Annotated in this window: 60 protein-coding genes, 1 tRNA gene and 6 pseudogenes (2 of these 67 running past the window's edge); 20 read left to right on the top strand and 47 right to left on the bottom strand. The window is 35.9% G+C overall.

The window, feature by feature from the left end; genetic code table 11:
- The 4 genes from EEI45_RS06305 to EEI45_RS06320 all read right to left on the bottom strand — a co-directional run.
- Positions 1-623 carry the 5' portion of a polysaccharide lyase family 8 super-sandwich domain-containing protein gene (locus EEI45_RS06305; protein WP_323368219.1) on the bottom strand. 3409 nt of this gene lie to the left of the window's left edge, so 623 of the gene's 4032 nt are visible here — the first part of the coding sequence; it begins with the start codon at positions 621-623; its stop codon lies off the left edge, out of view.
- Positions 624-661: 38 nt separating this feature from the next.
- Positions 662-1195 carry a DUF4256 domain-containing protein gene (locus tag EEI45_RS06310; protein ID WP_125164576.1) on the bottom strand — a complete coding sequence of 178 codons (534 nt, stop codon included), beginning with the start codon at positions 1193-1195 and terminating at the stop codon, positions 662-664.
- A gap of 12 nt (positions 1196-1207) precedes the next feature.
- Positions 1208-1663, bottom strand: a complete 456-nt coding sequence (locus tag EEI45_RS06315; RefSeq protein ID WP_125164577.1) for a CBS domain-containing protein — start codon at positions 1661-1663, stop codon at positions 1208-1210.
- Between the two features lie 65 nt (positions 1664-1728).
- Positions 1729-2406 carry a DNA alkylation repair protein gene (locus tag EEI45_RS06320; RefSeq protein WP_125164578.1) on the bottom strand — a complete coding sequence of 226 codons (678 nt, stop codon included), beginning with the start codon at positions 2404-2406 and terminating at the stop codon, positions 1729-1731.
- A gap of 119 nt (positions 2407-2525) precedes the next feature.
- On the opposite strand from EEI45_RS06320, the gene EEI45_RS06325 reads away from it, so the two are divergent.
- Together EEI45_RS06325 and EEI45_RS09445 are read left to right on the top strand one after the other, a co-directional pair.
- Complete coding sequence (locus EEI45_RS06325) at positions 2526-3497, top strand: WD40/YVTN/BNR-like repeat-containing protein (protein ID WP_228410271.1); 972 nt, start codon at positions 2526-2528, stop codon at positions 3495-3497.
- Positions 3498-3596: 99 nt separating this feature from the next.
- A complete protein-coding gene (locus EEI45_RS09445) occupies positions 3597-3740 on the top strand; it encodes a hypothetical protein (RefSeq protein ID WP_228410272.1) in 144 nt (47 codons plus the stop codon).
- Positions 3741-3783: 43 nt separating this feature from the next.
- On the opposite strand, the gene EEI45_RS06330 is transcribed toward EEI45_RS09445, so the two are convergent.
- The 8 genes from EEI45_RS06330 to citD all read right to left on the bottom strand — a co-directional run bounded on the left by EEI45_RS06330 (position 3784) and on the right by citD (position 11011).
- The gene (locus EEI45_RS06330; RefSeq protein ID WP_125164579.1) at positions 3784-4896 is read right to left on the bottom strand and encodes a sodium ion-translocating decarboxylase subunit beta; all 1113 of its coding nucleotides are present in this window, start codon (positions 4894-4896) and stop codon (positions 3784-3786) included.
- A gap of 3 nt (positions 4897-4899) precedes the next feature.
- A complete protein-coding gene (locus EEI45_RS06335; protein ID WP_125164580.1) occupies positions 4900-5223 on the bottom strand; it encodes a biotin/lipoyl-containing protein in 324 nt (107 codons plus the stop codon).
- Between the two features lie 13 nt (positions 5224-5236).
- Positions 5237-5506 (bottom strand): OadG family transporter subunit, encoded by a 270-nt coding sequence (locus EEI45_RS06340; protein ID WP_125164581.1) that lies wholly within the window; start codon positions 5504-5506, stop codon positions 5237-5239.
- Positions 5503-6900 carry a pyruvate carboxylase subunit B gene (locus tag EEI45_RS06345; protein WP_125164582.1) on the bottom strand — a complete coding sequence of 466 codons (1398 nt, stop codon included), beginning with the start codon at positions 6898-6900 and terminating at the stop codon, positions 5503-5505. Before EEI45_RS06345 ends, EEI45_RS06340 begins: the two co-directional genes overlap by 4 nt.
- 72 nt (positions 6901-6972) lie before the next feature.
- Positions 6973-8271, bottom strand: a complete 1299-nt coding sequence (locus EEI45_RS06350) for a 2-hydroxycarboxylate transporter family protein (protein WP_125164583.1) — start codon at positions 8269-8271, stop codon at positions 6973-6975.
- 9 nt (positions 8272-8280) lie between these two features.
- Complete coding sequence (citF, locus tag EEI45_RS06355; protein ID WP_125164584.1) at positions 8281-9828, bottom strand: citrate lyase subunit alpha; 1548 nt, start codon at positions 9826-9828, stop codon at positions 8281-8283.
- The gene (locus EEI45_RS06360; protein WP_125164585.1) at positions 9825-10718 is read right to left on the bottom strand and encodes an aldolase/citrate lyase family protein; all 894 of its coding nucleotides are present in this window, start codon (positions 10716-10718) and stop codon (positions 9825-9827) included. The genes citF and EEI45_RS06360 overlap by 4 nt, the downstream gene beginning before the upstream one ends.
- Entirely contained in the window at positions 10715-11011 is a 297-nt protein-coding gene (gene citD, locus EEI45_RS06365; protein ID WP_125164586.1) for a citrate lyase acyl carrier protein, read from the bottom strand. The genes EEI45_RS06360 and citD overlap by 4 nt, the downstream gene beginning before the upstream one ends.
- A 180-nt stretch (positions 11012-11191) precedes the next feature.
- Between citD and citC the strand changes: the two genes are divergently transcribed.
- The 4 genes from citC to EEI45_RS06385 all read left to right on the top strand — a co-directional run bounded on the left by citC (position 11192) and on the right by EEI45_RS06385 (position 14315).
- Positions 11192-12214, top strand: a complete 1023-nt coding sequence (gene citC / locus EEI45_RS06370) for a [citrate (pro-3S)-lyase] ligase (RefSeq protein ID WP_125164587.1) — start codon at positions 11192-11194, stop codon at positions 12212-12214.
- A complete protein-coding gene (gene citX / locus EEI45_RS06375; protein WP_125164588.1) occupies positions 12215-12703 on the top strand; it encodes a citrate lyase holo-[acyl-carrier protein] synthase in 489 nt (162 codons plus the stop codon).
- Positions 12704-12796: 93 nt separating this feature from the next.
- Positions 12797-13783, top strand: coding sequence for a biotin--[acetyl-CoA-carboxylase] ligase (locus EEI45_RS06380; protein ID WP_125164589.1), 987 nt, complete (start codon positions 12797-12799; stop codon positions 13781-13783).
- Entirely contained in the window at positions 13773-14315 is a 543-nt protein-coding gene (locus EEI45_RS06385) for a biotin transporter BioY (RefSeq protein WP_125164590.1), read from the top strand. Before EEI45_RS06380 ends, EEI45_RS06385 begins: the two co-directional genes overlap by 11 nt.
- Here the strand turns inward: EEI45_RS06385 and citG are convergent.
- From citG to EEI45_RS06445, 14 genes and pseudogenes are all read right to left on the bottom strand, one after another.
- The gene (citG, locus tag EEI45_RS06390) at positions 14312-15124 is read right to left on the bottom strand and encodes a triphosphoribosyl-dephospho-CoA synthase CitG (RefSeq protein WP_125164591.1); all 813 of its coding nucleotides are present in this window, start codon (positions 15122-15124) and stop codon (positions 14312-14314) included. The genes EEI45_RS06385 and citG overlap by 4 nt on opposite strands.
- Entirely contained in the window at positions 15111-15815 is a 705-nt protein-coding gene (locus EEI45_RS06395) for a GntR family transcriptional regulator (protein ID WP_125164592.1), read from the bottom strand. The genes citG and EEI45_RS06395 overlap by 14 nt, the downstream gene beginning before the upstream one ends.
- Before the next feature lie 292 nt (positions 15816-16107).
- Positions 16108-16617 (bottom strand): DDE-type integrase/transposase/recombinase, encoded by a 510-nt coding sequence (locus EEI45_RS06400; RefSeq protein ID WP_228410273.1) that lies wholly within the window; start codon positions 16615-16617, stop codon positions 16108-16110.
- A 103-nt stretch (positions 16618-16720) separates the two neighbouring features.
- Positions 16721-16852, bottom strand: coding sequence for a hypothetical protein (locus tag EEI45_RS09970; protein WP_267128110.1), 132 nt, complete (start codon positions 16850-16852; stop codon positions 16721-16723).
- Positions 16853-17090: 238 nt separating this feature from the next.
- Entirely contained in the window at positions 17091-17315 is a 225-nt protein-coding gene (locus EEI45_RS06410; RefSeq protein ID WP_125164594.1) for a spermidine/putrescine ABC transporter, read from the bottom strand.
- Positions 17316-17452: 137 nt separating this feature from the next.
- On the bottom strand, positions 17453-18280 hold the full coding sequence (locus EEI45_RS06415; RefSeq protein WP_228410586.1) for a D-2-hydroxyacid dehydrogenase: 828 nt from the start codon (positions 18278-18280) through the stop codon (positions 17453-17455).
- The gene (locus tag EEI45_RS09450; RefSeq protein ID WP_228410274.1) at positions 18187-18447 is read right to left on the bottom strand and encodes a hypothetical protein; all 261 of its coding nucleotides are present in this window, start codon (positions 18445-18447) and stop codon (positions 18187-18189) included. Before EEI45_RS09450 ends, EEI45_RS06415 begins: the two co-directional genes overlap by 94 nt.
- Before the next feature lie 21 nt (positions 18448-18468).
- Positions 18469-19515 (bottom strand): PTS transporter subunit IIC, encoded by a 1047-nt coding sequence (locus EEI45_RS06420; protein WP_125164595.1) that lies wholly within the window; start codon positions 19513-19515, stop codon positions 18469-18471.
- 283 nt (positions 19516-19798) lie between these two features.
- Positions 19799-21649 (bottom strand): DNA helicase RecQ, encoded by a 1851-nt coding sequence (gene recQ, locus EEI45_RS06425; protein ID WP_125164596.1) that lies wholly within the window; start codon positions 21647-21649, stop codon positions 19799-19801.
- Positions 21650-21666: 17 nt separating this feature from the next.
- Positions 21667-22344, bottom strand: coding sequence for a tRNA dihydrouridine synthase (locus EEI45_RS06430; RefSeq protein WP_267128111.1), 678 nt, complete (start codon positions 22342-22344; stop codon positions 21667-21669).
- A complete protein-coding gene (locus EEI45_RS09975; protein WP_267128112.1) occupies positions 22293-22667 on the bottom strand; it encodes a tRNA-dihydrouridine synthase in 375 nt (124 codons plus the stop codon). The genes EEI45_RS06430 and EEI45_RS09975 overlap by 52 nt, the downstream gene beginning before the upstream one ends.
- A gap of 133 nt (positions 22668-22800) precedes the next feature.
- A complete protein-coding gene (locus EEI45_RS06435; RefSeq protein WP_125164597.1) occupies positions 22801-27144 on the bottom strand; it encodes a DUF11 domain-containing protein in 4344 nt (1447 codons plus the stop codon).
- Positions 27145-27734: 590 nt separating this feature from the next.
- A pseudogene (locus tag EEI45_RS06440) lies at positions 27735-28886 on the bottom strand (IS3-like element ISErh1 family transposase).
- A 78-nt stretch (positions 28887-28964) separates the two neighbouring features.
- Positions 28965-29744 (bottom strand): Sapep family Mn(2+)-dependent dipeptidase, encoded by a 780-nt coding sequence (locus tag EEI45_RS06445; protein WP_125164598.1) that lies wholly within the window; start codon positions 29742-29744, stop codon positions 28965-28967.
- 55 nt (positions 29745-29799) lie between these two features.
- Between EEI45_RS06445 and EEI45_RS06450 the strand changes: the two genes are divergently transcribed.
- Both EEI45_RS06450 and EEI45_RS06455 read left to right on the top strand, forming a co-directional pair.
- Positions 29800-30894, top strand: a complete 1095-nt coding sequence (locus EEI45_RS06450; RefSeq protein ID WP_125164599.1) for a BglG family transcription antiterminator — start codon at positions 29800-29802, stop codon at positions 30892-30894.
- Between the two features lie 56 nt (positions 30895-30950).
- Positions 30951-31301, top strand: a complete 351-nt coding sequence (locus EEI45_RS06455) for a hypothetical protein (RefSeq protein ID WP_267128113.1) — start codon at positions 30951-30953, stop codon at positions 31299-31301.
- A 1-nt stretch (position 31302) separates the two neighbouring features.
- On the opposite strand, the gene EEI45_RS06460 is transcribed toward EEI45_RS06455, so the two are convergent.
- The 8 genes and pseudogenes from EEI45_RS06460 to EEI45_RS10095 form a co-directional block, all read right to left on the bottom strand.
- A complete protein-coding gene (locus tag EEI45_RS06460; RefSeq protein WP_164503760.1) occupies positions 31303-31908 on the bottom strand; it encodes a YitT family protein in 606 nt (201 codons plus the stop codon).
- Positions 31901-32653 (bottom strand): beta/alpha barrel domain-containing protein, encoded by a 753-nt coding sequence (locus EEI45_RS06465; RefSeq protein WP_228410275.1) that lies wholly within the window; start codon positions 32651-32653, stop codon positions 31901-31903. The genes EEI45_RS06460 and EEI45_RS06465 overlap by 8 nt, the downstream gene beginning before the upstream one ends.
- Positions 32654-32680: 27 nt before the next feature.
- Entirely contained in the window at positions 32681-33406 is a 726-nt protein-coding gene (locus tag EEI45_RS06470) for an HAD-IIB family hydrolase (protein WP_125164601.1), read from the bottom strand.
- Entirely contained in the window at positions 33399-34511 is a 1113-nt protein-coding gene (locus EEI45_RS06475; protein ID WP_125164602.1) for an iron-containing alcohol dehydrogenase, read from the bottom strand. The genes EEI45_RS06470 and EEI45_RS06475 overlap by 8 nt, the downstream gene beginning before the upstream one ends.
- Positions 34511-34924 carry a heme-binding protein gene (locus EEI45_RS06480; protein ID WP_125164603.1) on the bottom strand — a complete coding sequence of 138 codons (414 nt, stop codon included), beginning with the start codon at positions 34922-34924 and terminating at the stop codon, positions 34511-34513. The genes EEI45_RS06475 and EEI45_RS06480 overlap by 1 nt, the downstream gene beginning before the upstream one ends.
- Before the next feature lie 458 nt (positions 34925-35382).
- Positions 35383-35985: pseudogene (locus EEI45_RS06485) on the bottom strand (amino acid ABC transporter ATP-binding protein).
- Positions 35986-35996: 11 nt separating this feature from the next.
- A pseudogene (locus EEI45_RS09455) lies at positions 35997-36281 on the bottom strand (ABC transporter permease subunit); the annotation flags it as partial.
- 15 nt (positions 36282-36296) lie between these two features.
- The gene (locus EEI45_RS10095) at positions 36297-36473 is read right to left on the bottom strand and encodes an ABC transporter permease subunit (protein ID WP_212478725.1); all 177 of its coding nucleotides are present in this window, start codon (positions 36471-36473) and stop codon (positions 36297-36299) included.
- Positions 36474-36523: 50 nt separating this feature from the next.
- On the opposite strand from EEI45_RS10095, the gene EEI45_RS06495 reads away from it, so the two are divergent.
- A complete protein-coding gene (locus tag EEI45_RS06495) occupies positions 36524-37876 on the top strand; it encodes an IS3 family transposase (RefSeq protein ID WP_125164604.1) in 1353 nt (450 codons plus the stop codon).
- Positions 37877-38080: 204 nt separating this feature from the next.
- On the opposite strand, the pseudogene EEI45_RS10100 reads toward EEI45_RS06495, so the two are convergent.
- Both EEI45_RS10100 and EEI45_RS08585 read right to left on the bottom strand, forming a co-directional pair.
- Positions 38081-38659 (bottom strand): annotated as a pseudogene (locus EEI45_RS10100) (transporter substrate-binding domain-containing protein).
- A gap of 492 nt (positions 38660-39151) precedes the next feature.
- A complete protein-coding gene (locus tag EEI45_RS08585) occupies positions 39152-39289 on the bottom strand; it encodes an LPXTG cell wall anchor domain-containing protein (RefSeq protein WP_164503761.1) in 138 nt (45 codons plus the stop codon).
- On the opposite strand from EEI45_RS08585, the gene EEI45_RS06505 reads away from it, so the two are divergent.
- Positions 39288-39476, top strand: coding sequence for a hypothetical protein (locus EEI45_RS06505; protein ID WP_125164605.1), 189 nt, complete (start codon positions 39288-39290; stop codon positions 39474-39476). The two genes, EEI45_RS08585 and EEI45_RS06505, sit on opposite strands and share 2 nt — an antisense overlap.
- A 68-nt stretch (positions 39477-39544) precedes the next feature.
- Here the strand turns inward: EEI45_RS06505 and EEI45_RS10105 are convergent.
- A pseudogene (locus EEI45_RS10105) lies at positions 39545-39643 on the bottom strand (Rib/alpha-like domain-containing protein); the annotation flags it as partial.
- A gap of 739 nt (positions 39644-40382) precedes the next feature.
- On the opposite strand from EEI45_RS10105, the gene EEI45_RS06520 reads away from it, so the two are divergent.
- From EEI45_RS06520 to EEI45_RS10115, 9 genes and pseudogenes are all read left to right on the top strand, one after another.
- Entirely contained in the window at positions 40383-41852 is a 1470-nt protein-coding gene (locus EEI45_RS06520) for an ATP-dependent nuclease (RefSeq protein WP_407644009.1), read from the top strand.
- A gap of 2 nt (positions 41853-41854) precedes the next feature.
- Positions 41855-42925 carry a UvrD-helicase domain-containing protein gene (locus EEI45_RS06525; RefSeq protein ID WP_125164607.1) on the top strand — a complete coding sequence of 357 codons (1071 nt, stop codon included), beginning with the start codon at positions 41855-41857 and terminating at the stop codon, positions 42923-42925.
- Between the two features lie 41 nt (positions 42926-42966).
- On the top strand, positions 42967-43560 hold the full coding sequence (locus EEI45_RS06530; RefSeq protein WP_125164608.1) for a 3'-5' exonuclease: 594 nt from the start codon (positions 42967-42969) through the stop codon (positions 43558-43560).
- Between the two features lie 22 nt (positions 43561-43582).
- Positions 43583-43807, top strand: coding sequence for a hypothetical protein (locus tag EEI45_RS06535; protein WP_125164609.1), 225 nt, complete (start codon positions 43583-43585; stop codon positions 43805-43807).
- Positions 43808-43847: 40 nt separating this feature from the next.
- On the top strand, positions 43848-44447 hold the full coding sequence (locus EEI45_RS06540; RefSeq protein ID WP_164503762.1) for a DUF6414 family protein: 600 nt from the start codon (positions 43848-43850) through the stop codon (positions 44445-44447).
- Positions 44448-45009: 562 nt separating this feature from the next.
- Complete coding sequence (locus EEI45_RS06545) at positions 45010-45270, top strand: hypothetical protein (RefSeq protein WP_125164611.1); 261 nt, start codon at positions 45010-45012, stop codon at positions 45268-45270.
- 130 nt (positions 45271-45400) lie between these two features.
- Positions 45401-46240, top strand: a complete 840-nt coding sequence (locus EEI45_RS06550) for a hypothetical protein (RefSeq protein WP_125164612.1) — start codon at positions 45401-45403, stop codon at positions 46238-46240.
- Positions 46241-46633: 393 nt separating this feature from the next.
- A pseudogene (locus EEI45_RS10110) lies at positions 46634-48269 on the top strand (endo-alpha-N-acetylgalactosaminidase family protein); the annotation flags it as partial.
- A 9-nt stretch (positions 48270-48278) separates the two neighbouring features.
- Entirely contained in the window at positions 48279-50915 is a 2637-nt protein-coding gene (locus EEI45_RS10115; protein ID WP_407644015.1) for a glycoside hydrolase family 101 beta sandwich domain-containing protein, read from the top strand.
- Positions 50916-51122: 207 nt separating this feature from the next.
- On the opposite strand, the gene EEI45_RS06565 is transcribed toward EEI45_RS10115, so the two are convergent.
- From EEI45_RS06565 to pepD, 9 genes are all read right to left on the bottom strand, one after another.
- A tRNA-Leu gene (locus EEI45_RS06565) sits at positions 51123-51209 on the bottom strand.
- A gap of 155 nt (positions 51210-51364) precedes the next feature.
- The gene (locus EEI45_RS09480) at positions 51365-51577 is read right to left on the bottom strand and encodes an integrase core domain-containing protein (protein ID WP_228410277.1); all 213 of its coding nucleotides are present in this window, start codon (positions 51575-51577) and stop codon (positions 51365-51367) included.
- 308 nt (positions 51578-51885) lie between these two features.
- Complete coding sequence (locus EEI45_RS09485; protein ID WP_228410278.1) at positions 51886-52170, bottom strand: hypothetical protein; 285 nt, start codon at positions 52168-52170, stop codon at positions 51886-51888.
- Positions 52171-52237: 67 nt separating this feature from the next.
- On the bottom strand, positions 52238-52432 hold the full coding sequence (locus tag EEI45_RS06575) for an ArsR family transcriptional regulator (RefSeq protein WP_228410279.1): 195 nt from the start codon (positions 52430-52432) through the stop codon (positions 52238-52240).
- On the bottom strand, positions 52408-52581 hold the full coding sequence (locus EEI45_RS08590; RefSeq protein WP_164503749.1) for a hypothetical protein: 174 nt from the start codon (positions 52579-52581) through the stop codon (positions 52408-52410). Before EEI45_RS08590 ends, EEI45_RS06575 begins: the two co-directional genes overlap by 25 nt.
- Positions 52582-52685: 104 nt before the next feature.
- On the bottom strand, positions 52686-53354 hold the full coding sequence (locus EEI45_RS06580; RefSeq protein ID WP_125164615.1) for a hypothetical protein: 669 nt from the start codon (positions 53352-53354) through the stop codon (positions 52686-52688).
- A gap of 71 nt (positions 53355-53425) precedes the next feature.
- Entirely contained in the window at positions 53426-54286 is an 861-nt protein-coding gene (locus EEI45_RS06585) for an acyltransferase domain-containing protein (protein WP_125164616.1), read from the bottom strand.
- Between the two features lie 50 nt (positions 54287-54336).
- Positions 54337-54810: a PTS sugar transporter subunit IIA gene (locus EEI45_RS06590; protein WP_013852849.1), complete on the bottom strand. Its 474-nt coding sequence runs from the start codon at positions 54808-54810 to the stop codon at positions 54337-54339.
- A 111-nt stretch (positions 54811-54921) separates the two neighbouring features.
- Entirely contained in the window at positions 54922-56343 is a 1422-nt protein-coding gene (gene pepD, locus EEI45_RS06595) for a beta-Ala-His dipeptidase (RefSeq protein WP_125164617.1), read from the bottom strand.
- A 96-nt stretch (positions 56344-56439) separates the two neighbouring features.
- Here pepD and mscL point away from each other — a divergent pair, with 96 nt between their 5' ends.
- Complete coding sequence (gene mscL, locus EEI45_RS06600) at positions 56440-56847, top strand: large-conductance mechanosensitive channel protein MscL (protein ID WP_125164618.1); 408 nt, start codon at positions 56440-56442, stop codon at positions 56845-56847.
- Positions 56848-57004: 157 nt separating this feature from the next.
- Here mscL and recD2 read toward each other — a convergent pair whose 3' ends face one another.
- Positions 57005-57671: the 3' portion of an SF1B family DNA helicase RecD2 gene (gene recD2 / locus EEI45_RS06605; protein WP_125164619.1), read on the bottom strand. Its footprint extends 1469 nt past the window's final position; only the last 667 of its 2136 coding nucleotides appear in the window; the start codon falls outside the window, past its right edge — the gene reads right to left on this strand; it ends in the stop codon at positions 57005-57007.

The following is a 57671-nucleotide window of genomic DNA, read 5'->3' on the forward strand; positions in this document are numbered from 1 at the left end:
TTAAATTCATGCTCGAAGTCAGTCCACGTGGACGCTTCAGGAAGTTCAAATTCTATTGAAGGTTTGATGATCGTATTTTGATTGTATTGATCAATGGTTAAATTGACGGAAGTGGGTTTTCCGTTTGCAACGATACTAAAATCAGTTTTATACGATCCTTTCACAATATAGGTTGTATTCGGTTTTGCCTTGATTTTTTTCTCGGGTTTGAAAAAAGACATTGGGGTTTGGTATTGACTGTTTGAAGAAACAGTCACCACACCTTGATTTAAATCTGCCTTATATTGAGAACGATCAAGGGATGAACCACTATAACGTTCAAACATCCACCCAAGTGGCTTTAGATCATTGGTCCAAAAGCCAATGTCTTTATTGTTTGTTTTATTACTTTCATCTATGGGCACAACATTTTCGGTCAATAAAAAATCAGAATTGACAAAATACTCATCTGCTGAAGCGGGTTGCCCAACATCCAACGCTTCGATACGTTGTTGAGTTGGGAACAACGTAATCGTAAGAAGCAGCGTGAGTAAAAACATAACGGTTTTTCTCATAAATGTAACCTCTTTCTTTTCAAGGTGATTATAAGGTAAACCGGTTATTTTGTCAATTACTTTTAACATTAATCATTAAAAAACAGATTCTTATCGAATCTGTTCGTTTATTTTATTTTTAGGTATGTTCGAAATCCACGTGCTGCATAATAGGAATCTGCACCATTATGATAAATAAAGACTGTCCCATAACGATAATCTCCAAATATTGCGCCTCCACGATCACGAATGTTTTTTGGGGTCTTAAGCCATGATGATGTTTTCTTATCGACCACATCATAGGTTTGTAGAAATTGGTACAAGTCCTCATCCAACAATGCAACCCCTGCTTCATGCGCAATTTGAACTGCACTACCGCTTGGTTTGTTCTTTTTACGTTGTTCTAATGCTAAAGCATCATAACACAAGCTACGACGCCCAGAAGGACTCTCTGGGGCACTATCCATATAGAGCCATGAATGCTCTTCTACAACGAATAAATCTGGTTCTCCCTTCGTTTCTTCCATCCACATTAATGAATCCACAAATTGCGAATTGGATGAGATCACATCCAAAACATCATCCCAAACAATTGTTGGATGACGGTGTTCATTCATTTCAAAACGTTCTTGTAACGTTACAAACAATTCTTGTTGGTTCATGCCATACTCCCTCTATCCTTGTTTCATATCTTGATAATACATTAAAACCGATTTACGCGTAATAATTCCCATAAACTTATTACGGTCATCCACAACAGGAACAAAGTTTTGATCTAAGATCCGATCTAAAACATAACTCAGATCGACATCAATGGTCACGGGTGGATTCCAAGAATGACGCATAATATCTTTTAAATACCCTTCTTCAACATCTTTCATATCGGTAATTTTTTCATGAATTAAATACCAAAGAAAATCCCCTTCATTAATGGTTCCGTAAAATTGACCATCTTCTGTAATGACTGGCATTGCGGTATAACCATGAAATTTCATCTTTTCCAATGCTTGCCGCACACTAGCGGTATTGGTAATATAGCCAATCATCCGTTTGGGTTTTAATAAAAATGCAATACTTGTATAAGGTGCTTCATTTAAATGTTTTGAATTAATATTATTTAATGTTGTCATAGTCCCATCCTTTTACATGCTTATTTTACCATGACTTCCAAAGACGTCTGTCAAATCACATAACATTACACATTCCGCTTCAAGATTGCATCCATCCAAAGGGGTGCATACGCTGACGTACACCCCTTAGAAACTTTCATCTCTTTATAGACACCACATGCTTCACCAATCGCATACGCGCGATCCACAAATTCAGGATAGCCAAAGCCGATTCCACACAACGCACGATTCATCATCCATTGCGTTAAAGGTTGTGCCTGCTCTAATTGCATTTCAATTTCATCAAGAACATGTATGAGCTCATCCTTGGATTTTTGCTTACGTTTAATGGCATCCACGACAAAGGTCCAATACGCCCGACCAAGTCGATCTTCCGACTCACTCCTTAAGCGTTCAATCCCTCCATCTTTATCCTTTGAAAAAACAAGACAGCGAAAAATTAAATCTTCTTGAAGCGTCATGACGCGCACCTCATTTAAGAATTGAAACACCGTCGGTTCATCCAGTTTGTTGGGATCAAAAAGAAGCACAGCGAGCAATTGATAATCAATAATCCCTGACTTCCATAGGCATCGTGCCAACTCGTGTTCAAGCCCGATTTCTTTTGCCAGTTTACGGATAACGCCTAAAGGAATTCCCACCGTATTATCATCAGCGCCTTGTTTGATTAAAGTTTTACGACGACTCTCATTTTGAAAACGCTCCAAATCCAATACCACCGATTCATATGTCCATGATTTCATGCCATCACCTCTCTTCTCATTATAACGATGTATTCAACATTTGAAGCGTCAAACGACCATCACACCTTTCACTTGATTTATTTTTACAAAGACGTATGCTTATTAAAAAAGGAGTTTTTATGTCAAAAAATATGAAACGCATTCTAGTTGGTATCCTTTGTGTATGCTTGGGTTACCTTTACGTTCATGCACAAGCACCTTCCCTTACTAACTATACAGTGAAACATCAACCAGGGATGACACATGAAACCATGAATGCATGGCTCACAGGCTATATACAAGCGCATCAGTCACGATGGAATCAAAACAATCCGTTGATTGATTTTACGATTGAATCGTTGGAACCTGTTGAACCCATCGGCGAAGATGAAGGTTGGTTGATTTTTGACGTAACGTTTACCGTTGAAGCAGGAAGACGTCCGGACAAACTCTTTCAAACACTACCCCTTCAAAATAATAACCACTACACATACCACCTAATTCTATATATGAATGTTGAAAACAATGTACTTAAATACCAAAATGATATGACAGAAAAAACGTATCGGGAACAACACTTCCCTACGACACCCAGTTATGAATCCGATACGCAAGCATCGTTTTACGATGATCAAAATATGTTTCTCCGTATCCGTGAAAACGAAAACAAGCCTTGGATCGAAACACCCATCGCGTCTGCAGACTTCACAACATCCTCTCAAGGTCATTTCAAAAATGACAAACGAATATTCAGTTTTAAAAACCATCATGAAGTTTTATATCAAAAAGATGGGAATGTGATTGTGGGTGGAACGGTGGATGGTGGAACAACGTGGTCCTCAACAGCAATCTTTGATGAGCCGCCTTTATCCATCATTACGGCAGGCTATCTTGATTTTGCGGGCGAGACCGGGATACTCGCATTATCCAGTCATGTTGCATTAAACGCAGAAATTGTAAGTTATCATTATACCTTGGACAATGGCCAAACATGGACTTCACAACACATACCAAACTATACCCATAAGATTACGGATGCATCCCTAAGTGACTCTAAAACACTATGGGTAACCCAACCCAATTCACCACACCTTTATCGAAGTCTTGATTAGGGTGAAACATTTACTGAGGTTGCCTTACCCACTCAAACGCTCAACGATACATCAATTCGCTGGAATGATATCTTTATTCAAGCAACAGCACCACAACGCGTGGATCATCAACTCAAAGTCCGCATCACCCAAAATAACGGAGACTACCGTCAGAATGCCGATGCAATCTTTATCAGTAACGATAACGGTAATACCTGGAACTTTAGTGAATACATCATTCCTCAAAAAGTATTTTTCAAATAAAAAAGACACCCGGTATTCAAATACCGAGTGTCTTTTTAAAACATTATCCAAAGAATGTGAGGAGTAATCCTGCAGCAACTGCAGAACCAATTACACCTGCAACATTCGGACCCATTGCATGCATGAGTAAGAAGTTTGAAGGATCTGCTTTTTGCCCTTCAACTTGAACAACACGTGCTGCCATTGGAACCGCAGAAACCCCTGCAGCCCCAATCATTGGGTTAATCTTATCTTTTATAAAGAGATTCATTATTTTAGCAACAATAACCCCTGAAGCGGTTCCTACCGCAAAGGCTACAAGTCCTAAAGCAATGATCCCTAAAGTTTGTGTATTAAGGAAGGTTTCAGCATTCGCTGTCGCACCAACTGTCATTCCTAAGAAAATTGTGATGGTATACATCAATGGATTCTTAGCCGTTTCAACAAGATTTGGAACAACACCGACTTCTTTTATTAAGTTTCCAAACATCAACATCCCTACAAGAGGTGCTGCACTTGGAACAATTAAAGACACTAAGATCGTTACAACAATCGGGAAGAGAATTTTTTCTTTTTTAGACACTTCACGAAGTTGAACCATTTTAATTTCGCGCTCTTCTTTTGATGTTAGCGCACGAATAATAGGCGGTTGTATGACGGGTACAAGCGCCATATAGGAGTAAGAAGCAACAGCAATTGGACCTAATAGATGCGGTGCCAATTGGCTTGTTAAGTAGAGCGCTGTAGGTCCATCAGCGCCCCCAATAATTCCAATACTGGATGCTTCCATCACATTAAATCCAAGTGCAATCGCACCTAAAAACGCAAAGAAAATACCAAACTGTGCCGCAGCACCCAGGATTAAATTTTTAGGGTTTGATAGGAGTGGACCAAAATCAGTAGCCGCTCCAACCCCCATAAAAATCAGTGGTGGAAATAGACCAAGGTGAACCCCTTGATAAAGAAGGTTTAAGACACCCCCTTCTTCCATAACCCCTGATAACGGTAAGTTTGCAAGCAACATACCAAATGCAATAGGAATCAATAAATAAGGCTCATAGCCTTTTTTAATCGCAAGAAATAACAGTGTGCACGCGATTAGAATCATAATAAATTGTCCCAAAGTCATGGCCGCAAAACCCGTTTGATTAAGAAAATCAAATAGTATGTTTAACATATCTTAACCTCGGTAGGTCAACAAGTCTTGACCATTATCGACGACTTGTTTCTCAGAAACAAGCACTTGATCAATCACACCATCCTGATCGGCTACAATTTCATTTTCAAGTTTCATAGCTTCAATAACCATAACAGGTTGTCCTTTTGAAACGGATTGTCCCGGTTTCACAAGAACACTCAGTACTGAACCTTGAATGGGTGCTTTCAATGCAGAACCAGAACCGCTTGATGCGATGGGTGTTGAGGCTGTTGGCTCAAAATCTCCAACTTTTTCAATTTCAACCTCATAAACTTTTCCATCTACAGATACTTTATATTTTTCCATTCATATCTCCCTTCTACTTAACTCTCTTAATTGATTTAATACGAATATTTTGAGCTTCATTTCCTTGAGCTAAACAACTTACGACCAGTTTCGCAACCAGACGGTGTTCTTCATCGTTCTCGTCGACGCCATGTTGTATTGGCGCTTCCGGTTTATCAAATTTTGATAAAACTGCCGTAAAGCCTTGAAGTACAAGCGCTAAGAGTAAAAGAATTACAAATACGACAAGCATCGAAAATAAACTCACGGTTAATCCATCTAAAAATGTAAAGGTTGGAATCATATTGTTTCCCCTCCATCAAACATCTTAAACTCGATAACATCAGGACGTGCTTTCGGTTCTTCACCTTCTAAAATAGCATTTTGCGGGAAAAGAATATAGGATAATACTTCCTCTTCCAATGCTTCCCGTCCTAATTTCGCTTCTAGTTCGACTTTATTTGCTTCAAAGACACTTGGCATGGATTCCACAGGTTGCTTTTCAACACGTTTTTCATCCTTCAAAATAAGATTGATTACATCTTCATTAACTGGTCCTGGGAATGTGCCATAAAGTCCCATTGCATAGTCTTTAATCTCCTTAGGTACCATTTTATAACGTGTTCCTGTTAATACATTTAATACCGCTTGTGTCCCTACCATTTGTGAAAGTGGTGTTACTAACGGTGGGTAGCCCAAATCTTCACGAACTTTTGGAATTTCTTTAAGAACCTCTTCGTAACGATCGGATGCTCCTTGATCTTTTAACTGACTCATCAAATTACTGAGCATTCCGCCCGGTACTTGATAGGTTAAAATATTGGGATTAATCATTAATGCTTTCGCAGGATATTGACCACTTGCAATGTATTTAGTTGCAAGTTCATTTGCTTCTTCGTATGCGCCTTGTAAGGCTGTGTGTGTAATTGTTGTTTCACGATTTGTAACATGTGCTGTTTCAAGCAATGTTTCCAATGCGATATGGGATGTCCCATTTGAAAACGGTGAGATACAACCATCCACAATATCGACGCCTGCCTTCATCGCTTGTTCAAAAACAAGACTTGATAGACCGGTGGTTGCATGTGAATGAAGGTTAATTGGAACATTAAGTTCATCTTTTAAACGTTTTACAAGTTCAAAGGTAACGTCCGGTAATAAAATCCCTGCCATATCTTTGATACAAATAGAATCAGCTCCAGCATCTACCAATTGTTTTGCATATGTAACATAATAATCAATATTATGAACGGGACTTACCGTATAAGAAATTGCACCTTGACAGTGCCCACCATGTTTTTTTATAAAGTAAATTGCATTCTTAACATTTTCGATATCATTCAAAGCATCAAATACACGAATGATATCAATACCATTTTCAAGACTTAAACGAATAAAGCGTTCTAAAGTATCGTTATCATAATGGTGATATCCTACAATGTTTTGACCTCGTAACAACATTGAAAACGGTGTATTGGGTGCAACACGTTTCATATCTCTTAAATTTTGCCATGGACTGCGTTTAAAGAAACGAAGCGCACCATCAAATGTGGCCCCACCCCAAACTTCAAGTGCATTCAAACCAACTTTGTCCATCTCGGCTAAAATTTTAAGGATGTCTTCATGTTCCATACGGGTTGCAAGTAACGATTGATTTCCATCACGTACCGTTACATCATTAATTTTAATTGTTTGCATAGATTTCCTTTCTGAACTATTGGATTACGGAATGAAAGAGAGACTTTATAGCCTCTCTCTTTCCATCATTCATTACATAAAGATTGAGAATAATATGGATCCAATGATGAGCACGATCGCCCCACCCAGACGGGAGGATAATTGTGCGTAAGCCATAAGACCCATACGGTCTCCAGCTCCAAGAACAGCAAGGTCACCAGAACCTCCACGGTTTGCCATACATAAACCAGCTGTAATCGCTGCATCAATTGGGTAGAATCCTACAAACCAACCAACGATTGCGGAACCAAGTGTTGCACCTACAACAATTGCAAGAGCAAGAATGACATTACTGAATGATAATGCAGCTGCAAGTTCTCCAAGGTCTAAATCAACACCAACTCCAACCATGATAATTAATACAAGGTATTTTGAGAAGAATGATTGAAGACGTTTTGCACCTTCACGAATATTTTGAGGAACAACACCTGTTGCAGCTAAGATAACCACAAAGATAATCATGTAAGCAAGGTTATGAATCTTAACCCCAAAGATACTTGGTAAGATTAGTTTACTCATTAAGAATCCAAAACCAAAGCAAGCAAGACATAATACAAGTCCAGCAGCAACATCTTGAAGTGTTGGATCATATTTTTCATCTTCTTTAACAAGTTCTTCAGATTCATTACGTAAGATTGTATTCTTGTTTCCGGTTAAATTAGGACGTAATTCACCAAGACGGTCAAGTAATGATGCCATCATGATTGCAAAGATATTTGCGACTGTAAGAATAATGATTGCGAATTGGTAGTAGTTTTCACTTGGAAGACCCGTAACATCCGCATACATTTGTGATAGTGGGACTGCTCCACCACCATTACCACCACCCATTACAGGCAGAACGTAGTTTAAGATAATATCTTGTGGTGCTTTTCCAAATAGAAGTCCCACAACAGCTGCAAGTAAGAATGCGCCTAACAGCCCTCCAAGGATTGCAGGAATGTACCCTACAAAACTCTTAAGTAAAACTTTACGATCAAGTGATAAAACACTACCAGTAATTAATACAATAATAAATAAGTTTAAGAAGTTTACTTTTTCTGTAAAGTTTCCAATTGATTCGACATATACTTCTGGAAGAATGTTGAAGTATACCATTGCGGATGTTCCCAAGAACGCAAGAACAATTCCTCCCCCAACATATTTATTCCAAATTGGGATACGTTTTCCAATTTCATAAAGTGGAATACCGATTGTAAACATAACTAATAATGTTGCTGGCATATCGGTTCCGAAGGTTTCTGTAAAAATTCCAAGTGCACCGATTGCAAGGATTGCTAGCATAATTGGCCATTGAATCCCGTAAAACTTAAGTTGTTTTTTCTCTGACATAATGTCCCCCTAGATGTTTTTTACTTGACGAATCACGTCAATAAGTGTTCCATCGCGATATTCTACTAATGCTACGACTTTATCCTCAAACTCAATGTCTGCAGGTTCCCCTACAATGTCGTAAGCCATATCACGCAACGCTTCAATTGTAACTAATGGTAAATCTGTTTTCTTTAGTGCTTCAAGAATATCAGGTCTTGCTGGATTAACCGCAACCCCATAATCGGTAACAAGAATATCAACACTTTCTCCTGGTGTTGTTACGGATGTTACAGATGTACGTACAGTCGCCAAACGACCACGAACTAATGGTGAAACAATAATACAGCACTTCGCACCTGCTGATGTATCAACATGGCCACCTGGTGCTCCTTGAATGGTTCCATCGGAACCAACAACAACGTTAACGTTGAAATCAACGTCAATTTCAAGTGCTCCTAGAATTACATAATCTAATTTATTAACATATGCACCTTTATTTAAAGGGTTTGCATATTCTGAAGTTGAAATTTCAAAATGATTTGGTGTTTCATGCACTGATTCAACACTTGCGATATCAAAATCTTGTGTATCTGCAATTGCATGAATATAACCTTCTTTAAGCATATCAACCATTGGTTTAACGATACCACCTAAAGCAAAACTCATTTTAATATCTTGTTCTTGCATCGGTTGTTTTAAGAATTGTGTTACCGCTAAACTTGCACCACCAGCTCCAGTTTGGAAGGAGAAGCCGTCTTTAAACCATGGCGTGTTTACAACACATTTGGTTGCATATTCTGCAACCATTAATTCTCGTGGATCTTGTGTCATACGAATTGCATTTCCTGCAATTTTTGATGAGTCTCCAACTTTATCAACCTCAACAACATAATCTACATCAATTCCTTTAATTGAATATGGATTATTTGGGTAAGGTACAAGCGTATCTGTAATCACGACAACTTTATCAGCACAACGTGCATCCACATCAGAGTAGCTAAGAACACCACAATCTGCTTTTCCACCTTTACCCGAAGCGTTTCCGTATACATCACTTGTTGGTGCCCCAATAAAGGCAACATCAATTTTAACTTGTCCGGTTTCAATAGCGCGAACGCGACCACCATGTGAACGAATTAATGCTGGATTCTTAAGTTTTCCGGCAGAAATTGCATCCCCAATTTCATCACGAACACCTGAAGATGAAATGGTTGTAATCGTACCATCTTCAATTAATGGAACAATTGAAGCATGTGCTTTCCCTAAAGAAGAAGCGCAAAGATAGAGATCCTTAATTCCCATATCTTTAATTACTTCAAAGACCATTGCCGCAATGTAATCACCATTTCTAAAGTGGTGATGGAATGAAATACACATACCATCTTTAAGCCCTACTTTTTCAATGGCTTCACGAATGGAAGCTAAAACTTTTGAATCATGTGGGTCTACTTGAGCTTTAATGGTTGGTGCAGCTTTTGTATACTCATAATTATCACGATAATATTGACCTTGGAAGGCTTCAACACCATCTACTAGAAATTCATCAGGAATTATACGATTTACTTTGTTTTTCATATTAAATCCCCCTTATATACGCCTGCTGCTTGTGCGAGTTCAAGGGTACGTTTCGCCCCTTCAACATGGGCAACGTCAACCATTTGTCCATCAACAATAAGAACTCCAATACCTTTGGCAGCACTTTCCTTAACACCTTCTACAATATGTAGAGCATGTTCAATTTCTTTTTGTGTTGGTGTAAAGACTTTATGGATTGTTGCAATTTGTCTTGGTGATATAATTGACTTCCCATCAAATCCCATGTCTTTAACCAATCGTGTTTCTTTTTCAAGACTCTCAAAATCACTTAAATCTGTATGAACCGTGTCAAATGCCATGATTCCCGCTGCACGTGCCGAGATCACAAGCATTGATCGAGCCATGAAAAGCTCTTCCCCAGTTTTTGTACGTGTAGCGCGCATTGTACGGGTAAAGTCTCCAGCACTTAATGCAACCCCCATCGTACGTGGGCTCGCTGTACAAATTTCATAAGCGTTGATCACTCCAAGTGGTGATTCAATGGCTGCCATTAACATTGTTGATCCCACTTCACGACCAAATTCTTTTTCTGCTTCCGCCATTAAGCGTTCCACATCATAGATTTCTTCTTTCGTTTCGGTCATCGGTAAACGAATCCCTTCACATCCTCCAGCAATTGCTGCACGAATATCTTCATGATAATACGGCGTTGTTGCGGGATTAATACGAACCCAACGTTCCACACCATGATAATCTACTGATTTTAATGTATGGTAGAGTTGAACACGTGCTGAATCTTTTTCACTTTCCGATACCGCATCTTCTAAGTCTAAAATGACACAATCTGGCTTGTAAACATAAACATCCTTCACAAGTGAAGCACGTTGTGCATTTAAGAACATCATCGTACGTCTAATTCTATTTTTCATAATTTAGACCCCCAAGGTAGGTTCTCTACTGTATCGCTTGCACGAAGAACAGCAGTTTGTACGCGTGCTTTGATTGTACAATCTAAAGCACCTTGATCTTGAACGACAATTTTCGCATCCTTGACTTCCAATGTGTCTAAGACTTCATGAACCGTTTCAAGAATCTGAGCGCCATATTGTTTAATGACACTACTGTTTAATTCTACAGAGACTCCATCTGTAGAAGGTTCCACCATAACTTGTACATCACTTGATTCCAATGTACCAGCTATTGCGCTGTGTTTTATTTCCATCTCTTTTCCTTCCTCCTATATCACAAACATCACACTTGTAACATAGGTTCCTGTACTTAATTAATACCATATGGCAAACGCTTACATCAAGGGTTCAGGTCCTTAAAGAACATTCAAAAAACACTTATGAAACAATTCTTTGGTATGCTATTATTGAATTGTGAAGAAAAGGAGATTATTATGATTAAAAAACTCTATATTAAATCCAATCCACGGGTAAAGGAAGAATGGTTAAACCTTTTAATGCAAGAGGGCATCCGAGAAGAGTCTACATTAGAAGAGACATACGGATATTATAATGATGCGGATGAATTGATTGCGACCGCATCACGTTATCAAAATGTCATTAAATGTGTTGCTGTTGACGCCACCCATCAAGGGGGTTCCTTGTTTAATGAAATTATTTCTCATGTCATGAACCAAAATGTTCAGGAAGGTTATTTTAAACATTATGTTTACACAAAACATGGGTGTAAGAAAGGGTTTGAGTATTTGGGATTCCATGAAATTGAATCGGTAGATCATACCTTAGTTTTTATGGAAAAAGCCATCACCGGATTTGATGCTTTTATTAAAAATCTTGAATCAATAAACCAAAACAAACCCAACACGGCTGCAATCGTGATGAATGCAAACCCATTCACTCTGGGCCATCAATTTCTCCTAGAAAAAGCTGCTTCAGAAAGTTCCTTTGTTTATGTATTTGTTTTAAGTGAAGAAATGAGTGCTTTTAAAGCAGCCCAACGCATTGAACTTGTACGTCAAGGAACATCTCACCTTGATAATGTAAAAGTGCTGCCTACTGAGAATTATATGGTTTCCAGTGCAACCTTCCCCTCTTATTTCTTGAAAGAAGATGATGATGTAACCTTTGTGCAAGCACGCCTTGATGCACGTGTATTTGCCCATCACATTGCTCCAGCCCTAAACATTACGAAGCGCTATGTTGGCTCCGAGCCCTTCTCAAATGCCACAAACCTCTATAATGAAGCGTTGCAAGCAGAGTTTAAGGGAAAACGTGATTTAGAGATCATCGATCGCATCGGAAATGATGAGAGTATTATTTCCGCAACCAAAGTACGATCACTGCTTGCAGAAGGAAACCTTGAAGCGGTTCAAAAATTTGTACCTAAAACAACTTACGCCTTCTTTGAAAGCGACGAAGGAAAACAGGTAATCGCCTCCTTAAAAGGAGCGCTGTGAATGAATGAGGTTTCGTTAGAAGCAATGCTGACAGCGCGCGAAAAACGCGCTCAAACCATCCAAGCGTTGAAACAACAATTCCCAAATCAAACCATAATTAGTTTTAAACTCAATATACCTGGTCCCATAAAATCAACGCCCGATTATCAATGGGCATTCAAACAAGGTCTCATTGAACTCGACCAGATTGCAACGTGTTATGAGTGCCAACTTAATAATCATACCGGACCTGAAGCGTATTATATGAGTCATCTTGGACCCGATTCAGTCAAGAAAAGCATGGTTATGATTGAGGATACACATCCTCTTGGTCGTCTTTTTGATCTTGATGTTGATGGTAAAAGTCGTAAAGATCTTGGACTTCAACCGCGAAAATGTCTTATTTGCGATGATGACGCGCATGCTTGCAGTCGCAGTCGCAAACATACGTTAGAACCGGTAGTCGAGACGATAAACTTGCGCATTAAACATGCAATGAAGAACCAATAAACACTGAAAAAACACCCTATTGTAAACTCTTGGTCTTTTAAAGTTTACAATAGGGTGTTTTTATGTTAATCTTCAATCGCAAAGGAGGATTCTATGAAAACCAAAACAGTCCTTGATTTACTCATTGAAAACCAACATTCATTTATAAGCGGTGAACAGATTGGTGACATGCTGCATATGACGCGTGCTAACGTATGGAAAGAAGTAGATAAGTTACGAAAAAAAGGCTATACCATTCATTCAGTTCGTAATAAAGGGTATCAATATGTTCATAATGCCAACAATTTATCCAGCGCTGCAATCCGTACACATTTAAATCATAGTTTTATTGGAGACATTCACTGTTACGACAGTACCCCTCCCACAAACGCACTTGCAAAAGAAATGATTCCCGAAGGTTTTAAAGAACCGTTTCTAATTGCAACCGACCATCAAAGCGAAGGACGGGGACGTCGGGGACGCTCTTTTTATTCTCCATCCAAAAACGGTATCTACATGAGTCTGGCTTTTGTACCGACATTGACCCTTGAAGATACTCAACTAATCACGATAATTGCAGCACTTGCGGTTAAAGAAGCATCAAGTACGCTTTACCATCTTCACGTTGATATTAAATGGCTTAACGATATCTACGTGCATGGAAAAAAACTTGCAGGAATACTCACCGAGGGTGAAATCATCCTCGAAAGCAATCAATACCGTTATTTAATTCTTGGCATTGGCCTGAATGTATTCCATGACCCAAACCTTCCTGCGGACCTTAATGAGATTTATACATCACTCGATCAATACGTCAACACAGACATTGATCGCAATAAACTCATTGCAACCATCACGGACCGTTTTTTTAGCCTCTACGCTGATTTCCCTCAAAATCGTCAAACCATCATCGACGACTATCGCGCATCATGTTTTATCATCAATCATTATATTTATATCAATCAAGACCTCTCTGAGCGTTTTTGGGTCAAGGATATTGATGAAAAAGGACAACTTATTGTTTGTGACGAATCCCAAAATATCCGCACCTTAAACTCAGGAGAAGTAAGTATTCAAGGAGAAACATATTATGAACGTTAAAGATCTTGCACTCTCATCCCTATTTTCTGTATTTATTATCATTGGATCGATGATTAAAGTTCCAATTCCATATGTACCCTTTACATTGCAAGTCCTTGCGATTTGCTTAAGCGCCTTGCTATTAACACGTAAACAATCCGTCATGGCGATTTTAATTTATATTATGATGGGGCTCATTGGATTACCCGTATTTGCAGGGGGAATGTCTGGCCCAAATATCGTGATGTCACCAACATTTGGGTTTATTCTAGGATTTATTCCAATGGTCTATGTGATTAACACCCTCTACCATAAATTGCCTAAGAATCGTCGTTTTATCGCCTTCGTATCTGGAGAAATCATTCTTTATACTTTGGCTCTTCCAATTCTTTATTTTAATCTTAAAACGTATCACGGTATTACATTACCCATATCAAAATTATTTATTTCATATTGTTTAATGTTTGTTCCTACCGATGTTTTATCCATGACAGTCAGTGCATTCATTACATCCCGTATGCCTGAACACATAAAAAACAAAAAGGATGCCTAATCAGCATCCTTTAATCTTTGGTCTCGATACATTTGAATAAAAATACTTAGTGCAAGCAAATCAGCCGTTCCACCAGGGCTTAAATTCCGTTCGATAAATGCATGATTCATCTGTATTAGGTGCGCATCTAAATCGTTATAATCGCAATGTGCCAAGAATTTACCGTACTCCAACCCTTCAATCCCCCCACGCTTTACCATATTCGTATCATTATTGGATCGCATTAAGGCCAGGAGGGCTTTCTTTCGAGCAACCTCTTGATCATCTTCAGAATCTAAAATTGGTAGTGCAACTTCAAACACATGCGGAATGCCCATCTCTACCTCGCCACGAATGCCGGTAAAGCCATAATCTCGAAACATCCGTTCTCCATGCGTCCTAAATGATGTAAGCGAGGATAATTCAGCTTCCACAAGACCTGCCGTCATGGCTTGAATTCCTTCACGAAGTGTCTTTAAATCAGGTGTTTTGAGATAAGCAATGGCAGCAATGACCACACCATAGAGAAAATTAGCGCCTTTGTGCGTATTGACATTTGAGGTTGCATCAAACATTGCTCTCTCATTTTCAATACCAACCTTTCGAATCACATTGAACAGTTCTGGAAGCGAACCTTGATGCTGCAATCCTGCATCAAAATACGCTTCAAAGCCAGGAACGAGTGCAAAACAACTCTCTATAAACATATTATAATCCATATCGTCATGTGATCCTGAATCTAGAGGATCCACCAACCCTGGTTTCGGATACAAACTGACTTCTAAAATTAATGACTTTAACGCAAGTAAGACAATTTTATTTTTTTTCATATTGTAATTGACGGTCCATTTCTAAGAGAATAAAATCTCGAGATTCTAAGAGATGTTCCGTAATCACCATTTGAACTTGTTCAACATCATTGTTTTTTAAACATCTAAAAATAAGGCGGTGCTCATGCAGCGCTTTAGCACGGCGGCTATCTGCTTTTAATGAAATATCTCGGAAGCGAATGATATAATCTCGAAGACGATTTTGAATCGTCTCCAATCGAGGCATTTCCGCAAATCGGTAAATCATCGTGTTAAACTCTTTCGACATCTCAATAACCTTTTCCACGTCACCAACCGCTTGTGCAGCTTCTGTTTCAATCAGCAATGCTTCCATAACCGCTTCACGTTCTGGTGTCATAAGACGCATCGCATTTGTTGTTGCTAAGATATCTAAAGCAGTACGTATCTGGTAAATCTCGTAAACATCCTCATGGGTAAAGGTTGTAACCACAATACCGTAATTTGGCACATATTGAACAATTTCTTCATTTTGAATGCGGTGCAGCGCTTCCCGAATTGGTGTACGACTTACATTCAACGCTTGTGCGTAATGCTTCTCATTAATCCGTTCCCCCATTGGAATCACTCCATGAATGATTGCAGATCGCAATCCTTCATAAATGATCTGATTTAAGGGAAGATTCTGATTTAAATCAATCATACCAATGACATCACTCATATAATCTCTCATCATTACCTCCTTCTATTCAAATCGCTATTTAAGTCCATTATATGAAGAAAGAACTCAAATGTATACATTATAAACACTTAAAAAAACACTATGAAATCCGTGTGCAATTCGTGTGTCTTATGACCGAAGATTCCATTCATTTTTATTATACCCTAAGATTTTAGACCAAAAAGTGAAAAATTCGTATATATTCATGATATCTTTAGGATTTAGATGTATATTGATCTCTAACAAACAAAAAAAAACACCTAAGATTTGGAGTTGTCAAACAAAAGTAGACATTAATAAAAGACTAGAAACCCTTATCCATTTTATATTGGATAGGGGTTTTGTAATTTAAACAGTAAGCAGGTCTTTCAAAATTGAAATAATGTACATATTCTTCGATAAAATTTTCAAAGTTATCTACGGACCAGTATTGATAATCACACACCATTTCTGCTTTAATCCATCCATTTAATGATTCGATAATTGGATTATCTGTAGGTGTTCCAGCTCGCGACATAGATCTAATTATGTTATAATTTTCATGCGCTTTAGCGAAAGCTTTAGAGTGGTAGACAGCTCCTTGATCTGTGTGAAGAATCGTGGGAGCTGTTTTTTTATTATCCTTAAGTAGCGCAAGGAGATCCTCGAGACACTTGTAGTAAGGCTTAGGATCACCAGTTGTACGCGATAATGCAGAACTGATAATTTCATTGTTAAAGGTATCAACCATTAAAGTCCATTCATAATTAATCCCTTTGTTTCGAATATGTGTCATATCTGAAACAATAATTTCTAAAGGTTTGGTTGCCTCCATTGATTCTTTATAATATTAGGATAAATTCGACTTTGTGTTCCAGGTTTTATAGGAATAGTGTTTAACTTTTGATTTAATCTTTAAAACTTGCAACACTTGTGGATTAAATTATCGGAAAATTCAATCCTAAATCACTTTGCTTTCTCATGACTGCAGCGATATCATGATAACCATAACTTGGAAAACGGCGATGCCAGTCTTTAATCACAAAGCTAAGAATCGCTCTTTTGTTCATAAATATTGAGATCATTCTTATGCTTTAACCACTTGTAATAACCAGATCGGTTCAAATTCATAAATCTAAGAATGAACGTAATCGGATGTTTAAAAGATAAGTCATGTGCTATTTGGAATTCTTGTCTTTAAAGTAACGAACTCCTTGTTTACACCAACTCCTTTCACCTGGTACCTTTTTAATCGTGCAATCTCAATATCTCGTTTTAGAATTTCGAGTTGAAGTCGTTCGATCTCAGTTAATGATTTACTCGTATGAAGCGCAGAAAATGATTTCCTGTCTTTTCTTGTTTTAAACCTCTTACCATCACGCATGAATCGATCAATCCAACCATTAATCGTTCCTTTAGGACTTGTGATAGTTTCGCAGCACTTATATGTTCATCAATATGACGTGTAACGACTTTAATACGATCCTCATAAGTCCATTTATTATTTAATCCACCTTTGGGTCTTCCCATCATTAATACCTCCGTTTTATCTCTGATTTTATTATTACACAAAAAAGTAGACAAGTCTTTTTTACTTGTCTACTTTTAGTTTACTACTCCATAAGATTCAGGTGTTTTTTTGTTTATCTAAGTGATAATAGATAAAATTTTTAGTTAACACGGTTTGCGGTTGTGCCTGTTTCGAGAATTTCAAGCACAGATGTTAAAGCAAATTCCATAATATTACGCACAGAAACATCTGTATAGTGAGCAATATGTGGTGTGAATAAGATTTTTTCGTGATTCAAGACTTCTAAGAATAGTTCATCTTCGATTGTTTGATTTGAGAAATCTTTCGGAATAAATGGACTTTCATTTTCGTAAGTGTCCAATGCAGCACCTGCAAGGTGTCCTTGGTCAAGCGCTTCAATAAGTGCTTTGGTATCTACAACTGATCCGCGAGCAGCATTAATGAAGTATGCATTTGGCTTAAATTTACGGAACATTTCCGCATTAAATTGATGATGGTTGTCTTTTGTTGCAGGAACATGAAGGCTCACAACATCTGACATTGAAACAAGTTCTTCTACTGAATCAACATAAGTAACAAATTGTTTTGCTTCATCATTTTGATATACATCAAAAGCAACAACACGTGCACCAAAAGCGCTGAATAATTCTGCTGATTTACGGCCAATATGACCTGTACCAACAACCCCTACCGTCATTTCTTTTAGAAGACCAGCACGGATTTGTGGTTGCCAACGGAAATCGTGTTGACGTGTTTTTTCCTCAATCACGCGAAGTTTACGAATTAAGCTTAATGCTGAAGTCACACTAAATTCCGCAATGGACTCTGGTGAATAACTCGGAACGTTTGTAATGATTAAGCCATTCTCTGTCGCTAAATCAAGATCATAGTAATCAAAACCTGCACTACGTTGTGCAATTTGTTTAATTCCGTATCCTTTAGAATTGAATACATTTCTGGCTCTAATGCAGTATTTTGGCTTGTTGAGAGACCATCAAACCCTTCAACCATATGGATGTTATCCATTGATAATTGACCTTCTGCCATGGTTACTTCAACGTTGTTACGTTTAGCCCAATCAAGTGTGAGTTCGCGTTCTTCTTCACGAACATTAAAGACGATAAATTTATACATTATGTTTACTCCTTCTCTTAACTATTTGCTTGAATTAAATGTAAAGATTTCATTTTTGTAAAGATCCATTTTTGTAAAGATCGTATGGGTAACCATAGCAATCCCTAATGGAACAACAAGATATTGCACAAGTAAGACAACAATACGTACAACAGGTGTTGCTGTCATAAAGCTATAAGCATTAATTGGACCCGCAAGTCCTGTTATACCAAAGCCAGCGGATGCTGTTGTACCTTGAATTTGGAAAATATAAGCAACAACACCGGTTACTGCCGCATTAATAGCAATTGGTAAAGACATAATCGGATTTTTTAAATAGTTAGGCATAAGCATCTTTGGACCTGCAAAGAAGAGTGCAAATGTTGTCCCTTTGTTATTTACCTTTGATGAACCATAAGCAAGTGTAAATACTGTTGCTGCGATTCCTACGTTTGCTACACCGGAACCAAGACCAGCTAGTGAAATTGCATATGCAATTGCAACTGTTGAGAGTGGTGTCACAATAATTAACGCGAAACATACTGCAATTAAGATCATCATTAAGAGTGGTTGTAACGTTGTAAAGTTTGCAATTAATGATCCTAATAAACCTGTGATCTTACCCACGTAAGGTAATGTTAATAAACCGATAAATCCAGGAATCACCCCACCAAGAATTGGTGTAATAACGATTGCAAGATTTGGAATCCGGTTGTTATACCAACGAATGATCATGATTGCAACTGCAACTGTAATCATCGTATTGATTAAATCACCGGTACCTTTTAATACCCATGCACCTTCAACAAGACGTGCAGCACCACTACCAATAAATGCAGCTCCAATAACTGAAGCCATTTGTAGACCATTTAGTTTAAATTCAAGAGATGAGAACATCCCTACTAAAACAGGAACTGTAAATTGGATTGCAAATACAATCCCCGCAAGTGTTGCAAATACTGCAAAGTGGCTTCCGAGAGCCTTAAAGATTTCTCCAAAAATTGCATTTGGAATCAATCCAACAACGATCCCCATCGCTGCTCCTTGTAAAATCTTATTCATAAAATCTTTGGAATTCATTTTCTCCATAATTTCCCCTTCTAAGTTGTGAATCAACTAACAACTAGTGTAAAGTGATATTATCATGCAGTAAAATGACTGTCAATCGGCTCTCTACACATTCTTAATTTTATATATTCTAATCAAATTTCGTCATTTTTAAACAAAAGGACCAAAAAGCCACTCTTTAGTTAATCAAACGATTACTTTTTCGATTCTGCGGTTATATTTCCCCGTTTTTCTTTGCTTTGAACCGACGTAGTTTGTGAATTAATTCGTTTAATGTACAACTTTTATCGTTAAATCGTTAACTTTAGATTTGCAGAGGATATAAAAAAAACTCATCGTAAGACGACGAGTTTTTTTTATATTCATGAATGCATTCTAAGAAATGCGTTCCATAAAGTTCCAATTTTTTCTTCCCAACACCTTTTATAGATAGAAATTGTTCTGGATTTCGCGGCATTAAACTGCACATATCAATTAACGAAACATCTGAAAAAATAACAAACGGTGGTACGCCGCGTTGATCTGCGAATTTTTTACGAATTGATTTAAGTGCTTGAAGCAATTCGGTATCCACTTCATGAATTGTTGACCGCGCCTCAATGTGTTGATTATCTTTCGGTAGACGAATGCTTAAGACGTTTCGTTCCATTAAAAACAACTTTCCTTTGGCCGTAATTTTTAGGATGTTATATTGATCCGTAAGTCGTTGGACATAACCGACATCAATTAATCCTTGAATGATCATTTCAAGCTGTGCTTTTGAATGCGCCCGCATAATTCCATAAGTGCTGAGTTTGTCCAATTCTAAATCCATGATCCGTTTTATTTTTGATCCTCTTAAGACATCAATGACTAAGCTTGAGCCATAACGTTCATCCATCCGTAGAATACACGACATAATTTTCTGCGCCTCAATGGTCACATCAACTTGCTTATAATGGTTTAAGCAGTTAAAGCATTGATTACATTCCATGGGTGCTGGTTCATCAAAATAGGTCATGAGTTTATAGCGAAGACATTGGGTTGTTTTACTGTAGTCGACCATTTGTGACAAGCGTTCATTTGCACGTTTTTTGATTACTGTAAGATATTCGAGATCTTCGTGACTTTCATCGAGTTGTTCGATAAAAAATTGATTTGTACGAATATCTTTACCATTATAAAGCAAAATACATGTGGCAGGTTGCCCATCCCGTCCTGCACGGCCGGCTTCCTGGTAATAGCCTTCCAATTCTTTCGGCATATTATGATGAATCACAAAACGAACATTAGACTTATCAATACCCATACCAAAAGCATTAGTTGCGACCATCACTTGAATATTTTCTTGAATAAACGCATCTTGGTTTTGAATACGGGTTGCACTGTCCATCCCTCCATGATATCCGAGTGCCGAAATATCATGACTTCTTAAAAGTTGCGTAACAGTTTCAACTTCATTGCGCGTTTGACAGTAAACAATCCCAGAATCCGTGGTTTTTTTACATATATCGAGAATAAACTTCTTTTTATCCGCATCGCTTAATTCTCGTGTTTGAAAGAATAAATTTGGGCGATCAAAAGACTGAATGGTTTCAAGGGGTTTTGAGAGTTTGAGGTTAATCTTGATTTCTTCGCATACGCGTTCGGTTGCAGTTGCGGTAAAAGCCGTGACAACAGGCCGTGGATGGATCATTTCGATAAATTTTGGAATATCGAGATATTGCGGTCTAAAATCATTGCCCCATTGTGAAACACAGTGTGCCTCATCAATCGAAACTTGAGAAATTGTAATCTTTTGAGCTAATGCACGAAATCGTTGTGTTAATAATTGTTCCGGTGCGACGTAAATGAGTTTGTAATGATGTGCCCATGCACGTTCATAAACCAATTGTTTTTGATGGTCATTTAAAGAACTGTTAATGTAGGCAGATGGAATCCCCATCAGATTTAGAGCATTCACTTGATCTTTCATCAGTGAAATTAATGGTGATACAACAATAGTAATTCCTTCCATCATTACTGCCGGCACTTGATAACACAAAGACTTGCCTCCACCAGTAGGCATTAATGCTAATACATCTTGACCACTTAAAATAGCCTCAATAATGGCTTCTTGGCCACTTCGGAAAGCATCAAACCCAAAATAATCTTTTAAAACATGGTATGTGTTCATGATGCCTCCTCTTTACCTTAAACTGAAAGCAGTACCTCACGATGTTCTTTTTCAAATGCATCTAAGATTACACGTGCCTCATCTGTCGTTTTGGTATCCATTAATGCAGTTCTTAAATCATTTGCACCCTTAAATTCTCGAATATAGATCTTCAAGAAGCGGTGTAAGGGTTTTGATAAACCAGGTTCTTGTGCTGAATACAGATCGTATTGATCAAGATGATAACGGAAAAGATCAAGAAGTTCTTTCGCACTATGATCTTGTGGTTCTTTTTCAAAAGCAAATGGATTATGAAAAATACCCCGTCCAATCATCACGCCATCGACACCGTATTGATCTGCAAGGTCTTTACCCATTTGATAATCCATAATATCACCATTAATTGTAATTAAGGTGTCCGGAGCAATCGCATCACGTAGTTTTAAAATTTCAGGAATCAGCTCCCAATGAGCATCAACCTTGCTCATTTCCGTCTTTGTTCGAAGATGAATCGACAAATTCGCAATATCTTGACGTAAGACATGTGCAATCCATGTTTTATACTCTTGAACATCGCGATGTCCTAATCGTGTTTTCACACTTACTGGAAGACCGCCTGCCTTTGCGGCTTGGATAATTTCAGAGGCTACATCCGGTCGTAAAATCAAACCCGAACCTCGACCATGTTTAAAAACATTGGGTGCAGGACAGCCCATATTGATGTCGATCCTTGAAATCCCATTTCTGCCAATCCAAAACTCATATCACGAAAATAATCAGGGTTATCACCCCAAATATGTGCAACAATTGGCTGTTCATCCTCAGTGAAAAGCAAACGACCGCGTAGACTTTCACGGCCTTTCGCATGGAAATAACTCTCACTATTCGTAAATTCCGTGAAATAAACATCGGGTTGTGCTGCTTTTGCTACAACATGACGAAATACCACATCCGTAACATCTTCCATCGGTGCTAGTATAAAAAAAGGTTTTGGTAATGTCTTCCAAAAATTATGTGTCATGATTTTTCCTCGCTTCATATCTTACTCATTTTTTTAGAGCCTTTGTGACTTATTGTCCCATTTTTTAATCATTTTTTCAACACATATAAATCGTCGCTTCCCATAAAAAAAGACCTAAGCGTCGCTTAGGTCTTAAAATAATTCAATTGATTTATTTTCGTTTGCGTTTTAGAACCATTAATACCGTTCCTGCAACCATGAGTCCCAAACTGATTCCCCGTAATGGTAACGCAGATACTCCAGTACTAGGGAGTAATGGTTTATGTGGTTTACCCGGTTCTGGCGGATTTATCGGTGTAATAGGAATGGTTGGTTCATCAGGTGTTTTAACGGGAACTTTCACGGACGTTTCAATTTCCTCAAACGGATTTGAAACCGTTGCAGTATTCACAAATTCCTCGACACCTTCGAGATTGGACATTGCAGTAACCTCAAAGGTTAACGTTAATTCATCAAAACCACCAAGATTTACAATTATCCCCTCGACTAAGTCCGAAACGCATAAGGAGGTATCCCCTACAAGCGTTGAGGTGACCGGTTCATCATTTAGATTTTTAAACGAATAATTGAAGACAACTTGATCTAGATGATCCTTTTCTTGAATGATATTTATGATATCTTTTAAATTATCACGAATAATTGTTTTATATGACATGACATTCGACTGATTTCGAACGTGAATTGTATACGTCAAGCCCTCATTCTCTTCCACAAAATCATCCCTGTTAGTTTCCGTAACAAGCTTTTCAAGATCAAGTTTTGGAAGATCTACAGGCACCTCAATTTCAGTAGTAGGAACATCATTTACAGTCGCAATATTTGGAATCATCGGGAACCCGGATTCATTCACATTAGGTATGGTGCTGACATCTAGTGTTGGTTTTAATGTCACGGTAAACACCAATTCCACAAGTTCTTGATCATCAAGATTCGCAAGAACAATTCCTTGAATTAAATCCGCAAGTGTATAGGTATTGCCTTGTGTCGATACGACACTTACCGCTTCAGGTTTTTCTTCAATGACATCAAGAAGCGCAGTCATCGGATCAATAACATAAACATTCTTAGCAGCCATCGGACCTTTATTTAAAATTCCTATTGTATACGTTACCGTATCGCCAGGTTCAGCAAGATGTTTGTCATCTTCAATTTCTGCTTTTTTATAAATGCTTAATCCTGTATTCCCCGCAAAGATAATGGCCGTCGCATCAACTGTTTCATAGATATTTTTAGCAGTCACTTTATTCACAAGTGATCCTGAAGCTAATGCGCTAAGATCATCCAATGCTGTTACACTAAAGGTTAGTGTTATGGACTCTTGTGAGCCAAGATGCGCTTTAAATCCATCTACGAGATTTTGGAGCGTTAAGTCTGTTCCGTCATCAAGCGTTGAAACAATGGGTTTTCCTTCTAAATGATTAAATACATAACTTACCGAAACATTAGAAAGCGCAGTTTTTTCTTTAATCGAATCCAGTACATCTGTAAAAGGATCTTGAATGGTTACACCATGGGCATAACCGAGTCCTATATTGGTAACTTCAATCGTATACGTGAAGGTTTCATTTTGAGTCACCCAACCGTTTTCATCTGCATCCAGTACACTTTTTTCTATTTTAAGTTTTGGTAATTCAACTGGAATTTCCACTTCAGGAGATGGATCAAAATTTGCATAGGCAACATTATAAAGTACAGGATTTCCCGCTTCATTATGATGGGTGATCGTTGAAAGATCTAAGGTCGCTTTTAAATATACCGTAAAATTGAGTTCCGCGGTTTTACCGGGATCAAGGCGTACAAGATAAATCCCGCTCATCAGTTCCGCTAAAGAATGGGTCGATGTTACGCCATCGTGGATCATCGTTACAACCACATCTTCCGGACGTTCCGCAATGAAGGGTGCTACCCCATCAAAATCGTCCATGATTTCAACATTATAAGCGGGTGCATTTCCGTCATTTTTTACTACAATCTCATAAGTAAAGGCTTCACCTTGACTTACAGCACCGCTTAGATCATCATCTGTAACTTTTTTATGGATGATTAAGACACTGGATCCAATTGGAATGGATGTGGATGAATCTTTAAGTTCTTCCTCATGTTTTGCGAAGGCTTTGTTTCTGAGCAGTTCGCCTTCCAATTCATCGATCGTTGTTACTTTAAAGCGAAGGGTAACCCGATCCCCCGCACTGAGTTTAACCTCAACGCCTTTATTTTTATCTGTTAATGTTTCAAGGGTTAATGGTTCTGTCGTAATGAGACTTGATGTCGCTGTATTCCCATCGGCTCGATCAAAAACAGCTTCAACTGTTACACTTCCTAAGCTCTCTTTTTCTTTAATACTATTTAGAATTTCTTTGAGTTCATCATAAATAACGACAGAATCAAGCACAGTTTGTTTCGTATTCTCAACTTCAATTTCATACTCAATTGCTTCACCAGGACTTACAATCCCATTCACTTCATGACCACGATCAATCGGTAATCCTAAGTTTTTTACTCGCTTCACAATTTCAAATCCCGACTCACCCGTGAGAATAAATGCACTGTCGTCATTTTCATATTCCGTGGTAACGATTTGCCCTTGTTCATTTAACTCATCAATATCCCAATAAACATGAGCGGTGTTGTCAAGATGAGGGGGTGCTGGAATGGAATTGATGTTCGCATTTGCGGTAAAGGTTAAGGTAATCTCAACCTCATCTTGGATTGCGCCCGAACTATTTAGAGGCAGCATGCCTGTAAATTCTAGACCGCCTCCCATTAACGATGCAATCGTATGACCTGGAACCGCCACATTGTTTCGCTTAACCTCAATGGGACCATCACCAACTGTTACGTAGTTTTGAACTTCAGTTAGAAGATCCTTTATTTTCATATCACTCATAACACTGCCTTCATTATGAGCTTTAATGGTATAGGTAAACACTTCTCCCGGTGTCAAAATTAAATCACCGGTATCATCAACAACCTCTTTAGTGATTTGAAAGTATGGATTGAGACCTGGAATTTCACGATCAATTTCTACCGGTGAAAGTAATTTTTCGTACGTCCACTCATGAATGTATGCGATATCCCCAAAGGATTTTCCTTGTCCACTGTTTGCGCCAAAGAAAGGTCCATTTCCTTCAAGTTGACCATCAACACTACGATAAATACAGTCATTACCATAGCGCCATTTAAAACTACCATTAGACTCTGTCCCTGCAGTCGCGTCCATTTGACCTTCAAATGGACCACAACCACTAACGATACGATCATTTACAGGACGATGATCCCAATAAACTACATCTGCATTCGTTATCGGACGCATTAAACCATTAATACGTTCAATTGTAATACCCGAACGCAAGTCTTCAATATCATACCCTACAAAATGGATCTCACCACTTCGATCTATATCTGAGAAAATATGGACCGTTTGAGTAATTGGAACGGGAACACCCAGTCCATTCAAACCATCCCAACTCAGTGTAACAGGTTGCCCACTTCGGTAAATCGTACTTAAAGTCACATCGACATCATCATCGTAGGATCCATTATTGTTGGTATCTACCTTTACTTCCACAAGTCCTTCATAGTTATTAATATCAACACGCACATCAACAGCTTGTGTATCATGAGATGTACGACTGTAGGTCATACTTACAAATTCAGGAAGCTTGATTTCTTGAGTTAGCCATGTCGATTCACCATCTGCATAGGTTGCGGTTTCAGGCATATCGTCATCCGGAACACTTGCAAAGAGTTTATAATTTGTTACTCGACTTGAACAATCCGAATCATCGGCTGCTAAGATATAATTGGGAATCCCAAATGCCTCATCCTTAAAAGCAATACCACCTTTTTTTAAGGCACTTTCATAGATTGGAGCACAAGCACTATCGGACTCCTCAACCAAACCTGCAGCATCACTTGTAATGAGAGAATCTTGACCGTTAAATCCATACAGCGATTGTTTGTAAATATAGCCGTCAATCATCATATGATAAAACACAAAATCTTCAAAAATATTTGCATTTTGAGTCAATTCAATCTGTTCAGACCATGTTCGCCCTAAAGCACTCGTTCCATCTGCTTTTAGAATATGGAAACGATAGCGTGCTGTTATGTTTTTTGTCTTCGGTATAGTAAAACGATAAATCCCCGAAGCGGGAGCTTTCAGCCAGTGATTTTCATTGGTTGCATCAAATTTATTGACCTCAGGATTTCCAGCTAAGGCATCCTCAGTCACTTCACGAGCATCACCAACATCAAACATCGTTTGATTTGACCCTGCATTTGCCGGTGTATTATTAATCGCTACAAATTTCAACGATTTTGAAACGCCCGGGCCCTCCAGGGTATAGTCCAAGTTATGTTTATTATTAATCCCTGACTTACGAATAAAGGTCCATTCGATTGCAAGGCTTTCACCCGCATTTAAATAGACATCAAATTTTGTATTGAATGCATTTGAAAAAGTATCAAAAACACTCACATCGCCTGGATTCATGCGCGTAATCGAATCCGAAGGCGTATCTTTTTGGACTGCATCTTCTTTAGACTTTGTTTCGCGTTCGGTTTAACTTCCGGTGAATGCGCATCCTCATCATTTTCATGAGAAACTCCATTGTCGATGTGTTCCGTTTCAATCACATCACCGTCCAAAAGTTCATCATCTGAATCTTCATCACTTGGTGTTTCAGTTGGAACGACGACCTCTTCTTGAATTTCATTTATAAGTTGATCATCTTCCTTAATACCTTATGTCACTGCGTTCACACCTATGCTGGATAATACCATCATTCCAACAAGTGTGAATAACATCAAACGACGTTTTCCATTTTTAATTTTATTCATGACATCCTCCTACCCCATAATCGGTTTTAGACACAAATTTTTATAGAATTCGTTGAAAGCGGATCTTCACAAAGATGTCCGATAAAATACATGAAATACTTATACAAAGTATAGCATACCGCCATTGTTTAAGAAGCGCTTACACCTCTTTTCATCTCCTTTTCATCTACCGCTACGAAAGTATAAAAAAAAACACTTCTAAAGGAACTGACCTAGTTCCTTGGGACTAAAGAAAAAACCAAGTTAGGATGAAGTTAACCGATAATTTACGGGAGATTGATATCCTAGCTTTTCTTGTATTCTATTTTCATTGTAATATTTTAAATAGTTTATCACAGTTTGTGATACAATTTCAGTAGAACCCTTTAGTTCTGGGTTTAATTCGAATGTTTCACACTTTAGCGAGGCATGAAACGATTCGATAGGAGCATTATCAGCGGGTGTACCCTTACGGGACATACTCATGGTAATGCTTTTATTTTTTACTTTGAGTTGATACTCTTTTGATGTATAGACACTCCCTTGATCAGAATGAAGAATACATGGCTGAACGATATCCGGAAGTTGATTTAATGTATCAACCACACATTCTAGGTTTTGTCTGTCACTCAATGTAGACGCAATAATCTCACCATTATATAAATCCATGATCGTAGATAAATAGAGCATCTTATGGCCATAAGGGATGTAAGTGATATCTGTCACCAATTTCTCTAGAGGACGTAGTGATTTAAAGTCGCGATTAATGATATTGGGCATAATGATCTTCGGATTTTTGTTTTTTCGATACCGTTTGACCTTAACACGGCATTGACATTGGTGTTTCTGCATTATCTTTTGAACAGTGTTCTTATTGATAATTCTTTCTTTCGAATTAATGCAGTTATTTTTCGATATCCATAACGAAATTTATTTTCTTTACAAAGTTCAATTACTAATGCTTCATTGACAGAATAATTATTAGACTCTAGTTGCTCTTTTTTAGTCCAACGGTAATACGTTGACTTAGGTACCCCAAAAAGATTCAAGATATCTTTAAGAGATACAGTGTTGCGATACTCTTCAACGAGCTTGATGATTATTTCAGGAACCACATCCTTTCTCTTTCCAAATACTTTTTTAATAGTTCAATTTGTTGCTCCAAAGATTTAATTCTAAGTCTTTGTGTTTCTTCGACCGTGTCTCCTTCAGGCCCTTTTCAAAAGTATATTGCTTGCCTACAGGTTGAGAAAATCGATAGTGTTCACCATTTCGATACCATCTCCACCATGTTTTGACTTGTGTTACATTTTTTATTCCAAGTTCAGTCTGAATAAACCTGCTTGAGTAGCCTGCCAATTTCATTTCTATAACTTTCATCTTTGTCTCATAGCTATGCATAGTTCGTGTTCCCATATAAAAACCTCCTATATTGAACTATTTTACAATAATTCTCATACAAGAGGTTTTTTTCTTTAGTCCCACGGAACTAGGTCAGTTCCATTGTGCCCAGGTTCTTTTGTTTATTTCTGTATTATCAAAATCGTCGATCAATTTATCAATTGCATTTTCGCCTCTTTGGGGGTTTCTTGATAAAATCTGTGCTCCTGTGTATATTTTATTATTAAATTTGAGATCATGGCAAATATAGTTCACGCGTGGTGATGCGCTGATGTTGTCAAAGGCTTCATTTTTAAACTTAAGTGAGAAGCAAATAATTCCCTTTTCGCCATTAACAATTGGGAAATTACCATCGGGTGAAAAGCCGAGTTCAGGTTGTCGGTGGTGTTTGAAATAATGGTCCATGCATTCCCAGGTTGTTTCTTCAGCACCTCCGGCAATAATACGAACACGTCTTTTGGGTTCCTGTGCTTTATCAAACGCTTCTTTGGCTGCATAAAGCGCACATAATAAAGGTCCTTTATCATCATTAACCCCTCTAGCAATTAACACATCACCTTCTCGACTCAGTTCGAATGGATTATGGCGCCATGCCTTTAAATCACCGACTTCCACTACATCTAAGTGTCCTAAAACGCCCAGTTCGCGCTTGCTATCACCAAGTTCTGCATAAACAGCATAACCATCAACATCGCCCGTTTCAAAGCCAAGTCTTTGTGCAACATCTAAAAATACATCCATCGCATTTCTAATACCTTGACCAAAAGGCGCTTGATTTGTGCGGGTTGATAAATCACGGACTGATTTTTGAGCAATAAGTTTTTCTAAATCATTAAGAAATTCTTTTTCATTCATAAATAGTTTTCCTTTCATATGATATAATTAGATTAATACTAGGAGGTTTTGTGATACAACAATAGGAGGTTCTATGATGCATCAACGGCGCAAACAGTTACTCAATATTTTATGTGATCAAAACAATTACATTTCCAGTAATCAATTAGCAAAGCAATTAAATGTTTCAAATAAAACCATCAGAAACGATTTAGACTTAGTCGAACACTTTTTAGCCCAATATGATTTGACACTAGAAAGAAAAACAGGGTATGGTATCTTACTTAATTGTAGTGAAAAACAACGATATCAGTTAAAAATACTCTTAGAGTCATATAATCAAGATCCGGATTTAACTCCCAAAATAAGACAAGATGCGATTGCTCTAACGCTTTTAACTGAAATAGATTACACGATGGACGCCCTTTCAGATCTTTTTTATATTTCAAAATCAAGTGTTTATAGCGATATTAAATCGATTGAAAAGTTATTTTTATTTTATAACATCACTTTACATAGATATGAAGATAAGACTTTTTATTTAACCGGTAAAGAACGTTCCTTGCGAAATGCTATATTTGATTTATTAGCTAAAGAACGGACCCTTCATCTTCTTTTTAAAATTATAAAAAAAGAAAAAGGTGCTTGCACTGGTGATCTTTTACATCCCGGCTTTGATATGACTGATGATGAGATTGCTGATCTTATTGAACAGTTACCTGATTTTTCTGTTATGTTTGATTCAATCAATAATTATGCGCATTTTATTATTAGAATTCTCGTTACGATGTCACGTCAAAATTTTGATCCCACTGTTGAGATTTCAGAGACTTTCAAATTAGCATTACAAAAGAAGCCCTATCTTGATATCGCACGACAAATCATCGCGATTCTAGAAAAGATTCAAAAAAGAAGGTATCATGAACATGAATGTTTTTATTTACAAGTTTATTTATTAGCTTACCTAAACACTAAAGAAGACAATGATTATCAGGTAGAACAATTTGTCGATAAGTTAATTGTGACTTGGACTGAACTTTTACCACATGCCTTTGTGGCAGACGGACAGTTGATACAAAACCTTTTAAACCATCTTAAACCAACAGCGATTCGTTTGGCACATGACATTATCATTCAAAATCCTTTACCTGATATAGAAAACAATATCAAAATACATTTCGGATTGTAAAAGAGAGCATTGCGCTAATTAATGATCCTTTTTGGAATCAACTGGAAGAAAATGAGATGGGATTTTTAGCACTTCATCTCGCTTCCGCGATTGAACGCTTTAAAAAACCTTTAAAAACAATCTTAATTTGTACGATTGCCCCTTCAGGAGGTCAATTGTTAAAGTATCGTTTGGAACATAGTATTCCAGAAATTGTTATTGATAAAATCATTCCCTATAATGAGTTTAAAGACGTGGATTATGATGCTGATTTACTGATTATCAACTCACAATTAAACAAAGAGAAACAATATAAAACACCAATGCTAAGCATTACTGCCCTGCCTTCTAAAGATGATCTTGACTTTCTTAGAAATGAAATATTGGATTATTATAATAAGAAAAACGACCCGGGAAACATCACTTAATCTAGGTCGTTTTTTCTATCGTTTTTACGATTATTTGTAATGAGATGAAACTCCATAAAGAAACCGCAATATTGTAATTGATTAAACCTGTTAAAATAATAATGATTGAGTCTATAATGGCAATCACTTTAGCGGTGGGTAAATCACAATGAAAAAACGATTTAATTAAGGCTTCTAATAAATCAGTACCACCTGTACTGGCTTTATTATTAATAGAAATACTAATCGATAATCCAATTAAAACACCGGCAATGAGGGCTGACAAGGCAAATGCCAACATAGGTGAGAAAGTGCGGACTGAATATAATATGTTGACTTTAGGCACAAATCTCATCATTAATGACGTTAAAAGACTAATGCTTAAAGTCTTAATGCCAAAAGATGCGCCTAAACGTAATGATCCTAGAATTAATAAAGGAATTGTGATGCATAAAACCATGTATTCAATTGGCAAGTTAATGATTTGTGACAAGACTAAGGCAATACCCGTCAAACCACCTGGTGCAAGATTATCAAAGACAAAAAAGAAATTGACTGCAAATGTGGTAAGTAAGGATATCAGTACAATTACTACCAGTGTCTTTGAGTAAGTTTTAATATTATTCAAGATTGAATTTTTTTGCAGCGGCATCAATGGCACTTCGGCAGTTTTTGTAACCGGCTGCTGGTCCTTGTGGATCTTTGAAAATAGCTGATGATAAAACAATCACATCAGGATTACATGCAATTAATTCATCCATGTTGTCCTGGCGTAAACCACCATCGATTGCAAGTTCACAGTCAGGGTTTTTCTCATCAATCATGACGCGTGCTCTTTTGACCAGGTCAGTCACGCTTCTACGCCAGCCCCAGTTGTCTTTTCCATCTGTTTCATCAACACCATGGGTCACAATATGTAAACGATCGATATCATAAATTGATTCTTCAACAAAGCATAACGGTGTATAGCAACCCAAGGTTAAGCCAATTTTTAAATTAAATTCGCGGCACCAATTAATAATATAAGCGAGTTGTGCGCCAATAAAATGTTCTGCTGGAATAATGAGCATTTGTGCCCCTACCTCTGCAATTTGTTCAATAAACATGCGGTCCATTGTCACCGTATAGATATGACATTCGATGGGTGATTGGGTATATGGTCGAATACCAGCAATTACTTGATGTCCTCCCATTAATTTCATGTTTTGTAAATCGTCCATGTCAGCGGCATCTGAGTGAATATAATCTACCCCTGCATCACTTACTTCCTTAACAATATCTGCAATGTGGCCATAGTCAGCATGTGCTAAGCCTGCAGCAATTTTAATATGTTTCATAATTATCCCTCCATAGTTATTATAATCGCTCTTCATTTTATTATCATATAATAAGGTACTCCATTAATGCGGTAAGTTCAAAATTATTTCAATCGCTTTCGCAACTCCTTCATAAGTATTATTTTCAACAGTTACATCAGCATATTCAAGTAAACGTTCATCGGAATTACTCATAGCAATACTATAGGCCGCATTTTTAAATAGAGGTAAATCATTCACACCATCACCAATCGCATAATAATTGTTTTGTTGAAAGTGAAGAGTTTTATCTACTTCTTTACAAGAAAGTTCCATACCAAAATTACCATACTCATAAACCTGTACAAATTCTCTGAGTGTTTGGGCATGATGGTTTTGCATAAGTATCACTACTTTTAAAATTTCATAAAACTTTAATTCTTTAACATTATTAATTTGTTTTTTAGTCATTCCTTTATAAAAAAAACGATTGTCTTCATGGGTGAAATATACTGTATCAAGTGTTTTAAAAAAACATGGTGTATCTTCACTTATGAGTGCATCCAGTTTAATCAAATCCTCATTACGTAATGGATATGTTTTTATTTCTGTTTCATTTTCATAGTACGCGCCATTAAATGCAATTATATTTAATCGCTGATCCAATAGTGATTTAATCCTTGATACAAACACAGCCGGTCTGCCTGAACATAAATAGATCTGATACCCCGCATCTAACGCTTTTACGATTGCTTCTTGATTTTTCCGAGATATATTTTTATCACAATCAAGTAAGGTACCATCTAAATCAATTGCTATAATGTTAGGCATTTTTTATGATGGTTCTCAGTGTTGATGTATCAGCGAAAGATAAATGTTCCATTATTGGGTGTACTAATATTTTTTCTAGTGTTTCTTTATGCTCTACCAGATCCATTAATGAGTCATCAAGTTGAATTTCTTTTAAAAACCTCACAACATTTTCATATAAAACATCATTTCCAAATACATAGTTAGAAATAGTTTTAAAATCTTCTTCGTTTTCTTTTTGACAGGTTTGAATATAGGAAGGATATAGTGAAGCAAGAATGGCACCATGAGGTCTGTTTGTATAGCCTCCCACGACTTCAGCTAAGGGATGGGGAATCGAAGCTCCTGAATTAGATAAAGCACGACCGGCTATAAGTGAAGCCAGTGTCATTGCTTCTCTAAGTTCAAGATTATGAAGGTCATTCATTAAATTAGGTAAAGTATCGACAATCTTTTTCATAGCATTTAATGCATCCAGTTGCGCTAAGGGATTGGCATTTAAACTGACATAACTTTCAAAAGCATGCGTAAAAGCATCAAAACCACTGTGGGCTGTTACGGATGCCGGTAAAGTCAACGTCAGCGTTGGATCAATTAAGGCTTCTTTAGCAAATATTTGTTGGTGGAAGATGCTTAATTTCTCATTACCATACGTTAAGACAGCTGCTTGTGTGATTTCCGAACCTGTCCCTGATGTGGTTGGTGTAAGAATCAGAGGCAAAACATCTAGACGATTTTCATAATCTACATGAGGTGAAGTGTAAGTTGCAAAGACATTATCCCAATCAATGTCCCTCTCTTTCGCAAGAAATGAGATGGCTTTAGCACTATCCATGACACTTCCCCCACCTAAACCGAAGATAACATCGTAATCATTTTCTACGGTTAAAGCAATCCCTTCTAAGATATTTTCAACGGTTGGATTGGCTTGAATATTGGAAAATTCATCAAAACTAATTTCATGTTCTACTAATGACAATCTTACAGTTTTATAAGCAGGTTCTAAAAATGACTCACCATTATTAATAAATAAACAACGTTTACCGTAACGCGATATTAAACTACCAATCTCTGCTAAACTGCCGACACCATAATTTACAATTGTTTTCTGTGCATATTTAAACATTACAAACCTCCTTCTATGCCTAATACTTTAAGAGCCATTCTATGATCATCTTCAGGTGTGAGACCCGTGATTGTGAGCGCACCAACACAATGATTATGTTCATTGAAAATTGGGACCGATCCCGGTGTTAAACAATAATGCTCAGTATTGAGACCATACTTATCATAAAACTCAGATAAATCCCCCTTATTCTTGATATTTAAATCTAATGTAGAATTTTCAAATTGAATACAAGAATTTCGTTTTCTTTCTATCCAACTTGCTTTATCAATGCTTAAATTTATATCACAATAATATAACAATGTTTTACCATATAAAAAAAGTTCATAGCCAATCACATTATGCTTTGCACTCAAACTTAATGCATAAGTCACACGGTCTATAAACGCTCTATCTATTACAAATTGTTCCATCACTACACCTCCACTATCACTTTATCATTTTACCCAAATTTCTTTTTTTATTTATGTCATTTATTGATGTGGTAGCTCTTAAACTATTTTAATTTAATACAAAACAATAACATCGACTTATCCAATATACAAAAATTATTTTTTATTTTTATATATTGGATACTCTTCAAAATATGACGATAGCTCATTTTAAGTCGTTTTACTGATAGATTTCTTCACTTTCAACTATTCAATATCTTCTAAAATGAATAACTGTATCCAAGTTGCATATCCAATCTTTATCATTACTACAATGAGTTTGTGGATGGAAACTTCAAGACTAAAAAAACTCCTTCATTATCAATACAAGGAGCTGCTTTTAATAAAATTTGATTTCTATTATTTATTTCAGGATAATAATTATGGATTCATGGGTTTATCAATTATTAATCCATTCTCTATATTTATAGTTTTATCAGCTATTCTTCTTGAAAATACTGGATCGTGCGTGATAATCGATATAGCCATCCCTTTCTTTTCAAAACATTTATAATTTCTATAATTTTTTCAATATTATCTTGATCCAAAGCAGATGTGGGTTCATCAAAACATAAAATCTTCGGTGTTCGAGCACAACTTCTCGCAATCACAACTTTTTGTTGTTGATCTCCTGATAATTCATATGGTTAAGAATCTTTTTTGGCTACTAAATCAACCATCTCAAGTAGCTTCTCAGCTAATTCAACAATTTCATTCTTATCATTATTGAAAACATTGAGCGGTGATTCAATAATATTTTCTAATACGGTTAAATGAGGAAACAAATTAGAATTTTGAAAAACCATTCCAATTTGTCCTCTTATTTTTTTATAATCAGAACTGGTATTAATTTCTATATCATCAACAATTATTTTTCCACTATCAAACGCTTCAAGCCCGTTTATACATCGCATCAGTGTTGTTTTTCCAGCTCCTGATTTCCCAAGTACGACAGCAATTTCTTCCATACTAACTTCAAATGATAGCCCTTTAAGGACTTCTGTACTATTAAACTTCTTTTTCAAATTAATTACCTTTAACATATTTCACACCTCTAACTATAATACGAAAACTTTTTCTCAGCCACTGATAATAGTTGAGTTGAGATTGCCGTCATCAAGATATATATCAATCCAGCAGATACAAAAGGCATCAAGCTTGGATCTCTATTACTTGCACCTATTGCGATTTTTAATAAATCATTAAGTCCTAAAATATATACCAGGGATGTATCTTTCACAAGTGTAATATGTTCATTTGATATGGGAGGAATCACTCTCTTTATAACCTGAGGAAAGATGATTCTGCGATACTTTGTGATATTGTCAAAACCTAAAACATAAGCCGCCTCAAATTACCCTCTATCGATAGATTTTAGACCAGATCTAAATATTTCAGCATAGTATGCTGCATGATTTACCGAAAACGCTATTATCGCTATCGGCATTCTGTCAAATACTAGTTTTTCACTTAATAACGGTAGTCCGTAATATAAAAACATCATTTGCAGTAATAAAGGACTCCCTCGCATAATGAACCGCACCCCGAATCTTGGACAAAGATGAGGAGGTGCGGTTTTTTATGGCTAAGCTAACACGAAAACAAAAAATTGAAATATATGAAAAACGAAAGTTAGGACAATCAGTATGTTCATTAGTAAATGAGTATGGTATTAATAAATCAAGTATTAAATATTTGGTAAGACTTATCGATCAACATGGACCCAATGTTCTAAGACGAAACAAAAATCACTTTTATTCTCATGAATTTAAGTCAGAAGTAATAAATCGGATATTAATGGATGGAGAAAGTACAATAGCTGTCGCCATCGAACTTGGATTAAGTTCTGATGGATTGATTTACAATTGGATTAAAAATTATAAAGAAAACGGCTATAATGTCATAGAACGGAAACGAGGTAAACCATCTATGACAAAACCAACTAAACTGTTAACAGTTAATGATGAACTAAAGGCATTGAAGAAAAAAAACAAGTATTTGGAAGCGGAGAATGAATATTTAAAAAAATTGAATGCCGTAGTGAAACAAAGGGTGGAGCGCGAAAAGAAGAAAACCAGAGTAGTCTCCTTACTACGACAAAAATATCCCTTAGAGATTCTTTTAAAAATATCCGGACTCGCTCGATCTACTTACTACTTCTACGTTTCAAAAATTGATTTTGATACCAAAAACGACGAACTCATGCAAGAGATTATAGAAATCTATTATGATCACAAAGGACGATATGGTTATCGTAGAATTACTTTAGAACTAAATACTCGAGGAATTCGTGTAAATCACAAGAAAGTCTTGAGACTTATGAATAAAATGGGATTACATTCAATCATAAGAAAGAAACGTAAGTATTCTTCATATAAAGGGACAGTGGGAACCATTGTTGAGAATCGAGTTCAAAGAGATTTTGAAGCTGATAAACCCAATCAAAAATGGTTTACGGATATCACTGAGTTTAATGTGCAAGGGAAGAAAATCTATCTTTCACCAATACTTGATGCATATGGTAGATACATTGTATCTTACAACATATCTACAAGTCCTAATTTGGATCAAACTAGAGACATGCTTCACAAGGCATTTTCTTGTAACGATACGCAAGGAACAATTATTCATTCGGATAGAGGATGGCAATACCAACATCAATTTTATGTGAAAGAATTAGAAGCACATTCGATGATTAGAAGTATGTCAAGAAAGGGAAATAGTATTGATAACGGACTCATGGAGGGCTTTTTTGGGCTACTAAAATCAGAAATGTATTATGACCAAGAACATAAGTATAAAAAGGTAGAAGAATTAGTTGATGCAATTGATGAATATATCGACTATTATAATAACAAGAGAATTAAGAGCAAACTAAAAGGACTGACCCCTGTTCAATACAGGAATCAATCCTTAAATTTAAAAGATAATTAGCTTGTCCAAAATTTGGGGTTCAGTTCAATAATCCAAATATAAAAACTTGTGACCGTTCTTGCGATTTTACTTTTTTGAAACTCTTATATAAGCAATTACAATTCCTAAAGCTATCGAAAATAACGTTGTGAAAACAAATAACTTTATAACTATTTTAATGCCATCAATCATTGACTTCCTCCAACCACTTCTTGCTTACCTTTACTAAAACCATTTTTCTTCTAATTGTTGGAAAGTTCCATCTTCTTTTATTTCATCAAGTGCCTTATCAATCGTTTCTCTTAATTTAATATCATCGACCCTGAACCCCACGGCATATTTTTCAGTACCTAAATCTCCTTCGAGCACTTTATACTTCTCTATTGCTCCTAATACAGAAGAAGCTGCTTGGGTACCGACCGCTTGATCTTTTAAATCCTCTATATTTTTAAAGGGTTTCTCAGCCATTGTTATTGCTATTTACTTATTATTTAAATAAGGTTTAGAGAAAGCAACTTTTTTTATGCGTTCATCTGTAATACTGTATCCATTCCATAGATAATCTACAGTGCCATTGTTTAATGATTGTTCCTTCATGGACCAATCAATATTTTCAAATTGAGGTTTATAGCCTGTTCTTTTGAACGCTTCTTTGGCAAGTTCTTTATCAAAACCTATTAATTCATTCTGTTCATCCAAAAATTCCATGGGGACAAATGTATTGTCTAAACCAACCACTACTTCCTTACTATCTTTTGATTTTTCTTTTTCATTTGAAGCACATGATCCTAAACTCAACATCATTATGGCTCCCAATGCTATGAATAATACTTTACTAAAGATTCCTTTCTTCACGTTGAATACCTCCCTTATAAGAATCAAATTTAGCCCTATATTTTCACTAAAAAATAAATCAAAACATTTCCTATAATTATCGTATCTATATCTACTATTCTTTTCTTAAAATATCTAATAAGATTTAACGATTAACTACTAAGTCATGATTTATTATAAACATATTTCTATTCCATTTAGAAACTACACACTAAAAAATGATGGTAATTCCTAGTTCTTTTAATTTAGTATGTCGCATTGTATTCCTCCTCACACCTCTTTTGCATTCAAAATATAAGAAGCACCTTTCTTACATTATTTTACCTATTTTTTACTTCTCAACAAATTTTGATAAACTTTAAAACTTATTAAATAAAAACAAAGCCGCTCATTAAATGGCGGCCTTGTCTATTCATCTGAGTAATTGATAAAGTTTCGTTTAAGTGAAAATCAAACTGGTGATTATTTTTCTGGCTTCATAGATTTCTTAGTAACTAAAGTAACAAAACCAATTATAGTCATCATAAATCCATAAACTATTGAATTCGACATTGCTACACCCGTTTGCGGTAATGTATCCTTCATATCCATCTCTGGCATGTTGTTAGGTTTTTTCCCTGAATCCTTGTCATTTGGATTAATTTCACCATCTGAAGAATCTTTACCTAATTTATCGGCTTCAACATTCGTATCAACTTTAGATTTATATACAGATGGTCCTTCTGATCTCTTAGTTTCCTCAACAACGATGTCAATGTTCTTAGTTTCTTTGGATCCGTCTGGATAGATAATTTCTATGACTCCTGGATAGATTCCTGGCGTATTTGGATCAACGCTATTTTCTGGTGTTTTATCAACAACAATTGTTCCTTGCTTTGTTCCTGGTGTAGTAGTATCAATTTCTTCCTTCCATGTATAAACCGTATTGGTAGGAAGGTCATCCGTATTGACAATTGCATCCTAAGAATTTGGTTTCATGTTTAACTCAATACTAATATCTTGACCTACAGGTTCGATTTTTCTTTTTAGCAACCATATTCGCGAGTTGCAATATCACTGAACTATCTTTTCCTCCAGAAAAAGAGAGATAAACAACAAAGTCTTCCGAAAATATTGCTTCAAACCTTTCAATAGCAGCATTGTGAACGTCCTTCTACAAATAAACCTTTCCCACTTAACCACCTCCGCAGAAATACGCTTACTTTTACAAATATTTGCATTAATAATATAATGATACAAATCATATTTAATAATATTGCATCATAAATTTATTATTTTTCTTACCATTCTTGTATTCAAATAAAAACTAAAATAATTAGTATTGGTTGTGTTGAAATCATTGTTGTGCTGAAATCGTTAATAAAAATCAATTATATATTAATAGTCAGATTTGCATTGTTCGTAAGCACTTACACTTTTCCAATAAAATGCTATAATAATAGTAGACAACGTTTCTTTGAGTAATTACTTTGAATTATAACTTGTATTCTAAAGAAAGGAATTATTAAATGATTTCAATTAAAAAAATTAGAATTAGCAACTTTAAGTCTATACAATTTATGGATTTTTTAGTAACTAATGAAAAAACTGTATTTGTTGTCAAAATAATGCAGGAAAATCAAACATTAACAAAGCAATCAATTGTGTATTTAATCCTCGATATATACCTTCCGAGTTCGACTTTTATTCAGGTATGAAAGAAGATGATGTGTGTTATATCGATATAATGCTGATACCAAACACTGATGATAAATTTGATATAGACTGGTTAATGTTATTTGGTGAGAATATAGTACAAAATGAGTATCATCAAGAGAGTTTTTCTATTAGAACAGTCATTAGTCAAAATCACACCTCTAAAAGAATAGAAATTAATAGATTCCCAATTCTAAATTGGGAATCACAAGAATTTACCGATATTAATAGGAGACTTCCCAAAAATCTAAGTAAATGTATTGGTAGTTTCTATTTGGACTCTAGCAGAGATATTGTTGATGAACTTAGGATCAGAAATTCGAATTTTAGCAAACCAATGAAAAACTCAAATTACAAACTTAACGAACTAGATTCCTCTAATATCGAAAGGGCTCTAGAAATTGTTAACCGAATGATTCGTAAAAAACTACCTTCCATTTCAGAAATAGAGGATAATTTATCAGAAATTTCAACTACAATTGAGAACATCAACGAACTTCGTATAATTCCAATTCCAAATAAATTTGATGATCTTGATAAAGGTGTCGAAATTGAAGTTAAAAACTCTAATAATAATCTGCCCATTAGTGTGTTGGGTGACGGTACACGTAGTTGGGTTAGTATTTTAACCTTATCATCTTATATTGAATCTACTAGAAAGCAACTCGAACTGGAAAATTTGCCTTATTTCCCCATCGTTTTATTAGAAGAACCTGAATCGCATTTACACCCCCAAGCACAAAATAAAGTTGTTTCACAACTAGATAAAATAAGTGCTCAAACTTTTATAACAACACACTCTAGTAATATAGTTTCTGAGTTGGGTATTTACCAACTATTTAGAGTTTCTAATGACGAGAGTACTCAACTACAAACTGTAAATAAAGATATCAGTCAAACGGATAGGTATAAAATAATGAATTTTATACTTCCTTTTTATACAGAAATTTTATTCTCAAATATTGTCATTCTAGTCGAGGGAATATCAGATAAAATAATAATTACTGAGTATCTAAAAATGAAATTACAAAAGAAACCCTTTGAATTGGGGATATCTATCGTCGCTACCAATAGCAAAGATAGTCTGCCTTTATTTAGACAGTTTTGTGAATTACACTCAATTAAAAATATCATTTTCGCAGATGGAGATGCGAGAGATTCAGTACCTAATGCATTACAACACAAAAATCTCTCAACCTGTAACTTAATTTTCACCAAAGAACTTGATATGGAATATGAACTAATAGAAGAACAGTTAGATTTTTGCAGCAATGCTTTTGCTTGTATGAAAGCACTCCCTTCAGAATACATCGATACCCTAAAAAAAGAAGACAGATTAAAAAATCAGGTTTTGACATATTTCAAAGGCAATAAATCACAATATCCTCACTATTTGGCAATGAAGATGGATGTTAATTTTAATATCCGATCATTAGACCTTCTAATTTCTACATTAAGGAGAGTATAACAATGAACCTACCTTCAAAGTTACAAAAAAACATAATTGATTATAGAGGCTTTTTAGTTGTGAATGCACCACCAGGAAGTGGGAAAACATTTACGCTAACAAAAAAAATAGAGAAAGTTCAAAATGAATCAAATAAGAAAATAATTGCTTTAACTTTCAGTAATAAAGCAGCTGTTGAATTACAAGAGCGAATCACCGATAAAACTAATGTAATTGCCACTACAATTCATAGTTTCTGTCAAGATATTGTTTTAAATAGAGGTTATCAATTAGGTCTACCTGGTAACTTAAGAATAATCTCCGAAGAGCGAGATAAACTTTTTATAATAAAAGAGGTAATTAATGCATCGCCATACCTGTTGGAAAAGTTAAATGATTTTTCATTGGATGAGTTAACAAAAATTTCAAAATTTATTAGTACTCAGAAGAATAAATTTATTCCCCCTGAATATTTTAAAGAATCAGATTCTAAGCATTCTAAAATTTATTATGAAGTGTATGATGGCTATGTTAATAGCATGCTTAACCAAAATCTCTTCGATTTTGATGATTTATTATATTATGCCTATCAAATTTTGAATCTTGAAGAAACTCAGTCTCTTTATCGAAGACTTTATGGTCACTTGTATATTGACGAAGCTCAAGATCTAAACTTAGCTCAATACGAAATAATTAAAAGTGTGGCAAAATTAGTAGATGATGTGATGTTGATAGGCGACCCTGACCAGTCTCTCTACGGGTTTATGGGATCGTCTAAAGAAATTATGTTAACACAATTCCGGAAGGATTTTAATGCTTCAGTGATTTCGTTGAATGAAAACTATAGATCAGCAAAAAAAATTGTTGATATGATTAACAAATTGAGTAATGGCAGTGCAGATAAAAGTCTTGCGCAATTCCCTATTGAAGGCGAAGTAACTTTTAATCAGTATGAAAATGAAGAAGAAGAAGCTGATGAAATCCTTAAGAAAATATGTCAGTTACAAAATGATGGAATCCCATTAGAAGAAATAGCAATATTGGGGCTATTGGAAAAGTTTCTTTCGAAACGCAAGAAGCAACGGTATTACTAAACATCATAAAATTATTAGATAATCCTGATAATAAAATCATCATGAATTATTTTAAAGAAATGTTTGAATTAGATAATTACAATTTAAATGAAATACACAGAAATATTGATTTAATTTATCCGGAAATTTTTAACGCTTCAAAGAATATTCATGCAAATATACAACTATTTACTAGAGAGATAGATACACTAATTAGCTATTATTCTGAAAAAAGAGATTTTAGTGATGAATTCAAATACTTGCTTATTAATGATTTAAAATTTCTAAAAACAAATTGGGTAAATTATTCTGCATCGTCAGAAAATAAGTCCCTAACTTCTTTCATAAATGACATGCATTTAGGAAAAACACAGAAAACAGATCTGTCTGGTATTTCTTTGCTTACAGTCCATAAATCTAAGGGACTAGAATTTGATACTACATTTGTATTAGGACTTAATGAAGGTACATTACCCGATTATAGAGCAACTGAAGATACTATGGCCGAAGAAGACAACAATGCTTATGTTGCATTATCGCGTGCAAAAAGGAGATGTTACATTAGTGCTCTTAAATTCAAGATGATGCCATGGGGCAGTAGAGAACCCCAAGAAATTTCTCGATATATTGAGAGGATTGAAGATGTTTTTAATTAAAACAATTGAAAGGTTCAGTAAAATGAAAGTCACGAAAAAGAAATTAATCTTTACCCCATATTATATTAATCAGTCGAGACTATTTGATCGTTATGCATTATTAAATGGTGGTTATAATGAATATTCAGAAATCATGGAATCAGTCTCACAGAACAACAAATCTAAGGTAGAAGCAGAAATTAACGGAGCATTGAGCGGTTTTAAAATGTTCAATTTTGGAGGCTCAGTGCTCAGTAGGTGGATCTAAAAATAAAGAATCTAGAACACTTGAAAAACATAGCCATAGAATGGTTCAAACCATCGCTTCGATGCTAAGTATAGTTATTGATGAACTTGCTTCTAATGATTATATTTCAAAAATTAGTGTTTCAGAGGCTGGAAGTTTTATCAATATACCTGTAGAATTTAGAATAAATTCATTTAGACATTTGATGAATGAAGTAGATAATTTTATGGATTTATATAATCTAATTGAAAATATGAATAATCACAGCAAGGCTAAGAATAAGAAGAATAAGGAGTTTGATCAGGTCAAGACAATCATTGATAAGATGTTTTCTGGTGACGAACTACTCTATGAAACTGACAAGTATGCTGTTATAGCAAACATTTACGACGAACATTTATATCAATCAAACAAGACAGATATTATTGGATGTAAATTACAATGTTTAGGTCAAATAAAAAGAATATTTCCATATGGAACGAAATTAATGAAAAATACCACCTTCAACAAATTAAGTGATCAAGAATTAGAAAGGCAACTCCTACATGCAATTGAAGGTTTAACAAACCAACAATCTATTTCATTTGATTCTATTCCAGTAACAAATATATCAAATAAGATAGTCTATCAAATTGAAATAATTGCTCTTTTTCAAACTTGAAAAAGAGCAATTATAAATTTATTATATAAAAAAACCTCTTGTTTTCTTTTTTCAACATTAGTTTTTTGCTATATCCTTTCAAAAGCAGCCCACTGTAATCGTATAGTGGGCTGCTTTTGTTTATGTTTTAAAAAGAATCAATAGATAAATTCATAATTTTTTAATTTTAATAGCTAAATAAAATTAAATCTTAAAGAATAAAAACTACGAATACTATGTTCTTTAACCTTGTAATTTGACCCCCTTACCATAGCACACTCGTTCGTAATGCAAAATTCGAAAATTTTTAAATTAAAAACATTTTTAAAATTTTTCTCTCGAGTTTCATTTCGAGATGATTCGCTGACTACATTCACCCTTCTCCCGCACTAGTACGACTTACGGCATCTCTTCATTTCATTTTGCATTCCTCTCCTTTTTGTGTGCTAAGGATAGGGTGTCAAAGGGGTTAACCCCTGATTACTAGAAAGGAGCGATAAATAATGAGTGAATAACCTTATATTAGAATTGAGGTGTGTGATGAATATAGAAAGAGAGAAAATAAACAATGTTATATTATCAAGTGAAAGAAATTAAAAATGAAATCAGTGTATTATGCTCATCAAAAATAGAGCTTTACCCAAATGATTTGGTGGTGATTCCAGATTACAACAACGACCCAATTACTGGACGTGTTGAAAAAGTCGTGCCACCTTATCAAGTGCTTGTATCACCATTTCAACCAATTGAAATAATCGATAAAGTAAATATCAAACTTAAATCACATGTTTTATCTACTTATGAATGTATAACTTCTCAAAACTTTGTTAAAAAAGAATTTTGAGAATAAATTATTTTGTCCTAAAGCTCATACAACAAGAAGTTATAAGGTTACAACAATATAATTAAAGAGGTTACATACAGAGACTTGTATACTTAAATTAGCTAAAGAACTAGAGCTAAAGGAGGAGTATATGAAGAAATTTTTGACTGGATTTCTTACTATAGTCGTTGCCTTAACAACAATGACTACGAATCCAAGTAAAATCTATGCTGACAATACCGCAGAGTGGGAATCTATTTCTGCAAGTAAAGGGTCCGTGAAGGAAGTTATCAAAGATGGCGTACGCTATTATGAACTTTCATCATCTGATAGAAATGATAATCAAGACAATCCTGCAATCTTTAAACCTAATAAGGAATGGAAAACAGATGGTAAAGAAGCAAACTTTACATTTGATTTTATTGCAGAGAACACCTCCGAAAAAAACCGCTTTGGGGTTCATTTATTCTATACTGATTCTAAGAATTTTCTAACTGTAGCGTATGATGCAGGTGGGTGGTTTTGGGAATATAAAGTTGACGGAAATGGTACTTATAAAAATGACAATCGACTACCAGGTCCTAAATTAGGTTCGAAAAATACGTTAGAAGTTTCTTTAAAAGATGATCTTCTAATTGCTTGGATTACAAGTGATGATGGTGATAAGAAACAACTATTTACTCAATCATTCGATACAAATGTCATCAATCAACTTCAAGAAAAGTCTGAAGACATTGTCGTAAAACTAGGGACCTATTCAGGAATTCTCTCAAAAATTCTTGTAAAAGCGGATAACCAAGATGATATTGTTATTCCAGAACCTGAATTTGAGAGACCGGCCCTTGATACTTATGAGGAATATACGTTTGAAACTAATTTTGAAGATTTGACGGATGAATCACTAAAAGAGATGTTTACCGTTGAAAAAGGAAAAGTCGAAACATCAATCATTACACATGATGGCAATAATTCAGTACGACTTGATTTTTAATCAAGAGATAAAAATCTTATTATCTTCAGAGAAACACCACTTTTAGAAAATTATATTTTTGAAGCTGACATTACGATTGAAAAAGCAGAGGACGCCATTAACGATATGATTCGTTTTGGTCAACTTGTGCGTGTTCAAGATGGTGGTGAATATGGTTATGCTGTAATTGGAGATAATCAAGGGGATTATTTCACAGAAAACTTTGGTGCTAAACCAGCATGGTCCCCTACTTCCAAAGGAACAGTATTAAATCCAAATGAGGTCCACCACCGGAAGACTGTTGTAGAGGATCAAACAATAACGCTTTTTATTGATGGACAACAAATTCTTTCGAATACAATGGATGGCCTTGCTAAAGGCATAGGAGCATTTGGATTTTTTAAAGATCGCGGTATGGGTTCAGTGTTAGTCGATAATGTTAAAGTTACGAAAATAACACCTGAGCGTCCTGTTGATCCAGATAATGAAGGTGTCGTACCTGTAGAAATTAAATCTTCAGATATGACAGTTCGTCTTGACGAAGCATTTCCAAGGGTGCTCGATTACACCTTAACAAATGGTAAAAAAATGCAAGGTCAACCAACTAAAATTGATACTATTAAAATTAATAATGTTGATATTGTTCCAGAAGTAAGCTTAGAAAAAGTATCCGAAAATAGTATTAAATATATTTTAAAAGCAATCAATACGGAAAATAAAATTAATGCTGATCTTACGATACTTTTGGAAGTGAAAAATAATACTCTTGAATTTAGTGTAACTGAAATTAAGAATAATAATACTTCACAAAAAACAAATGAAGAAATTATCCGTACCCTCGAAATTCCAAATCATAGTTTAGTATCCGTCAATTCATCGGAAACGAATGCTAATGTGTACGGCGCAAAAATTTCAACTGATACAACTGTTAATGGTGATACATTAACGGAGGTAACTGACACACTACGAAGTTTTAACAGTAATTATATGTATGCTGTCATTTCAAACAGCAAACTTTCAGCAAGTATGCACAGTAATTCACAGTACTCATCAGGTGGTGGCGCAAATGACTTTGTACGTATAAATCCACGTGTAAAAGAATTTGAGTCTTATAACTCAGTAGGATTATCTAGTTCACCATGGATTTACCACCGTGATGTGATGTTCAATGAACAAACACTTGAATTACCAGAAGCTAAAGTTGTCATTACAGAAGATGCTAATGATGATGGTGTTGTGAATTGGCAAGATGGTGCTATTGCATTTAGAGATATTATGTATTCACCAGTTGGTGCAGAATCGGTTAAAGATTTAGTAGCTTATCGAATCGCAATGAACTTTGGTTCTCATGCTCAAAACCCATTCTTAATGACATTAGATGGTATTAAAAAAATAAACTTGCATACAGATACAATCAGTTTTACTAAAAGGTTATGGTAGTGAAGGACATGACTCAGGACACTTAAACTATCCAGATATTGGACGTCGCATGGGTGGTGTTGAAGAGTTCAAATACTTAATAGATGAATCGGTGGACTATGGCGCAAAGATTGGTATTCATGTTAATGCGAGTGAAACTTATCCAGAGTCAAAATATTTCAATGAAAAAATCTTACGTAAATCTGCAGATGGTTCCTACAACTACGGTTGGAACTGCATTGATCAAGGTATCAATATTGATGCTGCCATCGATTTAGCAAATGGACGTCGTTCTCGATTTGAAGACCTTAAAAACTTAGTTGGTGACAACCTTGACTGGATTTATGTTGACGTATGGGGTAATGGTCAATCTGGTGACAACAATGCATGGGCAAGTCATCAACTCGCAAAAGAAATTCATGATCAAGGATGGCGTTTAGGCGGAGAATGGGGTTATGCATTTGAACCTGATTCAACATTCCAACACTGGGCAGCCGACCTTACTTATGGAGGTTATACGCTAAAAGGTATCAACTCAACATTAACGCGCTTTATCTTTAACCAACAGCGTGATTCATGGCCTGCAGACTTCCCTTCATATGGTGGCGCTGCCGAATATCCGCTCCTTGGTGGTTATAACATGAAAGACTTTGAAGGATGGCAAGGACGTAACGATTATAATGGTTATATTGTAAATCTTTTCGAAAATAACCTTTCTACAAAATATATACAACACTTTAAGGTGAATCGTTGGGTTGAAGGAACTCCAGTTAATATGACTAACTCAAAAGGTAAAAACTTTGATTGGAACCCTGAAATGATGGTTGAACTTGTAAATGACGCAAATGATAAATTAATAATCGAAAGAAAATCAAATGATTATAAAAATGACCGCGATAATTATCGTTCTCGTACCATAAAACTTAACGATCGTTTAATCTTAGATGGTGATAAGTATCTTCTTCCTTGGAACTGGGATGAAAATGGAAATAACCTTACAGGCGATCAAGAAAAGCTTTATCACTTTAATAAAAAAGGTGGAACATCAACTTGGGAAATTCCAAGCGATTGGAATGTATCGTCTGTTAAGTTTTACCAGTTGACTGAAACCGGTAATAAATTAATTGATACTATTACAGTTAAAGATGGTCGAATTACCTTAGATGCAAAAGCAGAGATTCCTTATGTAATCTATAAAGGAGACCAGGCAGAAAAAAATGTAAGCTACGGAAGTGGTGCTCATATTGTAGATCCAGGATTCAATTATCAAAATCTTGATGCATGGGATGTGACAGGAGAAAATGCAGATGTCATAAAATCACAAGCAAGTAATGATATGTTAGGTATTCAGGATAATTCGGAGACAACTAAGGTTAGTCAAATACTTACAGGTTTAGAAGCTGGTGATACTTATGTAGCTTATGTTGGTGTCGACAACCGTTCAGATGCGAAAGCAATTCTTGAACTTAATGTGGATGGAGAAATAATATCTAACTATACCGAAAAATCCATCGCAAAAAACTATGTAAAAGCATATGCACACAATACAAACTCATCTACTGTGAATAACAATAGTTACTTCCAAAATATGTTTGTGTACTTTACCGCACCTACTAATGGTAAAAATGTTATATTATCCTTAATCCGTGAAGCGGGAGATGGCGCGACATACTTCGACGATGTGCGAATTACAAAAAACAATGGTAATCCTCATCTAAAAGAAAATGTATTCTACCAAGACTTTGAAAATAGTGCTCAAGGTATTTACCCATTTGTTGTGGGGAACGTTGAAGGTGTTGAAGATAACAGAACTCACTTATCCGAAAAGCATGAGCCATATACTCAACGTGGTTGGAACAATAAGAAAATTTCAGACGTAATTGATGGCGATTGGTCCTTGAAAACAAATGGTTTAACACAACGCAGAAAACTTGTTTACCAAACGATTCCTCAAAATATCCGCTTTGAAATTGGAGAAACATACAAAGTTTCATTTGATTACGAAGCAGGATCAGAAGGAACATATGCAGTTATGATTGGTGATGGAGAATTTACAGGAAATGAACAACAAATCCCTCTGACTGCTACACTCAATAAAGATGGTGCACAACGCTTTGAAGTTGAAATTACAGGATCAAAGTCTGGACAAACATGGTTTGGTATCTATTCAACAAGTGTAGCTCCTGATCTTCAAGATTCCTCGAATAAAGAAGCAAACTTTAGAAGTTACAAAGATGTTGTATTAGATAATGTTCGCATTGAGAAAGTAGTCCCACCTTACGAAGTCACATTAGAGAACAAAGAATTTAATATAAGTATGACTGGTCTTTCAAATGTTATTGAAAACACAGATATACTTAATGTAACTAAAGATGAAACACTCAAAAAAGAATTTGAAGAAAAGATGATTGATGTAGATATTTACAATATGAGTCTTGTACGTAACGGTATTGAAGTGAAACCACTTAATGGTGAAGTTACTGTAAGAATTCCAACACGTTCGACTCGTCAATTTATTTTCATGAAAGCATCGCAACCAGCGACTGAACTACTCCATCTACAATCAGATGGAACATGGAGACCAGTCAATGCTGAGTATTTAGATGATGCACTTGTATTCAAGACTCATGAGCTTGGAACTTATGCTTTAAATTATGGTAAAAAAATTATTCCTGTAGATAAGACATACTTAAAAACTCTTATTGAACAAGCTTCAGAACTAAACCCAGAATTATATACTGAATTAAGTTGGAAAGAGTTTGAAACAGTCCTTATAAGTGCAAAAGAACTTTATGATAATGAAGAAGCTATTCAATTATCTATTGATGAAATGGTTCAAACATTAACGAAAGCAATGAGTAATCTTGAACTTACTTCAGAGGAAGTTGTAAATTATGATGTCTTGCAAGAAACATCCAAAACTCTTAAAAAAGATGAATATACTGAGGAAAGTTGGACTAAATTTGAATCCATCCTTAAAAATGCAATTACGATGTTAGAAAATCAAGATGTTGATAGTCAACATGTTATTGATGCAATCGGGATTGAACTCAATGATGCTATAAGAGCGTTAGAAAAAACGAAATCAATCGATTCAATTAAACCAATTGATCCAGTCGATCCAAATAATCCTTCTCAAACAAAAGACTCTTCAGATTCGAAGCTTCCTGGTACAGGTGTCGAATCACCTATGAGTACTATTGTTTTAGGTATTAGTGCAGTGGTAATTGGAACACTATTTTTCATACTAAATAAACGTAAGCGTCAACCTAATTAAAAAAAAACAACGTACCTTTGATGGTGCGTTGTTTTTTTTTTAGTGAATCATGGTATGTATAGAACATGCCTTGAATTCATAAAGTTTCTCAAAGTTGTGTCGAAATTAGTGAGTATTTTATATTCTCATAACTTTGGTAACTTTTTGGTAACCTTTAAAATTAAAAACACAAAAAAAAACCACTTAAAAGTGAGTCTAAATTTTAAATGGTGCCCGAGGACGGACTCGAACCGTCATGAGTTTTACCTCGCTGGATTTTGAGTCCAGTGCGTCTACCGATTTCACCACTCGGGCATGTTGTTTGCTTAATAATAATATCTTAAAAGGGGCTTAAATGCAACCTAAAACTTAAAGTATTTCACATAAATAACGAATTTATTTATTTCCAATGAAAATAAAAGAGTTCACGCATGTGGAGTTGTCAAACAAAAGTAGACATTAATAAAAGACTAGAAACCCTTATCCATTTTATATTGGATAGGGGTTTTGTAATTTAAACAGTAAGCAGGTCTTTCAAAATTGAAATAATGTACATATTCTTCGATAAAATTTTCAAAGTTATCTACGGACCAGTATTGATAATCACACGCCATTTCTGCTTTAATCCATCCATTTAATGATTCGATAATTGGATTATCTGTAGGTGTTCCAGCTCGCGACATAGATCTAATTATGTTATAATTTTCATGCGCTTTAGCGAAAGCTTTAGAGTGTTAGACAGCTCCTTGATCTGTGTGAAGAATCGTGGGAGCTGTTTTTTTATTATCCTTAAGTAGCAAGGAGATCCTCGAGACACTTGTAGTAAGGCTTAGGATCACCAGTTGTACGCGATAATGCAGAACTGATAATTTCATTGTTAAAGGTATCAACCATTAAAGTCCATTCATAATAATCCCTTGTTTCGAATATGTGTCATATCTGAAACAATAATTTCTAAAGGTTTGGTTGCCTCCATTGATTCTTTATAATATTAGGATAAATTCGACTTTGTGTTCCAGGTTTTATAGGAATAGTGTTTAACTTTTGATTTAATATTTAAAAACTTGCAACACTTGTGGATTAAATTATCGGAAAATTCAATCCCTAAATCACTTTGCTTTCTCATGACTGCAGCGATATCATGATAACCATAACTTGGAAAACGGCGATGCCAGTCTTTAATCACAAAGCTAAGAATCGCTCTTTTTTGTTCATAAATATTGAGATCATTCTTATGCTTTAACCACTTGTAATAACCAGATCGGTTCAAATTCATAAATCTAAAAATGAACGTAATCGGATGTTTAAAAGATAAGTCATGTGCTATTTGGAATTCTTGTCTTTTAAGTAACGAACTCCTTGTTTACACCAACTCCTTTCACCTGGTACCCTTTTTTTAATCGTGCAATCTCAATATCTCGTTTTAGAATTTCGAGTTGAAGTCGTTCGAGCTCAGTTAATGATTTACTCGTATGAAGCGCAGAAAAATGATTTCCTGTCTTTTTCTTGTTTTTTAAACCCTCTTTACCATCGCGCATGAATCGATCAATCCAACCATTAATCGTTCCTTTAGGACTTGTGATAGTTTCGCAGCACTTATATGTTCATCAATATGACGTGTAACGACTTTAATACGATCCTCATAAGTCCATTTATTATTTAATCCACCTTTGGGTCTTCCCATCATTAATACCTCCGTTTTATCTTTGATTTTATTATTACACAAAAAAAGTAGACAAGTCTTTTTTACTTGTCTACTTTTAGTTTACTACTCCACGCATGTGAACCCTTCTATTTCTTTAAAATTTGATCTTTTAATACTTGGTATTGTTCTTTATTAATCTCGAGGGGTTCATGGCGCATAGCACGTTCAATTTCAGTAAGTGCGCGTTGGTCATGACCATTTTCTTCCAAGATCATCGCTTTACGGAAATACCAAACACCTTTAAGTTCCTCAGGGGATTGTTCGATCAAGGTATCAATGGCTGCCAGTGAGTCCATATCGTGATTAATAAAAATTGATTCATCCAAATCCAGTTTCTCAAGAAGTTGGGTGCGATTATCCATATCCGATTCGCGAATAAAGGTACGCAGTGCTTCAAGTGATTGTTTGGTGGATTCAACTTCATCACGCATCAATGCATATTCATAAAGCTTCATTAAGTACTCTAATTTTTGATTGCGGTTCATATGAAGTTTCTCCATACCCTGCGCAATGCTTTGAACCTGCTCACTGTCATTGACACTCATAAAATAATTAAGTTTAAAGAAGTTACGGTTAAATGTGGGGATGGTCAGTTTCGCAAGCCAACTATCAATGTTTTTCGTGAAGGTTGGGGTGTCACTTTCCATAAATGCTTTCATTGCCTTATCACTCGCTCTTTTACCCAGTAATCGGATTAAAAGTTGAATCGCGATAAATGCAACGACAAAGATCATAAACAATTTTAAGTAATCCATGGCTTCCTCCTATTTGGAATATCTAGTACTATAATAGACTATTTCACGTAATAATGAAATCCCTATCACCATTATTCGAAGTTTTCAAATTCGATAATCCCACATGCAACCCCGAGCATTTCCGGATGTTTGTATGCATCACGTTGTAATTGGGTTGTTTTGTCCATGCGACTGATTTCATACATATCGGTTGTCCCATAGATGCGCTCCAGTGCTTGATATCGGTTATGTGAAGAAGCAATGATTTCGAAGCGATTTCCAAACTGAACGATATGGCTGTTTGGATCACCAATTAAAGCCATAATCCCGCGATGAATTAACCATGTTCGGGTAATAAACGCTTTAAAATGATGTTCGGGGAAGGTCTTTGTAAAGAAGTCATGCGCTTGTTTGAGGGATGCATCGATGGCTTGTGGTGATAAATTGGCATCACGTTTTATATGAATGTTAAGCATCATGGTGTTTTCAGGAAAACGGTGTTTTTGTTGTTGGGGTAAGTGCATGGTGTCATGACCACTCCGTTCAATCTCCGCATAACTGAATGGAAAAATTTGATAACGCAAACTTCCAAGTTCAAACATTTCAAAACGGAACATAAAACGTAACCAGATGACATCACTATCGCTGAGTCCATAATGATCATTGGATTTATGATAACGTTCAATACGATAGTTTAGGTCTTGAATGCTGGCGTTAAAGATTGCATCGTCAATACCACGCTGAATATATTGTTCTTTGAGCTCAGGAAGCATATAAAGCGTTCGCATGAGGCGTTCTTGGGGATTGAGTTTCAATATAGGGAGTGCGTTCTTTTCACCCGTATACGGCTTCGCACACGTTTCCAAGACATATTGATAGTTATCGTATTGTGAGATTAGGATTGAAATTGCATCGTCATTAAACTGTGCTGTTTTTAATAGTTTCTTAAGCATTAGGGCACCTCTTTCATAAATTGGAAAAAAAGACATCATGAAGATGTCTTTTAAGCATTAATTGAGAAAATGTCTTCAGACTCGGGTGTTACCGATTCCCCTTCTTTAAGAAGCGTAATGGATTGTCCTGAAGTTAGAATAAAAGGACTTACTAAAGATTTTCCGTTTTCACGAATATAATCAAGATCCACAGTGGTTAACAGATCACCTTGGGTAACCTTATCCCCTTGCTTCACAACACCATTAAATCCTTTACCATTAAGTTCCACCGTATCAATTCCTAAATGAATTAACATCTCCACACCACTTGCATCCGTAATGCCAAAGGCATGGCCTGTAGGAAAGACCAAAGTTACATCACCACTGATGGGTGCATAGACCTTACCCTCTGTAAGTTCAAGGGCATAGCCATCCCCCATCATTTTGGTTGAGAACACTTGATCTGGAACATCCTTAAGCGCTAAGACGGTACCGGTACCAAATGAACGGTATGATTCTTTATTTTTTTTAAACAAGCCAAACATAATATCGTCCTCCAATCAGTTACTCTAATTTTATCATATTATTTTAAAAATATAATTGTTAAGTGTTTGAAATTTACGCATAAATTTCGTAAACGATTTCGGATTTGGAAACTAAGCCTTGAAATCGTGAAGGGATTCAAGCAGCGCCACTAGGAATTCATAAGTACGGTCAAACGACGCGATATCCAAACGTTCATCCGGTGTATGAATATCAAACATAATTGGACCAAAACTTACAATATCGATATGAGGCATTTTACCCTTCCAAATACCAAGTTCCATTCCACCATGTGTTGCTTCAGTTTCCATGTCTTGACCACGAAGTTCTTTATAAACACTCATTGTACGTTCGCGTAGTTTTGACTTCGCATCGTAGTTCCATCCAGGGTAACGTGACGTAAACTCGGTCTCAAGATCATTTTGTGCTGCAATCCACTCAACTTGACGCATTACCGTATCCAAGACAAACGCTTGCGTTGCACGAATCGACATCGTGATTTCCAGTTCATTTTCATCTAATCGTACTGTCCCAATATTTGAAGACGTGATGACCAAGCCTTCAATTGCTTTACTCATTTGAATTACACCATAAGGAAGCATAAAGAGTGCATCCACAACACGACGTGTGTCTGCTTCACATAAAGCACGAGTTGTATGACCTTCTGTTAAGGTAAAGTTTAAACCCGCATCACTGAATTCATATTGTTCTTTAAAGCCTGCTTCCATTTCTTTAAACCATGCTTTAAATCCTTCAATATCTTTCATGGCTAAGGTGAAATCATGTTCACGCGTAATCGCGTTCATTTTTAAACCACCCTCTGCAGCAACCACACGGAAATCAAATTGATCGAGTGCACGACGCATAATGATTCCTGCAATCTTGGAAGCATTCCCACGCTCTTGATCAATTTCACCACCTGAGTGACCACCTAAAAGACCACGAATTGATACGGTAATTGTATCCGAATCAATATCTTCAAATTGTACTGCCTTCGCAAGACGTGCACGCACACCCCCACATGAGGATACATACGTTTCAACTTCACCCGATCCATCCAAACCAATGCATAATTCTGACTTAAGCATTGATGTATCCAGTTCAGTCGCACCCGTTAAGCCCGTTTCTTCTTGAACCGTAAAGACGCATTCAAGGGCAGGATGTCCCATTTCTGAGTCCGCTAAAACTGCCGCAACCCCGGCACCATCATCAGCACCCAACGTTGTATTATTAGCATAAAGCATCCCATCTTTAATAATCAGTTCGATTGGATCCACATCAAAATCATGATTACTGTCTTTGTTTTTTTCCGCAACCATATCTGTATGGGATTGAAGCATTACAGTCGGTGCATTTTCATAACCTGGAGTTGCCGGCTTAAAGATAATCACATTCCATAATTCATCTTGGATGTAGTTTAAACCTAATCCTTTCGCAAAATCAACTAAGTGATTACTAATTGCTTCTTCATTAAACGAAGCACGAGGAATCGCACTGATTTCTCTAAAATATTTCATTACAACTGATTCACTCATAAAAGACCTTCTTTCTTGTTATTTGTCGTATAAATCATATCACATTCCTTTGAAATATCACATAAATCAATTATATTATTAATAAGGAGGAGCAGTATGAAAAAATTTATCACAGAATTCAAAGAATTCGCAATGCAAGGGAATGTGATTGACATGGCAGTTGGGGTTGTTATCGGGGGTGCGTTTGGGAAAATCGTAACGTCACTGGTAGCAGATATCTTTACACCACTCATTAGTTTATTAACCGGAGCCGCAAACTTTGAGGACTTGAAGTGGGTTATTAAACCTGCAGTCGGTGAAACACCCGCCGTTGTCATGAGTTACGGAAACTTCCTACAAGCAACAATCGACTTTATTGTCATTGCTTTATGTATCTTCATGGTTATCCGAGCTATGAATAAATTAAAAAAAGCACCTAAAGTTGTGGAAGAGGCACCTGCACCAAAATCAGATGAAGTTGTGTTACTTGAAAACATCTTAGATGAACTCAAGAAAAATAAATAATCGCTGAAAAAGCATAAAAAAATAACACCTATTATAAGCGGTGTTATTTTTCTTATAGTAGTATTATAGCTACCATAATAGATTTTGTCTCCCAAACTAAATCCACCATGTCTAAGATTCATCACGTCTCAGACACGTCTATTATATCAAATTTTTCTTACTTTTCAAATGCTTCTTGCAAGCGTTCAGTTAAAAATGTATTGCGTTTGGCTTCGTGGTGATTTTCAACTGCGGTGTGAAAGGCATCCAATTCACCAACTAAGACGAGTGATTTTGAAGATCGCGTTGCCCCGGTATAGTAAAGTCGACGGGATAACATGCGGTAAAAATCTCGCACTGCTACAAGAATCACAATGGGATATTCCGACCCTTGAGCTTTATGAACACTCATGGCATAAGCATGGGTAATGTTTATATAGGAAGATGGCTCATACTCGACGAAGTTTCCATCAAAATCAACAACCAAACGTTTGGCTTCAACTTCCACAAGCATCCCAATATCGCCATTAAATACAAAATCATCCGGTTGATTTTTAAGTTGTAAGATTTTATCCCCTTCTCTAAAAATCCGTGTCCCGTACATGATTTGTGCTTTTTGAGGACTTTCAGGATTACACATTTTTTGAAGGAAGTGATTTAAATTATCAATCCCAGCTGGACCTGAGTACATGGGTGCTAAGACTTGAATATCGCTTAAATCATAACCACCCTGCATAGCTTCACCCACAACCTTTAAGACAATATCTTTGACACTGCCATAACGGCTATCAAAGACCCGGACATCACGATGATAATTTGAAACATCCAGAAGACCTTGATTCATA

The sequence above is a fragment of the Erysipelothrix piscisicarius genome (assembly GCF_003931795.1).
GTDB classification, from domain to species: domain Bacteria; phylum Bacillota_I; class Bacilli_A; order Erysipelotrichales; family Erysipelotrichaceae; genus Erysipelothrix; species Erysipelothrix piscisicarius.

Coding starts and splice junctions, on each gene's coding strand:
- EEI45_RS06585 (WP_125164616.1), bottom strand. CDS start 54,286: ATGCTTAAGAAACTATTAAAAACAGCACAGTTTAATGACGATGCAATT.
- EEI45_RS10115 (WP_407644015.1), top strand. CDS start 48,279: ATGAAAGACTTTGAAGGATGGCAAGGACGTAACGATTATAATGGTTAT.
- EEI45_RS06520 (WP_407644009.1), top strand. CDS start 40,383: ATGAAAGAAGATGATGTGTGTTATATCGATATAATGCTGATACCAAAC.
- EEI45_RS06455 (WP_267128113.1), top strand. CDS start 30,951: ATGGGATTTTTAGCACTTCATCTCGCTTCCGCGATTGAACGCTTTAAA.
- EEI45_RS06435 (WP_125164597.1), bottom strand. CDS start 27,144: ATGAATCCAGGCGATGTGAGTGTTTTTGATACTTTTTCAAATGCATTC.
- EEI45_RS06530 (WP_125164608.1), top strand. CDS start 42,967: ATGAATTATTTTAAAGAAATGTTTGAATTAGATAATTACAATTTAAAT.
- EEI45_RS06350 (WP_125164583.1), bottom strand. CDS start 8,271: ATGTCAGAGAAAAAACAACTTAAGTTTTACGGGATTCAATGGCCAATT.
- EEI45_RS06580 (WP_125164615.1), bottom strand. CDS start 53,354: ATGGATTACTTAAAATTGTTTATGATCTTTGTCGTTGCATTTATCGCG.
- EEI45_RS06325 (WP_228410271.1), top strand. CDS start 2,526: ATGTCAAAAAATATGAAACGCATTCTAGTTGGTATCCTTTGTGTATGC.
- EEI45_RS06475 (WP_125164602.1), bottom strand. CDS start 34,511: ATGTTTAAATATGCACAGAAAACAATTGTAAATTATGGTGTCGGCAGT.
- EEI45_RS06400 (WP_228410273.1), bottom strand. CDS start 16,617: ATGGAGGCAACCAAACCTTTAGAAATTATTGTTTCAGATATGACACAT.
- EEI45_RS06385 (WP_125164590.1), top strand. CDS start 13,773: ATGAACGTTAAAGATCTTGCACTCTCATCCCTATTTTCTGTATTTATT.
- EEI45_RS06345 (WP_125164582.1), bottom strand. CDS start 6,900: ATGCAAACAATTAAAATTAATGATGTAACGGTACGTGATGGAAATCAA.
- EEI45_RS06575 (WP_228410279.1), bottom strand. CDS start 52,432: ATGCGCGATGGTAAAGAGGGTTTAAAAAACAAGAAAAAGACAGGAAAT.
- EEI45_RS06310 (WP_125164576.1), bottom strand. CDS start 1,195: ATGAACCAACAAGAATTGTTTGTAACGTTACAAGAACGTTTTGAAATG.
- EEI45_RS06550 (WP_125164612.1), top strand. CDS start 45,401: ATGAAGAAATTTTTGACTGGATTTCTTACTATAGTCGTTGCCTTAACA.
- EEI45_RS09480 (WP_228410277.1), bottom strand. CDS start 51,577: ATGTCGCGAGCTGGAACACCTACAGATAATCCAATTATCGAATCATTA.
- EEI45_RS06505 (WP_125164605.1), top strand. CDS start 39,288: ATGTTGTTAGGTTTTTTCCCTGAATCCTTGTCATTTGGATTAATTTCA.
- citD (WP_125164586.1), bottom strand. CDS start 11,011: ATGGAAATAAAACACAGCGCAATAGCTGGTACATTGGAATCAAGTGAT.
- EEI45_RS06330 (WP_125164579.1), bottom strand. CDS start 4,896: ATGTTAAACATACTATTTGATTTTCTTAATCAAACGGGTTTTGCGGCC.
- recQ (WP_125164596.1), bottom strand. CDS start 21,649: ATGAACACATACCATGTTTTAAAAGATTATTTTGGGTTTGATGCTTTC.
- mscL (WP_125164618.1), top strand. CDS start 56,440: ATGAAAAAATTTATCACAGAATTCAAAGAATTCGCAATGCAAGGGAAT.
- EEI45_RS06360 (WP_125164585.1), bottom strand. CDS start 10,718: ATGAAAAATAGAATTAGACGTACGATGATGTTCTTAAATGCACAACGT.
- EEI45_RS06470 (WP_125164601.1), bottom strand. CDS start 33,406: ATGCCTAACATTATAGCAATTGATTTAGATGGTACCTTACTTGATTGT.
- EEI45_RS09970 (WP_267128110.1), bottom strand. CDS start 16,852: ATGAACAAAAGAGCGATTCTTAGCTTTGTGATTAAAGACTGGCATCGC.
- EEI45_RS06480 (WP_125164603.1), bottom strand. CDS start 34,924: ATGGAACAATTTGTAATAGATAGAGCGTTTATAGACCGTGTGACTTAT.
- citG (WP_125164591.1), bottom strand. CDS start 15,124: ATGAAAAAAAATAAAATTGTCTTACTTGCGTTAAAGTCATTAATTTTA.
- EEI45_RS06380 (WP_125164589.1), top strand. CDS start 12,797: ATGAAAACCAAAACAGTCCTTGATTTACTCATTGAAAACCAACATTCA.
- EEI45_RS09450 (WP_228410274.1), bottom strand. CDS start 18,447: ATGTATAAATTTATCGTCTTTAATGTTCGTGAAGAAGAACGCGAACTC.
- EEI45_RS06320 (WP_125164578.1), bottom strand. CDS start 2,406: ATGAAATCATGGACATATGAATCGGTGGTATTGGATTTGGAGCGTTTT.
- EEI45_RS06395 (WP_125164592.1), bottom strand. CDS start 15,815: ATGAGAGATTATATGAGTGATGTCATTGGTATGATTGATTTAAATCAG.
- EEI45_RS06335 (WP_125164580.1), bottom strand. CDS start 5,223: ATGGAAAAATATAAAGTATCTGTAGATGGAAAAGTTTATGAGGTTGAA.
- EEI45_RS06525 (WP_125164607.1), top strand. CDS start 41,855: ATGAACCTACCTTCAAAGTTACAAAAAAACATAATTGATTATAGAGGC.
- EEI45_RS06465 (WP_228410275.1), bottom strand. CDS start 32,653: ATGAAGAGCGATTATAATAACTATGGAGGGATAATTATGAAACATATT.
- EEI45_RS06540 (WP_164503762.1), top strand. CDS start 43,848: ATGGTTCAAACCATCGCTTCGATGCTAAGTATAGTTATTGATGAACTT.
- EEI45_RS08585 (WP_164503761.1), bottom strand. CDS start 39,289: ATGCCAGAGATGGATATGAAGGATACATTACCGCAAACGGGTGTAGCA.
- EEI45_RS10095 (WP_212478725.1), bottom strand. CDS start 36,473: ATGCGAGGGAGTCCTTTATTACTGCAAATGATGTTTTTATATTACGGA.
- EEI45_RS09975 (WP_267128112.1), bottom strand. CDS start 22,667: ATGAAGCGAGGAAAAATCATGACACATAATTTTTGGAAGACATTACCA.
- citX (WP_125164588.1), top strand. CDS start 12,215: ATGAATGAGGTTTCGTTAGAAGCAATGCTGACAGCGCGCGAAAAACGC.
- EEI45_RS06450 (WP_125164599.1), top strand. CDS start 29,800: ATGATGCATCAACGGCGCAAACAGTTACTCAATATTTTATGTGATCAA.
- EEI45_RS06445 (WP_125164598.1), bottom strand. CDS start 29,744: ATGAAAGGAAAACTATTTATGAATGAAAAAGAATTTCTTAATGATTTA.
- EEI45_RS06340 (WP_125164581.1), bottom strand. CDS start 5,506: ATGATTCCAACCTTTACATTTTTAGATGGATTAACCGTGAGTTTATTT.
- pepD (WP_125164617.1), bottom strand. CDS start 56,343: ATGAGTGAATCAGTTGTAATGAAATATTTTAGAGAAATCAGTGCGATT.
- EEI45_RS06410 (WP_125164594.1), bottom strand. CDS start 17,315: ATGATGGGAAGACCCAAAGGTGGATTAAATAATAAATGGACTTATGAG.
- EEI45_RS06315 (WP_125164577.1), bottom strand. CDS start 1,663: ATGACAACATTAAATAATATTAATTCAAAACATTTAAATGAAGCACCT.
- citC (WP_125164587.1), top strand. CDS start 11,192: ATGATTAAAAAACTCTATATTAAATCCAATCCACGGGTAAAGGAAGAA.
- EEI45_RS06535 (WP_125164609.1), top strand. CDS start 43,583: ATGAAAGTCACGAAAAAGAAATTAATCTTTACCCCATATTATATTAAT.
- EEI45_RS08590 (WP_164503749.1), bottom strand. CDS start 52,581: ATGATGGGAAGACCCAAAGGTGGATTAAATAATAAATGGACTTATGAG.
- citF (WP_125164584.1), bottom strand. CDS start 9,828: ATGAAAAACAAAGTAAATCGTATAATTCCTGATGAATTTCTAGTAGAT.
- EEI45_RS06420 (WP_125164595.1), bottom strand. CDS start 19,515: ATGGAGAAAATGAATTCCAAAGATTTTATGAATAAGATTTTACAAGGA.
- EEI45_RS06590 (WP_013852849.1), bottom strand. CDS start 54,810: ATGTTTGGCTTGTTTAAAAAAAATAAAGAATCATACCGTTCATTTGGT.
- EEI45_RS06430 (WP_267128111.1), bottom strand. CDS start 22,344: ATGGGCTGTCCTGCACCCAATGTTTTTAAACATGGTCGAGGTTCGGGT.
- EEI45_RS06495 (WP_125164604.1), top strand. CDS start 36,524: ATGGCTAAGCTAACACGAAAACAAAAAATTGAAATATATGAAAAACGA.
- EEI45_RS09485 (WP_228410278.1), bottom strand. CDS start 52,170: ATGAATTTGAACCGATCTGGTTATTACAAGTGGTTAAAGCATAAGAAT.